Source organism: Plantibacter sp. VKM Ac-2885 (genome assembly GCF_015351205.1).
Lineage (GTDB): Bacteria > Actinomycetota > Actinomycetes > Actinomycetales > Microbacteriaceae > Plantibacter > Plantibacter auratus.
The window spans coordinates 1,606,700-1,662,758 of sequence record NZ_JADKSK010000001.1 but is presented as its reverse complement, the minus strand read 5'-3'; the positions used below and the strand labels follow the sequence as shown (position 1 = coordinate 1,662,758).

51 protein-coding genes, 1 tRNA gene and 1 riboswitch (1 of these 53 only partly in view) are annotated in these 56,059 nt (G+C 70.0%); of the genes, 18 read left to right on the top strand and 34 right to left on the bottom strand.

The genetic code is table 11. From position 1 onward, the window contains the following. Window positions 1-93: the beginning of a transcription-repair coupling factor gene (gene mfd / locus ITJ66_RS08035; RefSeq protein WP_194644322.1), read on the bottom strand. Its footprint begins 3,519 nt before the window's first position; the window shows 93 of its 3,612 coding nt (coding positions 1-93); its start codon is at window positions 91-93; the stop codon falls past the left edge of the window. Window positions 94-217: 124 nt separating this feature from the next. Here mfd and folP point away from each other — a divergent pair, with 124 nt between their 5' ends. The 3 genes from folP (at window position 218) to ITJ66_RS08020 (ending at window position 4,080) form a co-directional block, all read left to right on the top strand. Then, entirely contained in the window at window positions 218-1,150 is a 933-nt protein-coding gene (gene folP / locus ITJ66_RS08030; protein ID WP_137242007.1) for a dihydropteroate synthase, read from the top strand. Window positions 1,151-1,172: 22 nt separating this feature from the next. Continuing rightward, window positions 1,173-1,925, top strand: a complete 753-nt coding sequence (locus ITJ66_RS08025; protein ID WP_194644321.1) for a pyrimidine reductase family protein — start codon at window positions 1,173-1,175, stop codon at window positions 1,923-1,925. Between the two features lie 112 nt (window positions 1,926-2,037). After that, window positions 2,038-4,080 (top strand): Ig-like domain-containing protein, encoded by a 2,043-nt coding sequence (locus ITJ66_RS08020; RefSeq protein WP_194644320.1) that lies wholly within the window; start codon window positions 2,038-2,040, stop codon window positions 4,078-4,080. Between the two features lie 7 nt (window positions 4,081-4,087). Here the strand turns inward: ITJ66_RS08020 and pth are convergent, their stop codons facing one another. The 3 genes from pth to ITJ66_RS08005 all read right to left on the bottom strand — a co-directional run bounded on the left by pth (window position 4,088) and on the right by ITJ66_RS08005 (window position 6,084). Next, entirely contained in the window at window positions 4,088-4,669 is a 582-nt protein-coding gene (gene pth / locus ITJ66_RS08015) for an aminoacyl-tRNA hydrolase (protein ID WP_194644319.1), read from the bottom strand. Between the two features lie 128 nt (window positions 4,670-4,797). Continuing rightward, entirely contained in the window at window positions 4,798-5,406 is a 609-nt protein-coding gene (locus tag ITJ66_RS08010) for a 50S ribosomal protein L25/general stress protein Ctc (RefSeq protein ID WP_079705465.1), read from the bottom strand. A gap of 174 nt (window positions 5,407-5,580) precedes the next feature. After that, entirely contained in the window at window positions 5,581-6,084 is a 504-nt protein-coding gene (locus ITJ66_RS08005) for a gluconokinase (protein WP_370582589.1), read from the bottom strand. A gap of 266 nt (window positions 6,085-6,350) precedes the next feature. Here ITJ66_RS08005 and gndA point away from each other — a divergent pair, with 266 nt between their 5' ends. Then, window positions 6,351-7,811 (top strand): NADP-dependent phosphogluconate dehydrogenase, encoded by a 1,461-nt coding sequence (gene gndA, locus ITJ66_RS08000; RefSeq protein ID WP_079001993.1) that lies wholly within the window; start codon window positions 6,351-6,353, stop codon window positions 7,809-7,811. A 75-nt stretch (window positions 7,812-7,886) separates the two neighbouring features. Here the strand turns inward: gndA and ITJ66_RS07995 are convergent, their stop codons facing one another. The 3 genes from ITJ66_RS07995 to ITJ66_RS07985 all read right to left on the bottom strand — a co-directional run bounded on the left by ITJ66_RS07995 (window position 7,887) and on the right by ITJ66_RS07985 (window position 10,500). Continuing rightward, window positions 7,887-8,864, bottom strand: coding sequence for a ribose-phosphate diphosphokinase (locus tag ITJ66_RS07995; RefSeq protein ID WP_079705464.1), 978 nt, complete (start codon window positions 8,862-8,864; stop codon window positions 7,887-7,889). 35 nt (window positions 8,865-8,899) lie between these two features. Then, the gene (gene glmU / locus ITJ66_RS07990; RefSeq protein WP_194644318.1) at window positions 8,900-10,381 is read right to left on the bottom strand and encodes a bifunctional UDP-N-acetylglucosamine diphosphorylase/glucosamine-1-phosphate N-acetyltransferase GlmU; all 1,482 of its coding nucleotides are present in this window, start codon (window positions 10,379-10,381) and stop codon (window positions 8,900-8,902) included. Window positions 10,382-10,428: 47 nt separating this feature from the next. Next, window positions 10,429-10,500 (bottom strand) — tRNA-Gln (locus ITJ66_RS07985). Window positions 10,501-10,612: 112 nt separating this feature from the next. On the opposite strand from ITJ66_RS07985, the gene ITJ66_RS07980 reads away from it, so the two are divergent. Beyond that, complete coding sequence (locus ITJ66_RS07980) at window positions 10,613-11,107, top strand: MarR family winged helix-turn-helix transcriptional regulator (RefSeq protein ID WP_064296482.1); 495 nt, start codon at window positions 10,613-10,615, stop codon at window positions 11,105-11,107. A gap of 125 nt (window positions 11,108-11,232) precedes the next feature. On the opposite strand, the gene ITJ66_RS07975 is transcribed toward ITJ66_RS07980, so the two are convergent. From ITJ66_RS07975 to ITJ66_RS07960, 4 genes are all read right to left on the bottom strand, one after another. Next, complete coding sequence (locus ITJ66_RS07975) at window positions 11,233-11,892, bottom strand: methionine ABC transporter permease (protein WP_064296483.1); 660 nt, start codon at window positions 11,890-11,892, stop codon at window positions 11,233-11,235. A gap of 1 nt (window position 11,893) precedes the next feature. Continuing rightward, a complete protein-coding gene (locus tag ITJ66_RS07970; RefSeq protein ID WP_159878151.1) occupies window positions 11,894-12,922 on the bottom strand; it encodes a methionine ABC transporter ATP-binding protein in 1,029 nt (342 codons plus the stop codon). Window positions 12,923-13,025: 103 nt separating this feature from the next. Next, window positions 13,026-13,934 (bottom strand): MetQ/NlpA family ABC transporter substrate-binding protein, encoded by a 909-nt coding sequence (locus ITJ66_RS07965; protein ID WP_124768953.1) that lies wholly within the window; start codon window positions 13,932-13,934, stop codon window positions 13,026-13,028. A gap of 138 nt (window positions 13,935-14,072) precedes the next feature. Next, a complete protein-coding gene (locus tag ITJ66_RS07960) occupies window positions 14,073-15,872 on the bottom strand; it encodes an ABC-F family ATP-binding cassette domain-containing protein (protein WP_194644317.1) in 1,800 nt (599 codons plus the stop codon). Between the two features lie 61 nt (window positions 15,873-15,933). On the opposite strand from ITJ66_RS07960, the gene ITJ66_RS07955 reads away from it, so the two are divergent. From ITJ66_RS07955 to ITJ66_RS07945, 3 genes are all read left to right on the top strand, one after another. Then, window positions 15,934-16,809 carry a spermidine synthase gene (locus ITJ66_RS07955; protein ID WP_194644316.1) on the top strand — a complete coding sequence of 292 codons (876 nt, stop codon included), beginning with the start codon at window positions 15,934-15,936 and terminating at the stop codon, window positions 16,807-16,809. Window positions 16,810-16,925: 116 nt separating this feature from the next. After that, window positions 16,926-17,492 carry a TetR/AcrR family transcriptional regulator gene (locus ITJ66_RS07950; RefSeq protein WP_161578540.1) on the top strand — a complete coding sequence of 189 codons (567 nt, stop codon included), beginning with the start codon at window positions 16,926-16,928 and terminating at the stop codon, window positions 17,490-17,492. Next, a complete protein-coding gene (locus tag ITJ66_RS07945) occupies window positions 17,489-18,520 on the top strand; it encodes a diacylglycerol kinase family protein (protein WP_194644315.1) in 1,032 nt (343 codons plus the stop codon). The genes ITJ66_RS07950 and ITJ66_RS07945 overlap by 4 nt, the downstream gene beginning before the upstream one ends. A 97-nt stretch (window positions 18,521-18,617) precedes the next feature. Here the strand turns inward: ITJ66_RS07945 and ITJ66_RS07940 are convergent, their stop codons facing one another. Genes ITJ66_RS07940 through ITJ66_RS07930 form a run of 3 tightly spaced genes read right to left on the bottom strand, consistent with a single transcriptional unit; the run spans window position 18,618 to window position 21,777 of the window. Continuing rightward, entirely contained in the window at window positions 18,618-20,282 is a 1,665-nt protein-coding gene (locus ITJ66_RS07940; protein ID WP_192018244.1) for an FAD-binding oxidoreductase, read from the bottom strand. Continuing rightward, window positions 20,279-20,983 carry a 1-acyl-sn-glycerol-3-phosphate acyltransferase gene (locus ITJ66_RS07935; RefSeq protein WP_138946648.1) on the bottom strand — a complete coding sequence of 235 codons (705 nt, stop codon included), beginning with the start codon at window positions 20,981-20,983 and terminating at the stop codon, window positions 20,279-20,281. Before ITJ66_RS07935 ends, ITJ66_RS07940 begins: the two co-directional genes overlap by 4 nt. Then, complete coding sequence (locus ITJ66_RS07930) at window positions 20,980-21,777, bottom strand: SDR family oxidoreductase (protein WP_194644314.1); 798 nt, start codon at window positions 21,775-21,777, stop codon at window positions 20,980-20,982. The genes ITJ66_RS07935 and ITJ66_RS07930 overlap by 4 nt, the downstream gene beginning before the upstream one ends. 79 nt (window positions 21,778-21,856) lie before the next feature. Between ITJ66_RS07930 and ITJ66_RS07925 the strand changes: the two genes are divergently transcribed. From ITJ66_RS07925 to ITJ66_RS07915, 3 genes are read left to right on the top strand one after another with little or no spacing between them, the layout of a single operon-like run. Beyond that, window positions 21,857-22,759, top strand: coding sequence for a hypothetical protein (locus ITJ66_RS07925; RefSeq protein ID WP_228501528.1), 903 nt, complete (start codon window positions 21,857-21,859; stop codon window positions 22,757-22,759). Then, entirely contained in the window at window positions 22,756-25,167 is a 2,412-nt protein-coding gene (locus tag ITJ66_RS07920; protein ID WP_194644313.1) for an SDR family oxidoreductase, read from the top strand. Before ITJ66_RS07925 ends, ITJ66_RS07920 begins: the two co-directional genes overlap by 4 nt. Then, on the top strand, window positions 25,157-25,951 hold the full coding sequence (locus tag ITJ66_RS07915) for a ferritin-like domain-containing protein (protein ID WP_194644312.1): 795 nt from the start codon (window positions 25,157-25,159) through the stop codon (window positions 25,949-25,951). Before ITJ66_RS07920 ends, ITJ66_RS07915 begins: the two co-directional genes overlap by 11 nt. 72 nt (window positions 25,952-26,023) lie before the next feature. Here ITJ66_RS07915 and ITJ66_RS07910 read toward each other — a convergent pair whose 3' ends face one another. The 6 genes from ITJ66_RS07910 to rsmI form a co-directional block, all read right to left on the bottom strand. Next, the gene (locus tag ITJ66_RS07910) at window positions 26,024-26,962 is read right to left on the bottom strand and encodes a 4-(cytidine 5'-diphospho)-2-C-methyl-D-erythritol kinase (RefSeq protein WP_191940737.1); all 939 of its coding nucleotides are present in this window, start codon (window positions 26,960-26,962) and stop codon (window positions 26,024-26,026) included. Window positions 26,963-27,002: 40 nt separating this feature from the next. After that, entirely contained in the window at window positions 27,003-28,070 is a 1,068-nt protein-coding gene (gene mgrA, locus ITJ66_RS07905) for an L-glyceraldehyde 3-phosphate reductase (RefSeq protein ID WP_124768944.1), read from the bottom strand. Window positions 28,071-28,079: 9 nt separating this feature from the next. After that, complete coding sequence (gene rsmA, locus ITJ66_RS07900) at window positions 28,080-28,931, bottom strand: 16S rRNA (adenine(1518)-N(6)/adenine(1519)-N(6))-dimethyltransferase RsmA (protein ID WP_194644311.1); 852 nt, start codon at window positions 28,929-28,931, stop codon at window positions 28,080-28,082. Between the two features lie 149 nt (window positions 28,932-29,080). Continuing rightward, a complete protein-coding gene (locus ITJ66_RS07895; protein WP_159878137.1) occupies window positions 29,081-29,986 on the bottom strand; it encodes a TatD family hydrolase in 906 nt (301 codons plus the stop codon). After that, on the bottom strand, window positions 29,983-31,563 hold the full coding sequence (gene metG / locus ITJ66_RS07890; RefSeq protein ID WP_194644310.1) for a methionine--tRNA ligase: 1,581 nt from the start codon (window positions 31,561-31,563) through the stop codon (window positions 29,983-29,985). Before metG ends, ITJ66_RS07895 begins: the two co-directional genes overlap by 4 nt. Before the next feature lie 41 nt (window positions 31,564-31,604). Beyond that, window positions 31,605-32,462, bottom strand: coding sequence for a 16S rRNA (cytidine(1402)-2'-O)-methyltransferase (gene rsmI, locus ITJ66_RS07885; RefSeq protein ID WP_124768941.1), 858 nt, complete (start codon window positions 32,460-32,462; stop codon window positions 31,605-31,607). Between the two features lie 68 nt (window positions 32,463-32,530). Here rsmI and ITJ66_RS07880 point away from each other — a divergent pair, with 68 nt between their 5' ends. Further along, the gene (locus ITJ66_RS07880) at window positions 32,531-34,093 is read left to right on the top strand and encodes a dolichyl-phosphate-mannose--protein mannosyltransferase (RefSeq protein WP_370582588.1); all 1,563 of its coding nucleotides are present in this window, start codon (window positions 32,531-32,533) and stop codon (window positions 34,091-34,093) included. Between the two features lie 13 nt (window positions 34,094-34,106). Next, on the top strand, window positions 34,107-35,126 hold the full coding sequence (locus ITJ66_RS07875) for a YeiH family protein (protein ID WP_194644309.1): 1,020 nt from the start codon (window positions 34,107-34,109) through the stop codon (window positions 35,124-35,126). A 32-nt stretch (window positions 35,127-35,158) separates the two neighbouring features. Here the strand turns inward: ITJ66_RS07875 and ITJ66_RS07870 are convergent, their stop codons facing one another. Continuing rightward, on the bottom strand, window positions 35,159-35,482 hold the full coding sequence (locus tag ITJ66_RS07870) for a multidrug efflux SMR transporter (RefSeq protein WP_079003866.1): 324 nt from the start codon (window positions 35,480-35,482) through the stop codon (window positions 35,159-35,161). 14 nt (window positions 35,483-35,496) lie between these two features. Beyond that, a riboswitch (guanidine-III (ykkC-III) riboswitch) is annotated at window positions 35,497-35,560 on the bottom strand. A gap of 108 nt (window positions 35,561-35,668) precedes the next feature. Here ITJ66_RS07870 and ITJ66_RS07865 point away from each other — a divergent pair. The 3 genes from ITJ66_RS07865 to ITJ66_RS07855 all read left to right on the top strand — a co-directional run bounded on the left by ITJ66_RS07865 (window position 35,669) and on the right by ITJ66_RS07855 (window position 41,051). Continuing rightward, a complete protein-coding gene (locus ITJ66_RS07865; RefSeq protein ID WP_079705440.1) occupies window positions 35,669-36,958 on the top strand; it encodes an O-acetylhomoserine aminocarboxypropyltransferase/cysteine synthase family protein in 1,290 nt (429 codons plus the stop codon). Window positions 36,959-37,172: 214 nt separating this feature from the next. Further along, window positions 37,173-37,664 (top strand): CoA-binding protein, encoded by a 492-nt coding sequence (locus ITJ66_RS07860; protein ID WP_370282230.1) that lies wholly within the window; start codon window positions 37,173-37,175, stop codon window positions 37,662-37,664. Between the two features lie 111 nt (window positions 37,665-37,775). Beyond that, a complete protein-coding gene (locus ITJ66_RS07855; protein ID WP_194644307.1) occupies window positions 37,776-41,051 on the top strand; it encodes a BTAD domain-containing putative transcriptional regulator in 3,276 nt (1,091 codons plus the stop codon). Between the two features lie 24 nt (window positions 41,052-41,075). Here ITJ66_RS07855 and ITJ66_RS07850 read toward each other — a convergent pair whose 3' ends face one another. After that, a complete protein-coding gene (locus ITJ66_RS07850; protein WP_064296503.1) occupies window positions 41,076-41,891 on the bottom strand; it encodes an ABC transporter permease in 816 nt (271 codons plus the stop codon). Next, window positions 41,888-42,901, bottom strand: coding sequence for an ATP-binding cassette domain-containing protein (locus tag ITJ66_RS07845; protein WP_194644306.1), 1,014 nt, complete (start codon window positions 42,899-42,901; stop codon window positions 41,888-41,890). Before ITJ66_RS07845 ends, ITJ66_RS07850 begins: the two co-directional genes overlap by 4 nt. 169 nt (window positions 42,902-43,070) lie before the next feature. Between ITJ66_RS07845 and ITJ66_RS07840 the strand changes: the two genes are divergently transcribed. Together ITJ66_RS07840 and ITJ66_RS07835 are read left to right on the top strand one after the other, a co-directional pair. After that, window positions 43,071-44,444, top strand: a complete 1,374-nt coding sequence (locus ITJ66_RS07840) for an L-serine ammonia-lyase (RefSeq protein ID WP_194644305.1) — start codon at window positions 43,071-43,073, stop codon at window positions 44,442-44,444. Window positions 44,445-44,516: 72 nt separating this feature from the next. After that, window positions 44,517-44,978 carry a rhodanese-like domain-containing protein gene (locus tag ITJ66_RS07835; protein ID WP_137242029.1) on the top strand — a complete coding sequence of 154 codons (462 nt, stop codon included), beginning with the start codon at window positions 44,517-44,519 and terminating at the stop codon, window positions 44,976-44,978. Between the two features lie 34 nt (window positions 44,979-45,012). On the opposite strand, the gene ITJ66_RS07830 is transcribed toward ITJ66_RS07835, so the two are convergent. From ITJ66_RS07830 to ITJ66_RS07780, 11 genes are all read right to left on the bottom strand, one after another. Next, entirely contained in the window at window positions 45,013-46,959 is a 1,947-nt protein-coding gene (locus ITJ66_RS07830; RefSeq protein WP_137242030.1) for a thioredoxin domain-containing protein, read from the bottom strand. 21 nt (window positions 46,960-46,980) lie between these two features. Continuing rightward, window positions 46,981-47,760 carry a DUF1684 domain-containing protein gene (locus ITJ66_RS07825; RefSeq protein WP_079705432.1) on the bottom strand — a complete coding sequence of 260 codons (780 nt, stop codon included), beginning with the start codon at window positions 47,758-47,760 and terminating at the stop codon, window positions 46,981-46,983. Between the two features lie 127 nt (window positions 47,761-47,887). Next, on the bottom strand, window positions 47,888-48,823 hold the full coding sequence (locus tag ITJ66_RS07820) for an ABC transporter substrate-binding protein (RefSeq protein ID WP_137242031.1): 936 nt from the start codon (window positions 48,821-48,823) through the stop codon (window positions 47,888-47,890). Between the two features lie 89 nt (window positions 48,824-48,912). Then, window positions 48,913-49,716, bottom strand: coding sequence for an ABC transporter permease (locus ITJ66_RS07815; RefSeq protein WP_137242032.1), 804 nt, complete (start codon window positions 49,714-49,716; stop codon window positions 48,913-48,915). Then, the gene (locus ITJ66_RS07810) at window positions 49,713-50,423 is read right to left on the bottom strand and encodes an ABC transporter permease (protein ID WP_079705429.1); all 711 of its coding nucleotides are present in this window, start codon (window positions 50,421-50,423) and stop codon (window positions 49,713-49,715) included. Before ITJ66_RS07810 ends, ITJ66_RS07815 begins: the two co-directional genes overlap by 4 nt. After that, on the bottom strand, window positions 50,420-51,289 hold the full coding sequence (locus tag ITJ66_RS07805) for an ABC transporter ATP-binding protein (protein WP_137242033.1): 870 nt from the start codon (window positions 51,287-51,289) through the stop codon (window positions 50,420-50,422). The genes ITJ66_RS07810 and ITJ66_RS07805 overlap by 4 nt, the downstream gene beginning before the upstream one ends. Window positions 51,290-51,506: 217 nt before the next feature. Then, on the bottom strand, window positions 51,507-53,006 hold the full coding sequence (locus ITJ66_RS07800; RefSeq protein WP_194644303.1) for an aromatic amino acid lyase: 1,500 nt from the start codon (window positions 53,004-53,006) through the stop codon (window positions 51,507-51,509). Window positions 53,007-53,205: 199 nt separating this feature from the next. Continuing rightward, a complete protein-coding gene (locus tag ITJ66_RS07795; protein ID WP_194644301.1) occupies window positions 53,206-53,961 on the bottom strand; it encodes an ABC transporter permease in 756 nt (251 codons plus the stop codon). Next, window positions 53,961-54,872, bottom strand: a complete 912-nt coding sequence (locus ITJ66_RS07790; protein WP_194644299.1) for an ABC transporter ATP-binding protein — start codon at window positions 54,870-54,872, stop codon at window positions 53,961-53,963. Before ITJ66_RS07790 ends, ITJ66_RS07795 begins: the two co-directional genes overlap by 1 nt. Beyond that, on the bottom strand, window positions 54,869-55,180 hold the full coding sequence (locus ITJ66_RS07785; protein ID WP_194644297.1) for a transcriptional regulator: 312 nt from the start codon (window positions 55,178-55,180) through the stop codon (window positions 54,869-54,871). The genes ITJ66_RS07790 and ITJ66_RS07785 overlap by 4 nt, the downstream gene beginning before the upstream one ends. 3 nt (window positions 55,181-55,183) lie before the next feature. Next, window positions 55,184-55,846, bottom strand: coding sequence for a hypothetical protein (locus tag ITJ66_RS07780; RefSeq protein WP_194644295.1), 663 nt, complete (start codon window positions 55,844-55,846; stop codon window positions 55,184-55,186). Window positions 55,847-56,059 lie beyond the last annotated feature (213 nt).

Sequence of the window (56,059 nt, the reverse complement as noted above, 5' to 3'; positions counted from 1 at the left end):
CACGGAGAAGTCCGCGCTCTTGCCCGCGTACGCGAGGGCATCGTCGATCGTTGCGGCGCGCCGAAGCGCGTGAGTCAAACCCTGAAGCGTCACCGGGACAGCCTACGCCGAGCCACCGACACCCATGACCCCATCGCCCACCGGCCACCGCTGTCAATCGGCTGCGGACGACGCGTCACGCGGCATCCTCTCGCGCCGGACGCGTCATGATTGACCCATGACGAGCACGGAGCCCCGGTCAGACCGACACCCCGAACGGACCGGCGGCTTCCCGCTCCCCCCGATCCGCCAACCGATCCGCCGGATCGGAGCGCGGACGTTCGACTTCTCGAAGCAGGTCGCGGTCATGGCGATCATCAACCGCACCCCGGACTCCTTCTTCGACCAGGGCGCGACGTTCTCACTGGACCGAGCCGTCGACGCCGCCGTGACCGCCGCAGAACAGGGCGCCGACTGGGTCGACATCGGCGGAGCCAAGTTCGCCCCCGGGCCGGAGATCCCCACCGCCGAGGAGATCGACCGCGTGCTCCCCGTCGTGGAGGCGCTCGCCGCACGGAGCGACGTCGTCATCTCCGTCGACACCTTCCGCCCCGAGGTGGCGGCGGCCTGCATCGCGGCGGGCGCCTCCGTCATCAACGACACGACGGGGATCCACGACCCGGCGCTCGCGGACGTCGTCGCCGCGAGCGAGGCCACCCTCGTCATCACGCACAGTCTGGCCAGGCCGAGGCAGCCGCATCCCCGCCCCCATTACGACGACGTCGCCGGTGAGGTCGCCGCCTTCCTGGCGGCCCGCGTCGACCTCGCGCTCTCGCACGGCGTCCCCGAGTCACGGCTCATCGTGGACCCCGGGCACGACCTCAACAAGAACACCGTGCAGACGCTCGAACTCACCCGACGGTTCGACGAGATCGCCGCGCTCGGGCTGCCGACGCTCGCCGCGGTCTCCAACAAGGACTTCATCGGCGAGTCCCTCGACCGCCCGAAGTCGGAACGTCTCGAGGGGTCACTGGTGTCCGCTGCGGCGTGCATCCTCCTCGGCGCCCGCATCGTGCGGATGCACGCCGTGCCCGAGTCGATCGCGGCCGTGCGGATGACCGAGGCGATCCTCGGCTTCCGCGCACCGGTGGCGCCCGTCCACAACGTCTGATCCGGAACCCCCGAGGAGTCACATGAGCACCCCCAGCATCACGAGCCTGGTCCCCGCGCAGGACCGACCGCTGTCGGTCGACGAGCTCGTGGCGGCCTACACCGTCGAGGACCGCTCCGCCACGACCGTCCGCGTGAACTTCGTGACGAGCCTGGACGGTGGAGCGACCGTCGACGGCGTCTCCGGCGGCCTCGGCGGCCCGGCCGACAAGACCGTGTTCGACATCCTGCGTCGACTCTCCGACGTCGTGCTCGTCGGTGCCGGGACCGTACGCGACGAGGGCTACGGTGCCATGCGGCTCGACGTCGACGCCGCGACGTGGCGCGACGACCACGACCTCCCCCTGCACCCGGTGTTCGCGATCGTGTCGGGCTCGCTCGACCTCGATCTCCGCTCCGAGGTCTTCACCCAGGCACCGGTCCGGCCGCTCGTCGTGACGACCGACCGCGCCGACCCCGCGAAACGCGCGGCACTCGAGGCGGTCGCCGACGTGGTGGCGTGCGGCGACGAACACGTCGAACCGGCGCGTGTCGTCGAGACGCTCTCCGACCGCGGTCTGCGGCAGATCCTGTGCGAGGGTGGTCCGGCACTCTTCGGCTCGTTCATCGCCGCTGACGCCGTCGACGAACTCTGTCTGACGATCAGTCCGTCGCTCGTCGGCGGGGAGAGTGTCCGGGTCTCCGCGGGTCCCGCGTCCGAAGCACCGCGACCGATGCGGTTGCAGCACCTCCTGCGATCGGACGACCTCCTGCTCTCGCGGTACGTGCGCGCCTGAGCCGTCGGCTCCCATTTCATCGGACTTCCATCCCTCGATCGTCTGATATCCCAGAAGACCAGCACTGCTACGCTGGCGGCCTCCCCCATCCGATGATTTCTTGGGATGCTGCATGCGCGTTTCGACCAGCCCACTCCGTCCGATCCTGACCACGACACTCGTGCTGGCGGTCGGTTGGACCCTCTCGATGATCCAACCGGCACCGGCAGGAGCGACGGCCTCCGAGCCACCGACTGACGCAGCAGGTACTCCACGCGGTGAGGTCTTCCACGAGGACTTCGAACGCGCACCCGACACCGGTACGCCCATGTCGGTCCGCGACTACCTGGGCCGTTCGGACCTGCAATTCGACGCCGACGATTTCTGGACGGACCGAGCGGCGTGCAACGGCTTCATCCTGTCCGCCTCGATAACGGGCGCCGAGCCCGGTGACTGCCTGGACGTTCCGAGCGCCCTGGCGCACGTCCGAGCCCTTGCCGGGGTGCTGGGTATCCTCAACGGCACCGATCCGGGGACCAACTCCGCCGTTGCGGCCTATACCCAGACGAACGGTCCAGACGGCGCGGTCGAACTGGAGACGACCACACTGGTCCCACTCGCGACCGGTTCCGGCCGCTTCCTGACCGCCTCCGTGAACGTCGCATCCCTGAACTGCTTCGCAACGGTCCCGACCGCGCTGCAGCTCGCGCTGCGGACCCCCGACGGCGTCGAACACCCGGTGTCCGAGCAGGCGATCGACCCGTGCACGGATGACCGTGCCGATTCGTTCAGCCACGGCGGCGTCTCCGCTCGAGCCGGGCACTTCACCGCGGATGCCTCGATGCTGGTGGACGCGGCAGCGATCGGTGTCGTCATGCGCAACGAGCATGGCGGTGGATTCGGGAACGATCACGCTTTCGACGATCTGAGCATCATCGACGTGACCCCGACCCTCGATGTCGAGCTGTCGCAGGACACTGCTGTCGTCGGTGAGACGATCCGTCTCCGCTTCGTCGTGCGCAACACCCCGGATCTCGCCGCGAAGGCCGGTTGGTCCGTGCGGACGGCCTTGCCCGGTGGACTCGCGGTCGCCGCCGATCCGCGAGTGACCGCGAGCTGCTCGGCGGAGGTGACCGCTCCGGCGTCCGGGGCCGACATCGCGTTCACCGGCGACCTCGCGGCGGGCGAGGAGTCCTGCACGATCGAGGTCGACGCCACACCGGTCGCTCGCGGCGCACTGACCGTCGCCGTGGCGGGTGACGCCGTCCGCGGGCTCGACCTCGGCTCGCAGCCGGCCCTGACCGCCATCGACCGGGTCGCGATCGAGAGCCCGGCATCCGTCACCCTCGTGGAGTCCTCGCGACCGACCTCTGCCGGTACGGGCGAGCCGGGCGCCGACATCACCGTGCGCGACGGCGAGGGCCAGACCCTGTGTGAGACCACCGTGGACCCGTCCGGCCACTGGAGTTGCGTGAGCACCGTGACCGTCGAGTCCGGCGAGGCCATCGTCCGCGTGGAACAGACCGCCTCCGGGCTCAGCAGCACGGACGAGACCACCTACCGCTTGCTCGTCCCCGCGCTGGCCGTGGAGGGCACCGTCCGCCTCGAGATCCAGGGTGCCGATGGATCGTGGGTTCCGGTCGGGGGCGAGACCGTCACGACCGACCCCGGTGACCGCTTGCGCGTCATCGCGACGGTCACCAACACCGGCGAGAACGCGCTGGGCGACATCACCCTCGCGGAGACGCCGGACACCCGCCTCACCTGCAGCAGCGAGCTCATCGAGCCTGGTGCCTCGACGGTCTGCACCAGCACCGAGCCGCTCGTCCTGACACCCACCGCGCTCGACGTCGGCTCGTTCGCCCACACGTTCGAGGCGGTCCTGACCGGATACTCGCGCGCATCGGACCACGCCGCCACCGGGTCGGTGACCTCGGCCGACCCCGGTCGCCTGCCGCTCCCGGACGCACCCCGTGTCTCGACAGGGGCGCTCCACACCTCGCTCGGCATCGTGTGGCGGGTCGCGCCGCTCGAACCGCAGGCGCCGTTGGTCCGGACGGGAGCCGAGATCCCGCTCTCCATCGCGTTGCTCATCAGCGGACTGCTCCTGGTGGGCGCGGTGCTCGTCGGCGCCGGTGCGCGCCATGCCCGACGCGTCCGCTCACCGCTCGGCTGAGCGGGCGTCAGGCGCCGTGGAACCGGGTCTGTGCAGCCAACAGGCCCTCGGTCACGAGGAGCTCGACCGCATCGGCCGCGTCGGAGACCAGCATGGGAAGCTGCTCCCGCTCGGTTCCCGCGAAGTCCTTGAGGACGAAGTCGGCGGCGTCCTGACGACCCGGCGGCCTCCCGATACCGACGCGGACGCGCAGGAACTCGGGGGTCTTCAGCGCTGAGGCGATGTCGCGGATGCCGTTGTGCCCACCGTGCCCGCCGCCCTGCTTGAGCTTGATCGAGTCGAACGGGATGTCGAGCTCGTCGTGGACGGCGATGACGTGGTCGGGGTCGACGGAGAAGAACTGGGCGAGCGCTGCGGTGGGGCCGCCGGAGAGGTTCATGTAGCTGTTGGGCTTGCCGAGGACGAGCTTCGGGCCGCCCGGCACGAGCCGCCCCTCGGCCACGCGCGCGTTGCCCTTGTGGGTCTTGAAGGTTCCGCCGATGCGCTTCGCGAGCTCGTCGAGGACCATCTGCCCGACGTTGTGCCGGTTGCGGGCATACTGCTCGCCCGGGTTCCCGAGCCCGACGATGAGCCACGTGTCTGCAGCCATGCTGCCTTCCTGATCGAACGCCTCGGCCCGACCGGTGAGACCGGCCAGAAACCGAGCGAACCTGCCGCCTGCCATGCACCGAGACTATCGGGGCGGGCGGGCGACAGGTTCGTCTGCTGGAGTGGTGACTACTCCGCGGCCTCGGCTGCGGTCTCCTCGGCGGCGGCCTCAGCGGCCTCCGTCTCCTCGTCCGCCGGAGCGGCCGGGACGGTGATCGCCACGATGAGGACGTCGGCCTCGGTGATGAGCGAAGCGCCCTTCGGGAGCTCGAGGTCGCCGGCCAGGATCTGGGCGCCCTCTTCGAGGCCCTCGACGCTGACGGTGACGCGCTCGGGGATGTGGGTCGCCTCGACCTCGAGGCTCACCGTGGTGGCGTCCTGGTTGAGGATGGTGCCGGCGGCGGACTCGCCCTCGATGGTCACGGGGATGTCGACCTGGACCTTCTCGCCCTTCTTGACCACGATGAGGTCGAGGTGCTCGATGATCTGGCGCACGGGGTCCTTCTGGACGTCCTTGACCAGCGCGAGCTGGCCCTTGCCGGCGATGTCGAGCTCGAGCACCGCGTTGGACTTGCGGAGGATGAGCAGCATCTGGTGGCCGGGCAGCGAGACGTGCACGGGCTCGGTGCCGTGGCCGTAGAGCACGGCCGGGATCTTGCCGAGGGCACGGAGCTTGCGGGCTGCGCCCTTGCCGAACGATTCGCGGAGTTCCGCGGTGACCTTCAGGTCATCGGACATGATGTTCTCCTCACGGGTCTTGCACCCGGTTGGTCGTGCCGCGACGATGCGCGGCGGAATGGATGAGTCAACTCGAACGCGTATCTGCGTGAGGAAAAGCCGGAAGCCAGACCACCGCGTCGATCACGGAAGCTGCCACGGGCCGCTTCCCTCGCCGAAGTTCAGTGGGAGAGTCTATCGCACCGCGCTGAGGCCCGCGACCGCCTCGTCCACGATCTCGTCGACGGTGGCATCGACGTCGACGACGAACCCCGGCTCGTCGGCGTCCAGGTCTTCGAGGAGCGCGAACTGCGAGTCGAGGAGCGATGGCGGCATGAAGTGACCGCTCCTGCCCTCCATCCGGCGTCCGAGCACCTCGCGCGAGCCGTGCAGGAGCACGAACCGCACCCCGGGCGCCTCCGCGAGGATCGCCTCCCGGTAGGCCCGCCGGAGTGCGGAGCAGGCCATCACGAGGCCCGTGTCCGAGGCGTCGGCGAGGGCTTTGCCCACGAGGGCCAGCCAGGGCCAGCGGTCGGGGTCCTCGAGCGGGGTTCCGGCGGCCATCTTCCGCACGTTCTCGAGCGGGTGCAGGGCGTCGGCGTCGACGAAGGGCACCCCGAGCCGGTCGGCGATCAGCACTCCGGTCGTGCTCTTCCCTGACCCGGACACGCCCATGACGACGACGAGCAGTGCATTCACACGGAACCCCCTGTGGTCTCCGGCCGACGGCCGGGCGGCCGGCTCGTCCGACCCGCACAGCACGATACCGGACACCCCCGCACGGTCCGCTGGGACCTCACCTGCACGCGAGGTCATTGAGCGGTGGAGCGACACCTCCCTTTGCTACGGTTGCAGGACGGGCCGTGCCCGGATCGACGAGGGTGTCGCCGCTGTCCTGCAGCCGCCCCGTCGACTCCTGAGCACTCGGAACGCTTCCCGCATCACCCACTCTGAAGGAGAACCACATGGTGAACACCGCCGAAGCTCGCGCCAACATCGGCGTCGTCGGTCTGGCCGTCATGGGCAGCAACCTCGCGCGCAACCTGGCGAGCCGCGAGGGCAACACGGTCGCCGTGTACAACCGCTCCCCCGAACGCACCGACCTGCTCGTGAGCGAGCACCCCGAGGCCGGCTTCGTCGCGTCGAAGACCATCGAGGAGTTCGCTGCGTCGCTCTCGAAGCCACGCACCGCGATCATCATGGTGCAGGCGGGCAAGGGCACCGACGCCGTCATCCAGCAGCTCACCGAGGTCTTCGAGCCCGGCGACATCATCGTCGACGGCGGCAATGCACTCTTCACCGACACCATCCGCCGCGAGAAGGCCGTCCGCGAGACCGGCATCAACTTCGTCGGCGCCGGTATCTCCGGCGGCGAGGAGGGCGCCCTCAAGGGACCGTCGATCATGCCGGGCGGCTCCGCCGAAGCGTGGGAGACCCTCGGCCCCATCCTCAAGTCGATCGCCGCGATCGCCGAGGGTGAGCCCTGCGTCACCCACGTCGGCACCGACGGCGCCGGCCACTTCGTCAAGATGATCCACAACGGCATCGAGTACGCGGACATGCAGCTCATCGCCGAGGCCTACGACCTCATCCGTCGCGGCACCGGCAAGTCGCCGGCAGAGATCGCGGAGATCTTCGCCGAGTGGAACCGCGGCACGCTCGAGAGCTACCTGATCGAGATCACCGCCGAGGTCCTCAAGCAGGTCGACGCGAAGACCGGGCAGCCGCTCGTCGACGTCATCCTCGACCAGGCCGGCGCCAAGGGCACCGGCGCTTGGACCGTGCAGACGGCACTCGACCTCGGCATCCCGGTGTCGGGCATCGCAGAGGCCGTGTTCGCCCGTTCGCTGTCGTCGAAGCCGGCGCAGCGCGCAGCGGCCCGCGAACTCGCCGGTCCCTCCGAGGAGTGGACCGTCGCCGACCCCGACCAGTTCGTCGAGGACGTGCGCCAGGCGCTCTACGCGTCGAAGATCATCGCCTACTCGCAGGGCTTCGACGAGATCGTCGCCGGTGCCGAGCAGTACGGCTGGGACATCAAGAAGGGCGAGATCGCGAAGATCTGGCGCGGCGGCTGCATCATCCGTGCGCAGTTCCTCAACCGCATCACCGAGGCCTACGAGGAGAACCCCGAGCTGGTCGCCCTCGTGACGGCGCCCTACTTCAGCGACGCCGTCGCTGAGGCGCAGGACAGCTGGCGCCGCGTGGTCGTCGCGGCCGCCCAGGCGGGCATCCCCTCGCCGGCGTTCTCGTCGTCGCTGTCGTACTACGACGGCCTCCGCGCCGAGCGTCTGCCCGCAGCGCTCGTCCAGGGCCAGCGCGACTTCTTCGGAGCGCACACCTACAAGCGCGTCGACCTCGACGGCACGTTCCACACCCTCTGGTCGGGCGACCGCAGTGAGGTCGAGCAGGCGGGCTCGAGCCACTAACCCACGGCCTGCAGACGCAGAACGCCCGGTCCGAGTTCGGACCGGGCGTTCTGCGTACCAGCGGAAGGTGACGGGCTACGCGGCGCCGTCGAACATGCTCGTCACGGAGCCGTCGTCGAAGACCTCGTGGATCGCGCGGGCGATGAGCGGCGCGATCGAGAGGACGGTCAGCTTGTCGAAGCGCTTGGCCTCGTCGACCGGGAGCGTGTCGGTGACGACGACGGAGTCGATGGCGTCGCTCTGCAGGAGCTCCACCGCCGGGTCGGAGAAGACCGCGTGGGTGGCCGCGACGACGACGCCGATCGCGCCGGCGTTCTTGAGCGCCTCGGCCGCCTTGACGATCGTGCGTCCGGTGTCGATCAGGTCGTCGACGAGCAGGCAGACCCGGCCCTCGACCTGGCCGACGATCTCGTGGACGCTGACCTGGTTGGGGACCAGCGGGTCGCGGCGCTTGTGGATGATGGCGAGTGGTGCACCGAGCTTGTCGCTCCAGATGTCGGCCACGCGGACGCGGCCCATGTCGGGCGAGACGACCGTCAGCGTCGACGCGTCGAGCTTGGCGCGGAAGTGCTCGAGGAGGACCGGCATCGCGAAGAGGTGGTCGACGGGACCGTCGAAGAAGCCCTGGATCTGCGCGGCGTGGAGGTCGACCGACATGATGCGGTCGGCACCGGCGGCCTTGAAGAGGTCGGCGACGAGGCGGGCGGAGATCGGTTCGCGGCCGCGACCCTTCTTGTCCTGGCGCGCGTACGGGTAGAACGGGGCGACCACGGTGATGCGCTTGGCGCTCGCCCGCTTGGCCGCGTCGACCATGATGAGCTGCTCCATGAGCCACTCGTTGATCGGAGCGGTGTGCGACTGGATGACGAAGACGTCGGTGCCGCGGATGCTCTCGTCGTACCGGGCGTAGATCTCGCCGTTGGCGAAGGTCCTGGCATCGGTGGGGAGGAGCTCGGAGTCGAGCTCCGCCGCGATCGCCTCGGCGAGTTCCGGGTGGGCTCGTCCGGAGACGAGAACCAGCTGCTTCTTGTTGTCCGCCGTGATGCCTGACACAGACCCTGCCTTCTGCCGGAATCCTCCGGCCTCACTCACGAGTCGACGTTACCAGCCGCAGCCGTGTCGTCCGACACGGCATCCACGGTCGGTGCCGCCGAGGCAGCGCCGGCAGCCGTCGCAGCCGCCGTACCCGGGCGCTTCTGCTCGACCCAGCCCTCGACGTTGCGCTGCTGCGCGACCGTCAACGCGAGCGCCCCTGCCGGGACGTCCTTGCGGATGACGGTGCCGGCACCGGAGTATGCGCCGTCGCCGACGCTGACCGGGGCGACGAGCGTGTTGTGCGCGCCGGTGCGGACGTGCGATCCGATGGTCGTGCGGTGCTTGTGCACACCGTCGTAGTTCGAGGTGATCGTGCCGGCACCGACGTTCGACTCGACGCCGATCTCGGTGTCGCCGATGTAACTGAGGTGCGGGACCTTGCTGCCCTCACCGATCTGCGCGTTCTTCGTCTCCACGAAGGTGCCGATCTTGCCGCGCTCGCCGAGCACCGTGCCGGGTCGCAGGTAGGCGAACGGCCCGACCTCGGCGCCGGCACCGATGACCGACAGCGTCGCGTCCGTGCGGCGGACGCGCGCACCAGCGCCGACCTCGGTGTCGATGAGCGTCGTGTCCGGACCGATCGTCGCACCGGACTCGACGACCGTCGCGCCGAGGATCTGCGTCCCGGGAAGCAGAGTGACGTCGGCGTGCAGCCGCGCCTTGATGTCGATCCACGTTGTGGCCGGGTCCTGGACGGTCACGCCGGCGAGCTGCCAGGCGCGCACGAGGAGGGCGTTCAGCTTGGCCGCGGCGGCGCTCAGCTGGGCGCGGTCGTTGATGCCCTCGACCAGCCAGGAGTCGCTCACCGAGAGCGCCGATACCTCGGAGCCCGCGCGCCGCAGGAGGCCGATGACGTCCGTGAGGTACTTCTCCCCCTGGGCGTTGTCGGTGGTGACCTCGGCGAGCGCGTCGCGGAGCTGGCTCACGCCGAAGAGGTAGACCCCGGCGTTGATCTCGTTGACGGCTCGCTCGGCGTCGGTCGCGTCCTTCTGCTCGACGATGTAGTCGAGTGCCCCGGCCTCGGTGCGGATGATGCGTCCGTACCCGGTCGCGTCGTCGGGCATGGCCGAGAGGATCGTCGCCGCGACGTCGTGGTTGCGGTGGCGTTCGATGAGCGTGGTGAGCGTGGCGGCGTTCAGCAACGGGACGTCGCCGTTGACCACGAGGACGTCGCCGTCGAAGTCGTCGGGCAGCGCCAGGAGCGCCTGCTCCACCGCGCGACCGGTGCCGGGCACCTCGTCCTGGTCGACGATGGTCGCACCGGGGAGCTCCGACTCGATGGCCTCGACGAGGCGGTCGCGCTCGTGGCGGACCACGGCGATGACGTGCCCGGCGTCGAGCGAGCGGGCGGTCGCCAGCACGTGGCCGACGATCGGCACGCCGCCGAGCGGGTGCAGGAGTTTCGGCAGCGCCGACTTCATGCGGGTTCCCTGGCCAGCAGCCAGGATGATGATGGCCAGACGGTCGTCGGTCACGTGTGCTCCCCCTCGGTCCGGGCACTCGCCCGGTCGGTGATCGGTCGCTCCGCCACCAGGATTCGAACCTGGACCGAACAGCTCCAAAGGCTGCCGTGCTGCCGTTACACTATGGCGGACCACCCCGCGAGACGGCGGAGCGTGGTCAATTCTGCCATGGATGTGCCGCCTCGGAATCAGCTCGCGGCGGCCGATCGACCCCCGACGCCCGCGTGCCTCGATAATGGTGGGATGCCAGCTAGCACCGATGAGGTCGACCGGATCGTCGACGCCTGGAACCGCGAGCGCCCGGACCTCGACTTCTCGCCCCTCCAGATCCTCTCCCGTGTCGCACGGCTGTCACGCCACCTCGACCGTGCGCGTCGGGCAGCCTTCACCCGGTCGAACCTGGAGCCGTGGGAGTTCGACGTCCTCGCGGCGCTCCGTCGCGCCGGCTCCCCCTATCGGCTGAGTCCGAAGGCCCTGCTGCTCCAGACGCTCGTCTCGAGCGGCACAATGACGAACCGCATCGACCGCCTCGTCGAGCGCGGACTCGTCGAACGCCAGGGCGACCCCAACGACGGCCGCGGCATCCTCGTGCAGATGACGAACGCGGGACTCAACACGGTCGACGCGGCCATCACTCGCCTCGTCGACGCCGAGGCGGACCTGCTCGACGGGCTGAGCTCGACCGAACAGGCCCGACTGACCGTCCTGCTGCGGAAGCTCAGCCTCGACTTCGACTAGCGGAGCACGCTCGGTCACTGAGCCTGTCGAAGTTCGCCCTTCGACAAGCTCAGGGACCGGGTGGGGTGGCTCAGGGACCGGGTGGGGATGGCTCAGGGACGGGACCGGGGGGGCTCAGGGACCGATCAGCGGCGGAGGATCTTCCGGGCCAGCCAGTTGCCGAAGAACTGGATGAGCTGCACGAGCAGGATGATGATGATCACCGCGGCCCACGTGACGACCGGCTCGAACTGGCGGAAGCCGTACTGGATCGCGAAGGCACCGAGCCCACCGCCGCCGATGAAGCCCGCGACCGCCGACATGTCGACGATCACCACGAACACGAAGGTGTAGCCGAGGATCAGCGGACCGAGCGCCTCCGGGAGGACGATGCTCAGCAACGTCCGGAGCCGGCTCGCACCCGCGGCACGCGAAGCTTCGATGACGCCGGGCGAGACGGTCAGCAGGTTCTGCTCGACGATCCGGCTGATGCCGAAGGTCGCCGCCAGGGAGATGATGAAGATGAACGCGTTCGCGCCGATGCCGGTGCCGATCACGAGTCGTGAGAGCGGCTGGGCGGCCGCGAGGAAGATGATGAACGGGATCGGCCGGAAGATGTTCACGATCACGTTGAGCACGCCGTAGAGCACCGGGTGCGAGTAGAGGTTGCCGGGCCGCGTCACGTAGAGCCCGGTGCCGACGACGAGTCCGGCGATCCCACCGAAGAGCAGGCTGAAGGAGACGAGGTAGAGGGTCTCGACGGTCGCGTCGCCGAGCTTCGGGAGCAGATCGATCAGTGCGTCCATGTCAGCGCACCTCCGTCACGGTGGCCTGGGATCCGATGGCGGTCAGCGCTCCGTCGATCGTCTGGTCGTCGCCGCGGAGGGCGAGCGTCAGGTGGCCGAATGCACGACCCTGGATGTCGTTGATCCCGCCGTAGACGAGCTCGAAGTCGACGCCCGCCTGCGCGAGCGTGAGGAAGACGCCCGCCTGCGAGGCGTCGCCGTCGCGGAAGGACAGGGTGACGATGCGCCCGACGTGTCGTTCCTTGAGTACCGCCAGCTCGGCCGGCGACGGGACGCCCTTGATGACCGTCGACACGAAGCGCTTGGACGCGGCGTGCTGCGGGTCGGAGAACACCTCGAAGACGTCGCCCTGCTCGATGACCTTGCCGCGCTCCATGACGGCGACCTTCGTCGCGAGCGACTGGATCACCTCCATCTCGTGGGTGATCACGACGATGGTCACGCCGAGGTCGCGGTTCACCTGCTTGAGCAGCGCCAGGACCTCCTGCGTGGTCTCGGGGTCGAGGGCGCTCGTCGCCTCGTCCGCGAGCAGGATCCGGGGCGAGGTCGCGAGCGCGCGAGCGATGCCGACGCGCTGCTTCTGTCCGCCGGAGAGCTGGTCGGGGTAGTTGTCGGCCTTGTCGGACAGCCCGACGAACTTCAGCAGCTCGTCGACCCGGGTGCGGATCTCGGCCCGGGAGCGCCCGGCGACCTCGAGCGGGTACGCGATGTTCTTCCGCACCGACTTGGAGTTGAAGAGGTTGAACTGCTGGAAGATCATCCCGATGCCGAGGCGGAGGTCGCGGAGACCGCGCTCCGAGAGCGTCGTCACCTCGGTGCCGTCGACGACGATGCTCCCCGACGTCGCGGGCTCGAGCGCGTTGATGAGGCGGACGAGGGTCGACTTGCCGGCTCCCGAGTAGCCGATGATCCCGAAGACGTCACCGGCCTCGATGTCGAGGTCGACGCCGTCGATCGCGGCGATCGGTGCGGCGCCCTTCTGCGGAGACGGGTACCGCTTCGCGACGTCTCGGAGGCTGACGAGTGGCATGGGGGTGTCCTCGGTGTGTCGGGTGATCAGGAGGCGGTGAAACGACGAAGCGTTCCTGTGGGAGCGGATGACAGCCTCCCACAGGAACGCTCTGAACGTTGGATCAGCCCTTGGCCTTGATGTCCTTCTGGACGGTCTCGAGCGACTTGACGAGGTCCTTGACCGGGGTCTTCAGCGGAACCGCGGTACCGCCGGAGTTCTCCACGACGCCGTCGACGACGGACTTCGTGTCCTGGTAGATCTTCACGAGCTTCGCGTACGTCTCGTTGTCGGCGTCTGCGGCCTTTGCGGCGAAGATGTTGACGTACGGCAGCGCGTTCGGGTCGGACGGGTCGTCCTCGGCGATCGCGTCGGACGCTTTGAGACCGGAGTCGTTGATGAAGTCGTTGTTGATGATCGCGCCGGTGACGTCAGGCAGCGAGGTCGGCGTCAGCGATGCCTCGAGCGAGGTGACGGTGACCTTCGACTTGTCGGCGATGATGTCGTCCGGCGTCGAGAAGATGTTGCCGCCGTCCTTCAGCTCCAGCAGGCCTGCGGACTGCAGGACGAGGAGCGCACGAGCCTGGTTGCTCTCGTCGTTCGGGATGGCGATCGTGTCGCCCTTCTTGATGTCCTTGACGCTGTCGACCTTGGTCGAGTAGAGGCCGAGGGGGTAGATCGCCGTCGAGCCGATCGGCGTGAGGTCCTCACCCGAGGCCTCGTTGTACTGCGCGAGGTAGACGATGTGCTGGAACTGGTTGAGGTCGATCTCGCCCTCGGTGAGCGCCGGGTTCGGCTGCGTGTACTCGCCGAAGTCGACGATGTCGACGAAGATGCCCTCCTTCTCGGCGGCCTCCTTGTACGTCTCCCAGTAGGGATCGCTCGCGCCGACGACGCCGATCTTGACGGGGTTCGCCTCGGTGCCCTTGTCTTCAGCGGCGGCGCCTGCGCCTGAGCCGCCGGCGCATCCGGCGAGGAGCGCGATGGCGGGGATGATGGCCAGTCCGGCCAGAAGCTTCTTCGAGAAGGTCATTGCTGTGATTCCTCTTTCGGGTGGTGCGCGCCGGTGGACGCTGATTCGACGGTACGTCGGCCTAGCAGGGATGACGAACCGGTGCGTAACACTTCGGAACAGAGCGACGATCGAGGTGGTCCGGCCGCCGCGAGTGGACTACTCGACGAGCTCGGAGAGCTCCAACCAGCGGACCTCGAGGTCGGCGATCTCGCCGTACATGGCCTGGATCTTCGCGCCGAGCGCGGTGATCCCGGCGAAGTCGTTCTGGTCGTGGACCGCGACCTTCTCGTGCGCCTGCTCGATCTGACCGTTGAGCTTGTGGAGCTTGCGGTCGATCGCCTTGATCTCCTGCTGCGCGTTCCGGAGCTCCGCACCGCTCAGCTTCGGCGTCTTCTTGGTCGGGCCACCGCCGGAGGCCGTCGGGCGGTCGTGCTCCTGCGAGCGGCTGCCGGCCGTCCCGGCGTTGAGCTCCAGGTACTGGTCGATACCGCCGGGCAGGTGCCGGAAGTGGCCGTCCATGATCGCGTACTGCTGGTCGGTCACGCGCTCGAGGAAGTACCGGTCGTGCGAGACGACGAGCAGGGTGCCCGGCCACGAGTCGAGGAGGTCCTCCATGGCGGCGAGCATGTCGGTGTCGAGGTCGTTGGTCGGTTCGTCGAGGACGAGGACGTTCGGCTCGTCGAGGAGGATGAGCAGAAGCTGCAGGCGGCGGCGCTGGCCACCCGAGAGGTCCTTCACCGGCGTCGACAGCTGCGCGCTCGTGAAGCCGAGGCGCTCGAGCAGCTGTCCCGGCGTCATCTCCTTGCCGCCGGCGACGTAGCTCGTGCGCTTGCGCCCGATGACGTCGCTCACGCGGTCCTGCTCGTACTCGGCGAGCTCGTCGAGCTGCTGCGTGAGCGTCGCGACCTGCACGGTCTTGCCGCGCTTGACGCGACCCTCGGTCGCTTCGACCTCGCCCGTGACGAGCCCGAGGAGGGTGGACTTGCCGGCGCCGTTCACGCCGAGGATGCCGGTGCGCTCGCCCGGGGCGATGCGCCACTCGACGTCCTTGATGACCGTCCGGTCGCCGTAGGACACGGTGACGTCGAGGATGTCGACGACGTCCTTGCCCAGGCGGGCGGTCGCCATGCCGGCCAGCTCGACCGCGTTGCGCACGGGCGGCTCGTCGGCGATGAGCGCGTTGGCGGCCTCGATGCGGAACTTCGGCTTGGCCGTGCGGGCGGGAGCGCCACGGCGCAGCCAGGCGAGCTCCTTCTTCATGAGGTTCTGGCGCTTGGCCTCGGAGACCGCGGCGGAGCGGTCGCGCTCGACGCGCTGCAGGACGTACGCCGCGTACCCACCCTCGAAGGGCTCGACGATGCGGTCGTGCACCTCCCACGTGGCCGTGCAGATGGCGTCGAGGAACCACCGGTCGTGGGTCACGACGAGCAGGCCGCCGGAGTTCTTCGACCAGCGACGGTTGAGGTGCTGCGCGAGCCAGGTGATGCCCTCGACGTCGAGGTGGTTCGTGGGCTCGTCGAGGAAGAGGATGTCGTGGTCGCCCACGAGCAGGGCCGCGAGCGCGACCCGGCGGCGCTGACCACCGCTGAGGTCGGCGACGAGGGCGTCCCAGGCGATGTCGGAGGCGAGGCCGGAGATGACGTCGCGGACCTTCGGGTCGCCCGCCCACTCGTGCTCGTCGAAGCCGCCGACGATGGTCTGGCCGACGGTCTTGTCGTGGTCGAGGGTGTCGGACTGGTCGAGTACGCCGACCGTGACGCCGTTGCGCACCGTCACGCGGCCGGAGTCGGGCTCCTTGCGGCCGGCGAGGAGGCCGAGGAGCGTGGACTTGCCGTCGCCGTTGCGGCCGACGATACCGATGCGGTCGCCCTCGTTCACCCCGATCGTGATGCCGTCGAAGACGACCTTGGTCGGGTACTCGAGGTGGAGCGCTTCAGCGCCGAGAAGGTGTGCCATATCCGGTCAACGATACCGGGCCCGGGCGTCGACCACCGCCCGTGCACCGTAGGCTGCACGGGTGCCTCTGTTCTCCCGTTCCCGCCGGCTCCCGTTCGGCCGTCGCGACGCCCGGATCACCCTCCTCGACAAGCGGACGCTGCGCTACGAGCTCAGCGTCGACGACATCCCGCAGTCGGTGGTCTCCCTCGCGGATCCCCGCTTGCTCGAGTACCCCTACATCCGGCACATCGCGCGCGTGATCGACGCCGAGGCCCCGGCGGGCGAGGAGCTCTTCGTCGTCCACCTCGGTGCCGGCGCGCTGACGCTCCCCCGCTACGTCCAGGCGACGCGTCCGGGATCGCCGCAGCTCGTCGTCGAGTTCGAGCCGGAGCTGTACGCCGGGATGCTGGACGCGCTGCCGCTCCCGGACGGCCACCGGGTCGAGGTCCGCTTCGGTGACGCCAGGGCCGTCGCGGACGAGCCGATCGACGAAGCCGCCACCACCGACGCGGACGTCACGGCCTGGCAGGACGCGAAGGTGACCGTCGTCGACCTCTGGGACGCCGCGGTGATCCACCGTCGGGTCGCGAGCCTCGAGTTCTACCGCCGGGTGGCGGCGCGGTCGGCGGACGACGGCGTGATCGCGGTGAACCTCCTCGACGGCAGCCCGTTCGACTACTCGCGACGCCAGGCGGCGACGCTGCGAGCCGTGTTCGCGCACGTCGCCGTCGTCCTCGACTTCGATCCGGTCGACGACGAGGGGCCGCTCGGCAACGTCGTCGTCTTCGCGAGCGACGCACCGCTCGCGGCCGTGACGCACCCGCAGCTCTTCGGCGCTCCCGCCCCTGAGCAGCTGCACGGCGACGCCCTGACGGCCTGGATCGACGGGGCGACGATCATGACCGACGCCGACGGCGAGGACTCCCCCGACCCTGACGACCCTCGCTGGGACTGACGACCACACCGTCACCAGGGCCCTCCCTATGCGCACCCATCCCGTTGCGCTACGGTGGGCGTAGCGCAATGGACCGATCCGACCGGACTCCGGCGTCGCGCGGAGGAGGTTGGTCGGTGCCCGTCTCCCGACGCGTCTCCCGCGCTCAGCAGATGAGCGACCGCATCCTCGACGCAGCGCTCGACCTCATGCGCTCGCGCGGCTCGGTCGCCGTCAACATCGAGGCGGTCGCGGAGACAACCGGCGTGGCCAAGACGACGATCTACCGACGGTACCGCAACCGCTCCGAGCTGCTCACGGCGGCTGTTGCGCGCGCCATGGAGACCCCGGTCGAGATCCCCGAGAACCTCTCGACCTACGACACCTTCACCTGGCTGCTGCACGAAGCCCGGGCGATGATCGAGGACGTGGTGGGCCGGGGCACGATCGCGTCGATCCTGCTCCAGGACGACCCCGAGTTCTCGACGCTGCTCCGCGACCTCACGAGGAACCGGGCGCGCGCGCTGTCCAACCTGGTCGACGAACGGATCTCCACCGGCGATCTGAAGCCCGGACTCGACGGTCGCCTCGTCGCGACCCTGCTCCTCGGCGCTGTCCTCGGACAACTCGTCCGCGGCGCCGACATGGACGACGACTGGGCGGACCAGGTCCTGTCCGTCCTCTGGCCGGCACTGGCCGCATGACGCGAGGCAGCACCCCGCCGCACGCTGCGGTGATCTACAACCCGACGCGCATCCAGCTCGAGCGCGTGACGAGGCTCGTCGACGCAGCAGCCGCCGAGGCCGGCTGGGGACCGACCAGCTGGATCCCGACCCGAGAGCGGTCGACCGCGGTCGACCAGGTCGCCGAGGCGCTCGGAGGCGGCGCGTCGCTCGTGATCGCCGCCGGCGGTGACGGGACGGTCCGCGAGGTGGCCGGGGCGATGCGTCACACCCGGACGCCGTTCGCCGTCGTCCCCGTCGGCACCGCGAACCTCTTCGCCCGGAACGCCGGTATCCCGATCGACACGGCCACCGCCGTGCGGGCCGCGTTCACCGGAGAGGACCGGAGCGTCGACGTCGGCCTGATCGAATACCGGAACCCCGACGGCGTCCGGCGCAGCACCCCGTTCCTCGTCATGTCGGGCTTCGGCGTCGACGCGGACATGGTGGCCTACGCCGACCCCGTCCTGAAGCGCCGCTTCGGCTGGATCGCCTACGTCGTCCCGATCATCCGCGGGCTCTTCCGCCGCGACCGGCCACGCGTCTCCTGGAAGGAGGACGGCGGACCGATCCGGAGCGGACGGACGCACACGATGTTCGTCGGCAACTGCGGCACCGTCTCGGCGGGCCTCGACGTCCTCCCTGACGCACTCCTGGACGACGGTGTGCTCGATGTCCTGATGGTGCGGTCCCTCGAAGGGTGGGACGGGGTCCGGGTCACGCGCTGGCTGCACCGCGCGAACAATCCCGTCGCCCGGTTCTCCAAGGGCAGACGGACACGGGGCCGCCGCGTGCAGCCGAGTGCCGTCGAGACGGCCGGTTCCGCCGGCGGGGCGCTCCGCTACCTGCGCGTACGACGCATCGACGTGACGGTCTCACCGCCCGCCGAGTTCCAAGCAGACGGCGACGGGATCGGCCTGGTCTCGGCGGCCCGGCTGACCGTCGACCCCGGTGCGCTCATCGTCCGACTTCCGGCGACGGCGGCGCGATCGGGTCGGCTCCGTCCCTGAGCCCGCCCTTCGACAGGCTCAGGGACCGGAGGAACCACTCAGGCACCGGCGGAATGGCTCAGGACCGGGCGAACGGCTCTGGGACCGGAGGAACGGCTCAGTCCGCGAGGATCTTGCCGGGGTTGAAGTTCGAGCCGGGGTCAGCACTGTCGAAGAGGCCGCGCATGATCGCGACGCCCTCGGTCGAGATGTCCTGCTCCATCCACGGCGAGTGCTCGACGCCGACCGCGTGGTGGTGCGAGAGGGTGCCACCGTGGTCGACGAAGGACTGCTGGATCGCCGACTTGACCTGCTCGTACTCGCCGATGGGGTCGTCGCCGGTGATGAACGCGAAGGTGAAGTACAGGCACGCGCCGGAGTGGTACGAGTGCGAGAGGTGGCACATGATCCACCCGTGCACCCCGAGCTTGTCGTACGCGGCGTTGGCGGCGTCGTTCGCGGCGTCGTAGACCTCCTGCAGGCGCGACCAGGGCGCTGCGGTCTCCGAGACGTCGGCCGCGGCTCCGCGGTCGAGGAGGAAGTCGCGCAGGTACGGGGTGTCGAACTTCTTCTGGTCGTAGAGGGCGCCGGGGCCCTTGCCGACACCGATGCCGCCGTGCTTCCGGACGATCGAGCCGACGAGGCCCTTCTCGTACCGCACGTGGGACGCGCTGCCCTCGTAGCCGATGAAGGAGAGGCACAGCTGCTCGAGGTCCCAGCCCCTGGCCGTGAGCACCTTCATGAGGCCCTTGGTGACCTGCGCCGAGACGCCGGTGCTGGCCTTCCGGGTCGCGAGCGAGAAGCCGCTCTCCCGGGCGTTCGACACCCGGGTGACCGAGGGGCTGGCGTCGCTCTCCGCGATCTCGTGCATCGCCGCGAGCCCGGCCTCCCAGGTGGGGAAGAAGTAGCCGAGGACCTCGCGGACGGCGGGCGTCCGGTGGACCTGCACGGTGACCTCGGTGATGATGCCGAGTCGACCCTCGCTGCCGATGATCATCTCGCGGACGCTCGGGCCGGTCGACGCGCTCGGGACGGGGCGGATCGCCACGATGCCGTTCGGGCGCACCATCCGCAGGCCCTTGGTGATGTCGGCGATGTCGCCGTACTTGTCGGACTGCATGCCCGAGGAGCGGGTCGCGACCCATCCGCCGAGCGTGGAGTGCGTGAAGCTGTCGGGGAAGTGGCCCATCGTCCAGCCCTTGGCGCCGAGCTGCTCCTCGATCGAGGGGCCCTGCGCACCGGCCTGGATGGTGGCGAGACCGGAGCCCTCGTCGATCGACAGGACGCGGTCGAGCCGGCCGAGGTCGAGCGAGATGATGACCCGCTCCTCCGTCGGCTGCGGGTCGAGCGAGCCGGCGATGTTGGTGCCACCGCCGAACGGGATGATGACGGCGTCTGCGTCGACGGCTGCAGCGACGACCGAAGCGACCTCGGCCTCGTCAGCCGGGTACACCACGAGGTCGGGCGTGCGGGGCAGGTCGTTCGCGCGGATCCGGAGCAGGTCGCGGATGCTCTTGCCGTAGGTGTGGACGACGCGTTCCTGGTCGTCCGTGGTCACGTGACCCTGACCGACGAGCGTCGAGAGCTCGGCGATGAACTCCTCGGACGCGCGCGATGCGGGGACGGTGAGCTCGTCGAAGCTGAGGTGCGCCTGCGCAGGCTTCCGGAGGTCGAGACCGACGGCTTGCTTCACGAACGGCGCGAAGTCCGGCTTGTTGCTGTGCTCGAAGGCGACCCCTTCGACTCCCCAGCCCCACCACTTCATGTGCTCCACAGACGTCATCCGGCTTCCTTTCGTGGTGTGTCGATCGAAACGTGTGTTCCCGGCTCGACCGAGGCGCGCAGCGCGACGATCTCGGCGACGACGCGGTCCATGAGCTGGACGGGCGTCTCGTTCGGCTGCGGGTGGATCGGTTGCCCGAAGACGACGCGCACCGGCGGTCGTCCGGGGACGGGCCAGTTGCGACCCTTCGGCATGGCGGAGTGGGTGCCGAGGACGGCCACCGGGAGGCAGGGGATGCCCTGGCGGGTGGCGAGTGCCGCGGCACCGGGCTTGAACCGGCCGAGCTCACCCGTCCGCGATCGGCCGCCCTCGGGGAAGATGAGGATCGGGACGCCGCTCTCGAGCAGCTCCCGTGACACGCCTGCACGCTTGCGGTCGCCCGAGCGGTCGACCGGGAACGCGTTGAAGAAAAGGGCGGCGAAGATGCGGCGGGCGGGGACGTCGAAGAAGTAGTCGGCGGCGACACCGGCGGCGAGATAGCGCGACAGTCGACGCGGCATCGCCCCGACGACGAGCGGTGCGTCGAGGTGCGACTGGTGGTTGGCGACGACGATGTACGGCCCGGTGACGCCCGACAGGCGCTCGCGACCCGTAACCGTCACGCGGGTCAGCGACCAGACGAGCGGCTTCAACAGCAGACGCTGGGCGACGAACCGCGCGTTGGCGTGGAGGGAGGAGGTGAACCGCGGCTCTGCGGTCATCGGCGGGCTCCTGACTGGGCGGCGTTGGCGGCTCGACGGCTCGAGGACATCCGGCCGGAGATCCACCGGATGGACGCACGGGGCGCGAACTTGACGAGGGCCATGAGGGCCTTGAAGCGGAAGCTCGGGATGGAGACGACGACCCCTCTCCCGGCGTCGCGGAGGGCGTCGGCGACGAGCCGGTCCACATCGATCCACAGACCTGACGGGACGGAGCGGGTGCTGATGCCGGCGCGATCGTGGAACTCGGTGCGGACCCATCCGGGGCAGAGCGCCGTGACGCGGACACCCGAGCCGGCGAGCTCGACCGCGAGCGCCTCGGTGTAGGTGGTGACGAACGACTTCACCGCGGAGTAACCGCCGGTGGTGATGTACCCCGCCGTGCTCGAGACGTTGATGATGGTGCCGCGTCCGCGTTCCCGCATGGCGCGGGCCGCGGCGCCCGAGAGGGTGGTGACGCTCCGGCACATGACCTCGATCGCGTTGTCGAGCTCGCTCGTGTCGGGGTCGGTGAGGCGGGCGTGCACGCCGAACCCGGCGTTGTTCACGACCACCTCGATCGGTGACCCCTGATCCTCGATCCGCGCGGCGAGTCTCGCGACGTCGGCGCGGTCCGAGAGGTCGGCACTGATCACCTCGACGGTGCGACCGGTCGCGCGCAGTCGCTCGGCCGATTGCTCGAGCCGCCCGACGTCACGGGCGACGAGCACCAGGTCGAAGCCCCGTCCGGCGAGCGCCGTGGCGAACGCGGCACCGATGCCGGACGTCCCACCGGTGACGAGAGCTGTAGCCATGGGGATCAGAATACGCTACGCGTTGCGTATCGTTGCAAGCTACAGTGATGAGGTCGGATCGTCACGGAACGGAGACGCCATGGTGAACCGGGATTCGCCGCGCGGAACAGCACCCGCGGCCCTCGAGGACGCGGAGCAGGAGAGCGCCATGCTGCGGCCTGCCCACGGGTTCAGCGTCCGCGACTACGCGAAGTCCGCCGTCGGCAGTCGCCGCAAGGAGATCGACGCCGCTGCCTTCTCCGAGACGCCGCTGAGTGCTGAGACGGTCGCTCTGCTCCGCGCCCTGTCGGACATCGAGCGCGCGACGATGCAGTACCTCCGCGGGGTGCTCGTCACCCCCACCCACAAGGACGCCAGGGTCACCGCGTTCCTGATCACCTGGGCGTACGAGAAGTACTGGATCACCGACACCCTCGACACCGTGCTCAAGGCGAACGGGACCCCGCGCGACAAGACGCGTTCGACGGGTCTCCGCCGCACCGTCCACGGTGTGCGCGATCGCTTCGCACCCATCGGCCAGGCCCTCGTCGCGAACGTGCTCGGCGAGGACATCATCGCCTGGCACATGACGATCGGGACGATCGACGACCTCATCACCCACGCGGCCTACCGTGCGGTGCGCGAGCGCGAGCCGCACCCCGTGCTCGACCGCCTCGTCGACGAGATCCTCGAGACGAAGGCCAGGCACCTCGAGTTCTTCACCGCTCAGGCGAGTGACCGCCTCGCCGCGTCGCCCCGTGCACAGGGCATCACCCGTCGCCGCATCCGGAACGCCGTGTGGCCCACCGGCTCCGATGCGAACGGCCCCCGACAGACGGCGCGGTTCGCCGCGCTCGTGTTCCGCAGCACCGCCACCTGGAGCGACCCCGCCGTCCTCGGCATCGACGCGTCGATCGACGCGCTGCCCGGTCAGTCGGGCCTCCATCTCGCCGCCAGACTTGCCCGCCGCGGACGCCGCGGCAGCCTCGAGGAGAACCGATGACCGACACCCCCACGCCAGACGCCGAACAGCCCGACGCCCAGGAGCCGGAGGCTCAGCAGCCCGCCACCGAGCAACCCACCATCGCCCCGGATGCCCTCGACGGCGCGCACGTCCTCGTCACCGGTGGCACCGGCTTCCTCGGCCAGGCGGTGCTCGAGCGCCTGCTCGCCGATCACCCGACCACGCGCGTCAGCCTGCTCATCCGGAAGAAGGGGTCGGTCCGCGGGAGCGACCGTCTCCAGACCCTGCTCCGCAAGCCGGTGTTCAAGGCCTGGCGCGAACGCGTCGGCGCTGAAGCCGCTGCGGCGATCGTGGCCGAACGCGTCAGCGTGATCGAGGGTGGCCTCGACGAGATGGCGCTGCCGGCCGACCTCGACGTCGTCATCCACAGCGCGTCGACCGTCTCCTTCGACCCGCCGATCGACGAGGCCTTCGCCACGAACGTCGGCGGCGCCACCACCCTGTACGCGGCGCTCGCGAAGAGCGGCGCGACCCCGCACGTCGTCCACGTCTCCACCGCCTACGTCGGCGGCACGCGGAAGGGCATCCAGCCGGAACGCAGCCTCGCGCACGACGTCGACTGGCGCGTCGAGGCCGAGGCAGCCCGCTCGGCACGCGTCCGCACCGAGGAGTCGTCCCGTCGTCCGGAGGTCCTGCGCAAGCTCATGCAGACCGCCCGTCGCGAGCACGGCAAGGCCGGCCCCCAGGCCGTCTCGAACGCCGCCGAGGCTGCACGCATCGCCTGGGTCGACGCCCGACTCGTCGCCCACGGCCGTGCACGCGCCGAGAGCCTCGGCTGGACCGATGTCTACACCTTCACGAAGGCGATGGCCGAGCGGGTCGCCGAAGAGCGCTGGGCCGGCGAGGGCAACCGACTCTCCGTCGTGCGTCCGTCGATCATCGAGAGCGCGCTCGCGCACCCCTTCCCCGGCTGGATCGACGGCTACAAGGTCGCCGACCCGCTGATCATCGCCTACGGGCGCGGACAGCTGCCCGACTTCCCGGGCCTCCCCGACAGCGTGCTCGACATCATCCCCGTCGACTTCGTCGTCAACGCGATCCTCGCTGCGGCCCAGACCCCGCCGGAGCCGGCTGCGGCGCGGTACTTCCACGTGAGCTCCGGCGCCAGCAACCCGCTGCCGTTCCACAAGATGTACGCGAACGTGCACAGCTACTTCACGGAGCACCCGATCCCGGCGGACGCCGGCGACATCAGCGTGCCGACCTGGAACTTCCCCGGCGGGCGCGCCATCGAGCGCTCCATCGACCGGCGGCAGAAGGCGACGACGGCGGCCGGCCGGGTCGTCTCCCACCTGCCGGCCAACGCGACCACCCGCGGGTGGCAGGACCGGATCCGCAAGGCGTCGAGCGACCTCGGCTCGCTCCGCGACTTCACCGGGCTCTACCGCTCCTACGTGCAGAGCGAGATCGTCTTCGACGACCAGCGCACCCGTGCCCTGCACGCCTCACTGACGCCCGAGCAGCAGACGGACCGCGGGTTCGACGTCACGACGATCGACTGGGACGACTACTTCCAGCGCATCCACTTCCCCGCCGTCACGACCCTGACCCGCGCCTTCGCCAACCGCAAGGCGGGCGCCGCGAAGCAGCAGAAGATCCTGCCCGTGCGCGACGACGTCCTCGCGGTGTTCGACCTCGAGGGCACGGTGCTCGCCTGGAACCTCATCGAGCAGTACCTCTGGCTGCGGCTCGCCGCGACCTCACGGTCGCGCTGGCCCATCGAGATCGCCACGCTCGGCGCCTCCATGCCGGGGTACATCGGTGCTGAACTCCGCGACCGCGGTGAGTTCATCCGCACGTTCATGCGCCGCTACGAGGGCGTCGACGTGGCGCAGCTCGAGAAGATCGTCCGGGGCGGCTTCGGCAAGGCCGTCCGGTCCCGCCTCCTCCCCCAGGCGCTCGAACAGATCGCCGCGCACCGGGCGGCCGGTCACCGGACGATCCTCGTCACGGGCACCATCGACCTCATGACGGCTCCGCTCGAGCCGTTCTTCGACGAGGTCGTGGCCGGGGCGATGCACGCCGAGAACGGACGCCTCACGGGCTACCTCGACAGCCCGCCGCTCGTCGACGAAGCGCGCGGCGCCTGGCTCACGCAGTACGCCGAGCAGCACGGCATGGACCTCGCGCACTCCTACGGCTACGGCGACTCCCATGCGGACGCCGCCTGGCTGCAGCTGGTCGGGAACCCGGTCGCCGTCAACCCCGACCACACCCTGTACAAGCTGGCGCAGGCCGGCCGGTGGACGGTGCGAGAATGGGCACGAACCACCGGAGGCGTCCGCTCCGAAGACGAACTGACCCGCGCACCGCGCCCCGCACAGCCGAGAGGAGAGCGGACGGCCGAGGACACGATCCCCGACCGCCCCACCGCACATGGCGTTTGACATCGACAAGTTCACCGAGACGAGTGTCTCGGTGAACTGGAGCGACCTCGACTTCGACGAGTTCAAGACGAACCCGCTCCCCCCTTCCACCCTGCGCAGCCTGCGCTACATGTGCGACATCGAGTACCACACGGTCTGCTACCTGCGCGACATGCTCATGACGCCGTCCCACGAGGACGACGAGGTCGGCGCGTTCATGACGATGTGGAACCGTGAGGAGTTCTGGCACGGGGAGGCGCTCGCCGCCGTCCTCGCCGCCCACGACATCACGGTCGACTTCGACGAGCTCAAGGCGACGCGCCTGAAGCTCGGCTGGAAGGACCGCCTCGACCCCATCAAGCAGTCGATCCTCGGCAACCTCGTGGGCACCGACTTCATCGCGGTGCACATGAGCTGGGGCGCGGCGAACGAGTGGTCCGCGACCGCCGCGTACACCCGCCTCGCGCAGTTGGAGCGACACCCGGTGCTCTCGGTGCTCCTCAAGCGGATCGCGAAGCAGGAGACGCGTCACGTGGCGTTCTACGCGAGCCAGGCCAAGGCACGCCTGGAGTCGTCGAAGAGCGCACGTCGACTCACCCGCTTCCTGCTCCGCAAGGTGTGGGGCCCCGTCGGTTCCGGCGTCATGCCCGACTCCGAGGTCACGCACGTCATGGGCCACCTCTTCGGCGACGAGGACGGCCTGGCCGAGGTGCGCCGCATCGACGGGCACATCGCCAAGCTCCCCGGTATGGAGGGGCTCACGATCATCGAGAACTCGCTCCGCGTGCGCGGCGTCGCGGCCTGAACCGCGCCACCTCGTACAGCAGCCCCGGTCGGATCTCCGACCGGGGCTGCTTCGTGTCGTGCGGGCCGCGTCTCAGCTCTGCGAGACGATGCGGGCGCCGTGGACCGGTCCGTGGGCACGGATGACCTTCAGCCCGGACGAGGCGAGCGTCACCTGCAGTTCGACGGCGTCGTCGGTGTCGGCCGCCAGGAAGGCGATCGTCGGCCCGGAGCCGGAGACGAGGCTGCCGAGGGCTCCCTGGGAGTCGCCGAACTCGAGCACCTCGCCCAGCACCGGGCGCAGCTGCAGCGCAGCGGCCTGCAGGTCGTTGTGGAGGACCTCCCCGAGGAGGTGGGCGTCGCCCGCCCGCAACGCCTGGAGCACCGCCGCGTCGACCGTCGGCTGACGACCGGACGGCGAGATGTCCAGGATGTGCCGCGCACGGTGGGCGTCGAGCTCCTGGTAGACCTGCGGGGTCGACATGCCGAAGTCGGCGAGGGCGAGCACCCACTCGAACTGCCCCTTGGCCAACGCGCTGCTCAGTTGGTCGCCGCGGCCGGTGCCGACAGCGGTGCCGCCGAGCAGGGCGAAGGGCACGTCGGCGCCGAGGCGCGCCGCCAGCGCCAGGAGGTCGTCGCGGCTGCGTTCGGTCCCCCAGAGGGCGTCACAGGCGAGCAGCGTGGCCGCGGCGTCGGCTGAGCCGCCGCCCATCCCGCCGGCGACCGGCACGTGCTTCTCGATCTCGAGCCGGACACCGCCGCGGTACCCGGTCCGTCTCGCGAGGGCCTTCGCGGCGCGGATGGCGAGGTTGCTCGTGTCGGTCGGCACACCCGACACGTCCACCGAGCCGGAGAACGACACACTGAAGTCGTCGGCCGGGTACGCGTGCACGTCCTCGTACAGCGAGATCGCCTGGTACGCGGTCGCGACGTCGTGGTAGCCGTCGTCCATCACTTCGCCGACTTTGAGGAAGACGTTGATCTTCCCCGGTGCTCGCACGTGGACGTGCTTGAGGATGGCCTCGGTGGTCATTGTTCCAAGTTAGTCGATCGAGCAGGCGCCTCAGACCGCGTCACTTGTCGGAGGAGTCCGCCCAGATGTTGACGTCGGCGCCCTCCGCGAGTCGGTCGATCTCCTCGAGCTCCTCGGTCGTGAACGCGGGGCCGTCGAGCGCCGCCAGGTTCTCGTCGAGCTGCTCGGGACGGGAGGCACCGATGAGGGCGGAGGTGATCGCGGGGTTGTTCAGGACCCAGGCGAGCGACATCTGCGCGAGGGTCTGCCCGCGCTCCACGGCGATGTCGTTGAGCGACCGGAGGCGGGTCGCCATCTCCTCGCTCACCTGGCGGTCGGGCAGGGAGGGACGGTTCGTCGCGCGCTCGGCCGGGCCGTCGCCGAGGTACTTGTCGGTGAGCAGGCCCTGCGCGAGCGGTACGAAGGCGATCGCGCCGAGGCCGGTCTCGGTCAGCACCTCGGTGAGGCCGTCCTCGACCCAGCGGTTGAGGATCGAGTACGACGGCTGGTGGATCACGAGCGGCGTGCCGAGCTCGCGAGCGACGGCGTGTGCGGCGGCGGTCCGCTCGGCCGAGTACGACGAGATGCCGACGTACAGGGCCTTGCCGGAGCGCACGATCGCGTCGAGCGCGCCCACGGTCTCCTCGATGGGCGTGACCTCGTCGACCCGGTGCGAGTAGAAGACGTCGACGTAGTCGAGACCCATCCGCTCGAGCGACTCGTCGAGGCTCGCGGTCAGGTACTTCTTCGAACCGAAGTTGCCGTACGGGCCTGGCCAGAAGTCGTAGCCGGCCTTCGAGGAGATGATGAGCTCGTTGCGGTACGGACCGAAGTCCTCGCGCATCATCCGACCGAAGTTCGTCTCGGCGGAACCGTAGGGCGGGCCGTAGTTGTTCGCGAGGTCGAAGTGGGTGATGCCGTGGTCGAACGCGTGGCGCAGGAGCGCGCGCTGCCCGTCGAACGGCCGGTTGTCGCCGAAGTTGTACCAGAGGCCGAGCGAGATCGGCGGGAGGAAGAGCCCCGAGGTGCCGACCTGGCGGTAGTCGTTCCGCGCGTAGCGGTCGTCCGCCGCAGCGTACGGGCGGTGGATGTCGGGGACGTTCAGCGGGAATCGAGCATCAGCGGTCATGCGCCAACGTTATCGTCCCGCACGCACGATCGACAGGAAGTCGTGGACCGTGAGCTCCTCGCCGCGGGCCGTCGGCTTCACTCCGGCGGCCTCCATCTGCTCCGTCGCGGCCTGGGAGCTGCCGAGGACGCTGCCGAGAGCCTGCCGGAGCATCTTGCGACGCTGCTGGAACGCCGCGTCGATGAGCGCGAAGGTCTTGGTGCGCTCTTCCTCGGTGCCGATGACGTCGGCGCGCCGCTCGAATCCGACGAGCACGGAGTCGACGTTCGGAATGGGCCAGAACACCTGGCGGCTCACCTGGCCGGCGATGCGCCACGCGCCGTACCAGGCGGCCTTCGCGCTCGGGGCGCCGTAGACCTTGCTCCCCGGGCCGGCGGCGAGTCGGTAGCCGACCTCGGCCTGCACCATGACGACACCGGCCGTCAGCGAGGTGAAGTGCTCCAGGAAGTGCAGGAGGACGGGCACGGAGATGTTGTACGGCAGGTTGGCGACGAGTCGGTTGGGCTGCGCGGGGAGTTCCTCGATGCGCATCGCGTCCTCGTGGACGACCGACAACCGGTCGATCATGCCCGGTGCCATCTCCCCCACGGTGAGCGGCAGCTGCTTGGCGAGCCGACCGTCGATCTCGACGGCGACGACGCTCGCGTCGGCCTCGAGCAGGCCGAGGGTCAGCGAGCCGAGTCCAGGGCCGATCTCGACGACGACGTCGCCCGGAGCGACGTGCGCGACCGACACGATCTTGCGGACGGTGTTCGCGTCGATGACGAAGTTCTGACCGAGCTTCTTCGTCGGCGTCACGTCCAGCAGGGTGGCGAGATCTCGGATCTCGGCGGGGCCGAGCAGGGCGACGGAGGCGGTCATCCCTCCAGTATCCCTGATCGCAGACCTTCCCCTGGGCGATGCCAGCGCGGTGCGCTGGCCCGAGCGCGGGGCACAGCCGCGAGCGCGGGCCTCCGGAGGGGCGCGCTCACGCCAGCGCACCGCGCTGGCGTGACGGAAAAAAGGACGGGTCAGTCGGCCCAGGAGCCGTAGACGCGCTCGGTGTTCGTCGCGAGCTGCGTCGCGAACGCGGCGACGTCCTCACCCAGGTGCTCGGCCATGCCGCGCACCGTGTACGGGAGGAGGTACGGCGCGTTCGGCCGACCGCGGAACGGGGCGGGCGTGAGGTAGGGCGCGTCGGTCTCGACCATGATCAGCTCGCGGGGCATGATCGCGAGCGCCTCACGCAGCGGTGCGGCGTTCTTGAACGTGACCGTCCCGGCGAAGGAGGCGTACCAGCCGTGCTCGGCGCACAGCTCGGCGAGCTCCGGGCCGCCCGAGAAACAGTGGAAGACGGTGCGTTCCGGAGCGCCCACTCGGAGGAGCGTCTCGACGACCTCGTCGTGGGCGTCGCGATCGTGGATCTGCAGTGCGACACCGTGGCGCTTCGCGATGGCGATGTGCGCTTCGAACGATGCGAACTGCGCCGCGCGGCCGTCCTCCTCGGTGCGGAAGAAGTCGAGGCCGGTCTCGCCGACGGCGCGGACGCGAGGCTCCGCCGCCAGACGGTCGATCTCGGCCAGCGCCTCGTCCAGGGTGCCCGCGCGGTCGAGGTCCGGTGCGTCGTTGGGGTGGATCGCGACCGCCGCGAGCACGCGGGGGTCACGAGCGGCGATCGCCGCCGACCAACGGGAGGTCTCGACGTCGGTGCCGACCTGCACGATGCCGCGGACCCCGACGGAGGCCGCGCGGTCCAAGTGCTCCGACGGGGTCAGCGGGGCGTCGCCGTCGGCATGCTCGAGGTGCGTGTGGTTGTCGTAGACCGCGACCGGCAGCGCCTCAGGAACCTCGGGGTAGCTCAGCTGCTTCCGCTCCCCCGCTTCGCGCTGCCGCAGGTGCGGTGTGGCGGCCGGATCCGGCGCGACGCCCCCGCTCATTCGGCGACGGCCTCGATCCGCGGGAACAGGGGCTCGAGCCCGCCCACCGAGGTGCCGGCGGGCAGCTGCCCCCAGGTGCCGACGTCGCCGATGCGCTGTGCGCCGAGCTCGCCGAGGGCGGCTTCAGCGCCGAGAGCGGACCACAGTTTGGTGGTCGCCTTCGGGACGAAGGGGTGGAGCAGGACCGACAGGGCGCGCAGGCCCTCGACCGCCGTGGCGAGCACGGTGCCGAGCCGCTCCCGCTTGGCCTCGTCCTTCGCGAGCGCCCACGGCTCCTGCTCGGTGATGTAGCCGTTCAACTCGTCGACGATCCGCCAGATGGCAGCGAGGGCGTCCTGGATGGCGAGGCGCTCGATCGCGGCGTCGGCGTCGGTTGCAGCGCGGGCGACCGTCTCCTGGATGGCCACGTCGGCCGGCTCGGCAGGGCCGCTCGCCGGCACGACGCCGTCGAAGTACCGCGTCACCATGGCGAGCACGCGCGAGGCGAGGTTGCCGAAGCCGTTCGCGAGCTCCGCCTGGTACCGCGCGGAGAGGTCCTCCCAGCTGAACGAACCGTCCTGCCCGAAGGCGATGGCACGCATGAAGTAGTAGCGGAACGCGTCGGAGCCGAAGGTGTCGGTGATCTCACTCGGTGCGATACCGGTGAGCTTCGACTTCGACATCTTCTCGCCGCCGACGAGCAGCCAGCCGTGACCGAAGACCCGCTTCGGGACCTCGAGCCCGGCGGCCATCAGCATGGCCGGCCAGATGACCGCGTGGAACCGCAGGATGTCCTTGCCGACGATCTGCGTGGCGGGCCAGCGCTCGGCGAACGCCTCCTCGTCGGAGCCGTACCCGGCGGCGGTGATGTAGTTGAGCAGGGCGTCGAACCACACGTAGACGACGTGGCTCTCGTCCCACGGGACCTTGATGCCCCAGTCGAAGGTCGAGCGGGAGATGGACAGGTCCTTGAGCCCCTGGCGCACGAACTGGATGACCTCGTTGCGCGCCGACTCCGGCTGCACGAACTCCGGTCGCTCCTCGTAGAGGGCCAGCAGGCGCTCGGCGAAGTCGCTCATGCGGAAGAAGTAGTTGCTCTCCTGGAGCAGTTCGACCGGCTTCGAGTGGATCGCGCACACGAGCTGCCCGACGTACTCGCCGGTGCCCTGCACGAGGTCGCTCTCCTGCTTGTACTCCTCACAGCCGACGCAGTAGTACCCCTCGAACTCACCGGTGTAGATGAAGCCGGCGTCGTACAGGCGCTGGAGGAAGAGCTGGACGTTCTGTTCGTGCCGCACGTCCGTCGTGCGGATGAAGTCGTCGTTCGAGATGTCGATCGTGTCGAGCAGCGGGTACCAGGACTCGCTCACGAGCTTGTCGGCCCACTCCTTCGGCGTCACGCCGTTCGCGGTCGCCGTGCGCAGGATCTTCTGGCCGTGCTCGTCGGTCCCGGTCAGGAACCAGGTGCGGTCGCCGGCCTGACGGTGCCAGCGCGCGAGGACGTCCGCGGCCACCTCCGTGTAGGCGTGCCCGATGTGCGGGGCATCGTTGACGTAGAAGATGGGCGTGGTGATGTAGAACGAGGTGCCGTCGGCCATGGGGTCAATCCTAGGACGAGCGGGCGTGGCCACCGTGCCTGTTACGGCGCGGGACGCACCTGCGCGTCCGGCGACGCCTTCGGAGGCCGGGCTGCGAGGGCCGCCTGGTACAGGTCGCGCTTCGAGAGGCCGGTGGCCTCGGCGACCTCGTTGGAGGCGTCCTTCAGGCGTGTGCCCGAGGCCACGAGCGCGAGCACCTGCTCGAGCGCGGTGGCCGGATCGGCCTCGACGGCCTCAGCACCGGCGATGACGATGCAGATCTCGCCCTTCACACCCCCGGACGCCCATTCGGCCAGTTCAGCGGCCGTCCCCCGCTTGACCTCCTCGAACAGCTTGGTGAGCTCCCGGCACACCGCCACGCGACGATCGGCTCCGAGCACGGAGGCGATGTCCTCGAGGGAGGAGGCGAGTCGGTTGGGCGATTCGAAGAACACCATCGTGCGCGGCTCGGTCGCGAGGGCTCGGAGGCTGCTGCGTCGGTCGCCCGGCTTCCGCGGGAGGAACCCCTCGAAGGTGAAGCGGTCGGTCGCGAGGCCGGACACGGCGAGCGCCGTCACGACCGCCGACGGCCCGGGGATCGCGGTGACCTGGACGTCTGCGGCCGCCGCCGCGTCGACGAGGTGGAAGCCGGGGTCGGACACGGTCGGCATGCCGGCGTCGCTGAGCACGAGGACGTCGGTCTCGCGGGCCAGTTCGACGATCTCGGCCGCGCGTTCGCGCTCGTTGTGGTCGTGCATGGCGATGAGCCGCGGCCGCGATTCCACACCGAGGGCGCGCAGCAGGTGGATGGCCGTCCGGGTGTCCTCGGCGACGATGACCTCCGCCGCGGCCAGCGCCTCCCGGAGTCGGGGCGACGCATCGCCGAGGTTGCCGATGGGGGTCGCTCCGAGGATGATCACCGGACCAGTCTCCCATCCGGTCGGGGTGGTTAGATGAGACGGTGTCGGTCGATCTTCTGGAAGCCCCTGTGACGGGATCCCGCCTCGACCGCTGGTGGGAGCGGATGCTCCGCACCGAGCGCCGCCGGAAGCTCTGGATCTGGGGTGGTCCGGCCGCTGTGACGCTCCTCGCGTTCGTGCTGCGGTTCTGGAACCTCGGTCACCCGCACTCGCTCGTCTTCGACGAGACCTTCTACGTGAAGGACTCGTGGTCGCTGTGGCTGAACGGCTACGAGAGCACCTGGCCGGACGGGGCGGACGAGGGCTTCGCGAACGGCGACGCGGGCAGCCCGAGCACGAATCCCTCCTACGTCGTGCACCCACCGCTCGGCAAGTGGCTGATCGCGCTCGGCATCGCCGTGTTCGGCATCGACGACAGCACCGGGTGGCGCATCTCCACCGTGATCGCCGGAACGCTCGCGGTCCTGCTCGTCACGCTCATCGCCAAGCGGTTGTTCACCTCGTCGATCCTCGCCGTCCTCGCCGGGTTCCTGTTCGCGATCGACGGACACTCGATCGTCATGGCCCGGGTCTCGCTGCTCGACAACTTCCTCATGTTCTTCGTGCTCGCGGGATTCGGCGCGATCCTGTTGGACCGGTCGTGGCACGCGTCACGCCTGGCGGCGAAGGTCGCGTCAGCCCGGGCGAGGGGCGCCGATCCGGCCTGGGGTCCCGTCCTCTGGTGGCGGCCGTGGCTGCTCGCCGCAGGGGTCGCGTTCGGCGCGGCCACCGCGGTCAAGTGGAACGGACTGTACTTCCTCGCCGCGTTCGGCGTGTACGTGATCGTCACGGATCTCCTGCTCCGTCGCCGACTGGGCCTCAGCCTGTGGGCGAGCGCGGCGGTCCTCAAGCAGGGCCCCGTGTCCTTCGTGACCCTCGTCCCGGTGGCCGCCGTCGTGTACCTCGCCAGCTGGACCGGGTGGATCAGGACGTCCGGCGGGTACGACCGCCAGTGGGCGGACGCGGTGGGCAACGCCTGGACCGGCACCTTCGCGTGGGTCCCCCACTGGTTCCAGAGCCTCCTGCACTACCACCAGAGCGCCTACAGCTTCCACGTCGGCCTCAGCACCCCGCACCCCTACGCCGCGAACCCGCTCGGCTGGCTGCTCATGATCCGGCCGACGAGCATGTACTACCAGTCCCCAGCCACCGGGACCGACGGCTGCGCGTGGGACGCCTGCTCCTCCGCGATCACCTCGATCGGCAACCCGCTCATCTGGTGGGGCGCCGCCGTCGCGCTCGGGTACTGCGTCTACCGGCTCGTCCGGTACCGCGAGTGGCAGGTCGGGCTCATCGTCCTCGGAGTCGCAGCGGGGTACCTGCCCTGGCTGCTCTACCTGAACCGGACGGTGTTCCAGTTCTACACGATCGTCTTCGAGCCGTACCTCATCCTGGCGCTCGTCTTCGCGATCGGGAAGATCCTCGGGTCCCGCGACGACCCGGAGGAACGACGGTTCGCCGGCGTCGGCGTCATCGGGGTGTTCGTGACCATCACGACGCTGTTGAGCATCTTCTGGTATCCGCTCTGGACCGCCATCACCGTGCCCTACTGGTTCTGGCACCTGCACGCCTGGTTGCCGTCATGGGTGTGACGGGAGGACGACGATGAAGGCGCTCCCAGGGGTGCTCGTCGCCGGTGCAGCGGCGCTCGCCGCCCTGGGCCTCCACACCCTCCTGCCGGTCGTCCCCCTGCTGACCGCGAGCGTCCTGCTCGGCATGGTGGTGGGCCAGCTTCCGCCGTTCCAGCGGCTCGCGGCGGGTGTCCTGAAGCCGGGACTCGGCATGAGCGCGAAACGGTTCATGCGGATCGGCGTCGTCCTGCTGGGGCTGAAGCTGAGCCTCGTCGACATCGCCGGCCTCGGGTGGGTCACCCTCGCCACCACGGTCGCGATCGTCGTCGTCACCTTCTTCGTCACCCTCTGGCTCGGTCGGAGACTCGGGCTCGCGGGCCCCGAACCGCTCCTCATCGCCACGGGCTTCTCCATCTGCGGCGCCTCCGCCATCGGCGCGATGAGCGGCGTCGTGAAGGCGAAGGACGAGGAGCAGGCGACGCCCGTCGCGCTCGTCACGCTCTGCGGGACCCTCGCGATCTTCGTCCTCCCGGCGCTCCGCGGCCCACTCGGGCTCAGCGACGAGCAGTTCGGTCACTGGGTGGGGGCGAGCGTGCACGACGTGGGCCAGGTCGTCGCGACCGCCCAGATCGCCGGCACGAGCGCACTCGCGATCGCCGTCGTCGTCAAGCTGACCCGCGTCGTGCTCCTCGCCCCCGTGGTCGCCGCCGCCGCGACGATCGAACGCCGCCGACTCCTGACGGTGTCGGCCGGCGCCGGTGCGCAGGTCGATGCCGACGGAACCGCGACCGCAGCCCGACCGCCGATCGTCCCGCTGTTCGTCGCGGGCTTCATCGCCGCGGTCCTCGTCCGCACCCTGCTCCCGGTGCCCGAGCTCGTCCTCGACGTCGCCGACGGCGTGCAGACCGCGCTGCTCGCGATGGCGCTCTTCGCACTCGGCGCCGCGATCCGCGTCCGTACGCTCGTCACCACCGGGTGGCGCGCGCTCGTCGTCGGGCTCGTCTCCTGGCTCCTCATCGCGGTGCTCGCGCTCGGAGCGGTGCACCTGGCCTGAGGCACGCAGGCGTGCGTGCCTGGGCAGCGCGGCTAGTGCTCGCCGCCCACGATCTTCAGGCCGATGACGCAGCCGATGAGCCCGAGGATGAGCAGCACCTTGACGACCGACAGCTGCTCGCCGCCGAAGGTCATGGCGTACCCGACGGTGAGCGCTGCGCCGATCCCGACCCAGACCGCGTAGGCGGTGCCCACCGGGATGTCGCGCATGGCCCAGGCGAGGCCGGCCATGCTGAGCACGAGCGCCCCCGCGAACGTCACGGTCGGCCAGAGCTTCGTGAAGCCCTCGGACTTGCCGAGCGCGGTGGCCCAGACGGCTTCCAGGACGCCGGAGGCGATGAGTACGATCCATGACATGACGATCACTCCCAAGTGGTCAGTCTTGTCGCGTTCCGGGTACTGCGCCCTCGTCCGGCAGCCCGATCAGGGCTGTGCTCCACACGATACGCCGACGCCCTGGGCAGGCCCTGTGCAGTGCGGTCGAATGCGACGCAATGTTGCAGCACGGTGAAGCGCTCGACGGTGCTCCGGTAGCGTGAACGCATGGCAGATCGTGAGTATGGCTTCCGCACGCGTGCGATCCACGCGGGCAACATCCCCGACCAGGTGACCGGCGCACGGGCGCTGCCCATCTACCAGTCGAGCGCCTTCGTCTTCGACGACACCGCCGACGCCGCCGCGCGCTTCGCCCTGCAGAAGTACGGGAACATCTACTCCCGCCTGGCCAACCCGACGGTCGCGAGCTTCGAGGAGCGCATCGCCAGCCTCGAGGGCGGCCTCGGTGCCGTTGCGACCGCCTCCGGCCTCGCCGCGCAGTACATCACCTTCGCCTCGCTGGCCGGACAGGGCGACCACATCGTCGCCTCGGCCAACCTCTACGGCGGCTCGATCACGCAGCTCGACGTCACCCTCCGCCGGTTCGGCATCGAGACCACCTTCGTGCAGTCCTCCGACGCCGCCGACTACGCCGCCGCCATCCAGGAGAACACGAAGCTCGTCTTCGCCGAGACGGTCGCGAACCCCTCGGGCGAGATCGCCGACATCGAGGGCCTCGCCGACGTCGCACACGCACACGGCATTCCGCTCATCATCGACTCGACCATCGCGACGCCCTACCTCAACCGCCCGATCGAGTGGGGTGCCGACATCGTCACGCACTCGGCCACCAAGTTCCTCGGCGGCCACGGCACGACCCTCGGTGGCGTCGTCGTCGAAAGCGGGCGCTTCGACTGGAACACCGACAAGTTCCCCCTGTTCGGTCAGCCCGTCCCGAGCTACGGCGGCCTGCAGTGGTCAGGCAACTTCGGCGAGTACGCCTTCCTCACCCGGCTGCGCGCCGAGCAGCTCCGCGACATCGGTCCGGCGCTCGCACCGCACTCGGCCTTCCTCCTCGCCCAGGGTGTCGAGACGCTGCCGTTCCGGATCCAGGCCCACGTCGACAACGCGCGGATCGTCGCCGAGTGGCTCGACGCCGACCCGCGCATCGCCGCCGTCAACTGGGCCGGACTCCCGGCCCACCCGCACCACGAGCGCGCGAACAAATACCTGCCGAAGGGGCCGGGCTCGGTCTTCAGCTTCGAGGTGAAGGGTGGCCGTCAGGTCGGCCAGAAGCTCATCGAGTCCGTCGACCTCGCGAGCCACCTGGCGAACATCGGCGACGCGAAGACGCTCATCATCCACCCCGCATCGACGACGCACGCGCAGCTCTCCGACCAGCAGCTCGTCGACGCCGGTGTGCTGCCGGGCATCGTCCGGCTGAGCGTCGGCATCGAGGACCCTGACGACATCATCTACGACCTCGACCAGGCGCTCGCCGCAGCGGTGAAGGAGTAGTGGCATGAGCACTTCGACAAGCTCAGTGACCGGTGTGGACGCGACCGTGACCGGTGTGGACGCGACCGTGACCGGTGTGGACGCGACCGTGACCGGCGTGGACGCGACAGTGACCGGCGTGGACGCGACCGTGACCGACCAGGACGCGACCGAGACGGTCCGGCTCACCAACGGTCTCACCTGCTCGCTGCCCGCCGATTCGCCGCTCGCGAAGCTGCTGCGTTCGCAGCGCACCTGGGCGGGCCCCGACGCGAAGGCTCGCCTGAAGCTCCTCCGCGAGGCGAAGTCCGTCGCGATCGTCGGCGCCTCACCGAACCCGGCGCGTTCCTCCTACTTCGTGGGCACCTACCTGCAGCAGTCGAGCGACTTCACGATCTACTTCGTGAACCCGAACGCCACGGAGATCCTCGGTCAGCCCGCCTACCCCGACCTCGCCTCCCTGCCGGAGGTACCCGACATCGTCGACGTCTTCCGCAAGGCGAGCGACATCCCCCAGGTCATCGACGAGGTCGTCGCCATCGGAGCACCGACCGTCTGGGTGCAGCTCGGCATCTGGAACCAGGAGGCAGCCGAGTACGGCGAGTCGAAGGGTCTGAACGTCGTGATGGACCGCTGCATCAAGGTGGAGCACGCCCGGTTCCACGGTGGACTCCACCTGCTCGGCTTCGACACCGGGCAGATCACCGCCCGCAAGACCCTGCGCTGACGCCTCGGTTCCCTGAACTCGTCGGCAGGTCGCACTTCGACAGGCTCAGTGACCGGGGACGGCTCAGTGACCGGGCCGGTCCAAGTAACGAGCCGTGGATACACTCGTGACGTGCCTGCGTCGAACCTCCGAGTGACCGTCCTGGGGCCGGTGCTCGTCGAGGGACGCACCGGTCGGCTCGTCGAACCCGGCGGCCGGCTCGCCAAAGCGCTGGTGACCATCCTGGTGCTCGCGGACGGGCGCGCCGTGTCGACGGCCGCCCTCATCGACGAGCTGTGGGACGACGCACCGCCCGCAGGTGCCAAAGCCGCGCTGCAGACCCTGGTCTCACGGGTGCGCGCCGTGTCGGCGCCGGACCTCATCGACTCCTCGGCCGCCGGGTATCGACTGTCGATCGACCAGTCCCTGGTCGACCTCCACGTCGCCGCGCAGGCGGCCGATGCGGCGTCGACGGCCATCCGCGCCGCCGACCCGCACACCGCGGGCACGCTCGCCCGGGACGCGCTCCTCCTCTGGACCGATGATCCCGGCGCTGAACTGGACGGCCCGATCGGCGACGAGCTGGCGCTCCGCGCGGCGCGGCTCCGCGACGACCTGCGCCGGGTGCGTGCCCAGAGCCGCCTCGAGCTCGGCGACGGCGCGGCCGTCATCACCGATCTCGAGGCGCTCGTCGCCGCCGACCCACTCGATGACGCCACCCAGCTGATGCTCTTCAACGCCTACGCGCAGAGCGGACGTCGCTCCGACGCGATGCAGCTCTTCGCCGACCACCGTCATCGTCTCCGGGACGAACTCGGCGCCGACCCGACGTCGGCGCTGGTCGCGGCACACGCGGCGCTCCTGCAGGACGCCGTCGAGCCGTCTGCGCCGGCGTCCACACCAGCGACCGCCCGCGTCTCCAGCATGGTGCTCGGACTCCGGACGGCGCCGAACGAGCTCCTCGGTCGCGACACCGACCTCGACGCGATCGGCACGCTCGTGTCCGAGGTCCGCCTGACCACGATCCTCGGCCCCGGTGGCCTCGGGAAGACCCGACTCGCCCAGGAGGTCGCCCGGCGTGCCACCACGAACACGCCCGGCGTCGTCGTGGTGGAACTGGCGAGCGTGCGGGACCCGGACGATCTTCCGCTCGCGGTCGCGACCGCACTCGGCATCCGCGAAGCCCCGACTCCGCGTCGGCTGAGCGAAGCGATCATGGCGCAACCGGTCGAACTGCACGAGCGCATCATCGACCGACTCTCGGAGCGACCGACGCTGCTCGTGATGGACAACTGCGAGCACCTCGTGGATGCGGCGGCACGCTGGATCGCCGATGCGCTGGCCTGGGTCGGCGACCTCCGCGTCCTCGCGACGAGTCGGAGCCCGTTGTCGATCGCCGCCGAGCACGTCTACCAACTCGACCCGCTGGACGCTGCCGTGGACGGCACCGACCTCGAACACGCGGGCCCGGCGGTGCGGCTGTTCGTCGAGCGTGCGCGCGCCGCCCGTCCGGGACTCCATGTGCCACTCGATGTCGCAGGACGTCTCTGCGCGAGACTCGACGGCCTGCCGCTGGCGATCGAACTCGCGGCGGCGCGCACCAGATCCATGTCGGTCGAGGAGGTGGAGCGACGACTCGGGAACCGCTTCACCCTGCTGACCGCCGGTGATCGCAGTGCTCCTGAGCGCCACCGCACCCTGCTCGCCGTCATCGACTGGAGTTGGAACCTCCTGGGCGAGCACGAACGTGTCGTCCTCCGTCGCATGTCCAGGTTCCCCGACGGCTTCGATCTGGAGGCGGCTGCAGCGCTCGCCCCCGAGGTCGAGGTCGTGGAAGCGCTCGACGCGCTCGTCGGCCAGTCGTTGCTCACCGTGCAGGACGACCCGGCCACCGGGACCGTCAGATTCCGGATGCTCGAGACGGTCCGCGAGTTCGGCGCGATCAAGTCCGCCGAGGCGCACGAGGACGACCTCGTACTCGACCGCACTCGGACGTGGGCGGTCGCACTCGCCGAGACGCTCCTCCCCGCCATGCAGGGACCCCGACAGGTGGCGGCGTTCGCGCGCCTCGCCCTCGAACAGGACACCCTGGTGGACGTGCTCCGCGGGGCCGTCGCCGACGATCGCGCCGATGTCGTCGCCCCGGTCTTCGCAGGACTCGCCCTCTTCTGGACGATCCGCAGCGCGCATCAGGAGGTCCTGGTCTTCGGAACGGCCGTCCTCGACGTGCTCCGCCATCAGGACCCGGAGTCGGTGTCGACCGACACCCCGGCCATCGCCGTCGCCATCATCACCGTGACGTTCCTCGCCACCGATCCCCGCACGTCCGCGCGAGCGATCGGCGTCCTCCGCCGACTCGAACGGGCGCGGACGACACAGGCCCCACGGATGCGCGCGATGGTCAGCCTGTTGCTGGTCGCGGGTCGCCCCGAACGCGCGGAGGCCCTCCTCCGCGAGTACTCCCGGTCGACCGACCCGCACGTCGCGAACCTCGGGAACCTCATGTCGGCCCAGGCGGCGGAGAACGACGGCGACCCCCGCGCCGCCGAAGCGGCCGCCCTGCGCGCGAACGACCTCTCGCTCACGCTCGGAGACGTCTGGGGCGCCGCCATGAGTGCGCACATGCTCGCCCAACTGCACAGCCAGAACGACGAGCCGGAGGAGGCGCTCGTCTGGGCGGCCCGCGCTGCCGAGGGGCTGACCGCGATCGGTGCCGAGGCGGACCTCCGTCAACTCGAGTGGCTGATCGCGATCGGCGACATCGCCCGCGGTGACCACGCCGCCGCCACCACCGTGCTCGACCGGTTCCTCTCGGACGACGTCTCGTTCTCCGCGTTCGCCCCGCTCCCCGAGCGGCGGTCGATCGGCTGGGCCGGTCTCGCCGAGATCGCGCGGGCACAGGGCGACGCCGCACGGGGAGCCGAGCTCTACGGGAGGGCGCTCGTGGCGTTCGCTCCGGGTGAGTCGCGCCGATCGCCGTGGTTCACCCTCGTCGGTTCCGCCGCGATCGCCGCCGCCGTGCTGGACGGCGTCCCGGGCGCCACCGAGGTCCAGCGTCTCGTGCGACGGGTCCGCACCCGCACCATCGCGCTGGGACGCCTCCTCCCGAACCGGTTCGACCGGCCCGTGCTGGGTTCCACGATCATCGCCCTCGGCGCCTGGTACGTCCGCTCGGACGACGACGAGGTGCGGTTGATCGGCGCCGAGCTCGTCGCGCTCGCCAGTACACTCGCCTCCCGTCAGGACATCCCGTCGCTCGTCCGCACACCACACGAGGCAGCAGCGGCGGCGCGTCTCACGGCGACCGAGCGCGACCGCCTCGCCGAGCGGACCCTCCCTCTGCAGGCGCACGAGAGCGCCGCCAGGGCGTTCGAACTGCTCGGCAGTCCTGCCCTGGCGGCGCGCTGATCGGTCGCTGCGGTCGTCTCGTCGTCAGGCGCGGCGCATGTACGCCCGCACGGTGAGCGGTGCGAAGACCGCGACGATGACGGCGGCACCGAGGAGCGCCAGCCAGGCGTCGCCGCCGAAGACACCCGTGTTCGCGAGGTCGCGGACCGCGGTCACGAGGTGCGAGACGGGGTTCACGTCCACGAAGCCCTGGAGGAAGCTCGGCATCGTCTCCGGGTTCACGAAGGCGTTCGACAGGAACGTCAGCGGGAACAGGACGAGGAACGAGATGCCCTGCACGCTGCTCGCGCTCCGGGCGATGACCCCGAAGAACGCGAAGATCCAGCTGATGGCCCAGGCGCAGACGATCACGAGGAGGCCGGCGAGGGCCACGAAGCCGATGCCGCCCTCCGGTCGGTACCCCATGACGAAGCCCATCGCGAAGGTGAGCGTCGTGGCGATCGTGTAGCGCACCGTGTCGGCGAGGAGGGCACCGGCCAGCGGTGCGATGCGGGCGATGGGCATCGACTTGAAGCGGTCGAACACGCCCTTGTCCATGTCCTCGCGGAGCTGGATGCCGGTCACGACCGAGGTCGTGATGACGGTCTGGACCAGGATGCCCGGGATGATGATCGGCAGATAGCTCGCGACGTCGCCGGCGATCGCGCCGCCGAAGATGTACGTGAACATCAGGGTGAAGATGATCGGCTGGACCGTCACGTCGATCAGCTGCTCGGGCGTGCGCTTGATCTTGAGCAGTCCGCGGTACGCCATGGTGAAGGAGTTGCGGACCGTCTGCGAGAGGCTGACGTGGTTCCGGAGGGACCGGTCTGCGGCCGGGGTGATGGTGATCGTGCTCATGCGTGGACCTGCTCTGCGGTGTCGAGGGAATCGGTGTCGGACGTGGCGTCGGCGTCGTCCGCCTCGACCCCGTGTCCGGTGAGGGTGAGGAAGACCTCGTCGAGGGTCGGCTTCTGGACACTCATCTCCGCGAGCCGGATCCCGGCTCCCCGGAGCGTGATGAAGAGGTCGGTCACGGCGTCGGGGTCGCGCATCGGGGCCGTGATGCGGGTGGCCTCCGGCGAGACGACGGTGTCGACGCCGAGGACGCTCGAGATGACCCGTCGCGCATCCTCCAGGTCGGCGGGGTCCGCGAGCCGCAGCTGCAGCGACGACTCGCCGACGGAGGCCTTCAGCTCGTCGGAGGTGCCCTCGGCGACCACGAGACCGCGGTCGATGACGGCGATCCGGTCGGCGAGCTGGTCCGCCTCGTCGAGGTACTGGGTGGTCAGGAGGACGGTCGAGCCCGTCGCGACCAGGCGGCGGATCGTGTCCCACATCTGCGCGCGGGTCCGCGGGTCGAGGCCCGTGGTCGGCTCGTCGAGGAAGATGAGGGGCGGCTGGGCGATGAGGCTCGCCGCGAGGTCGAGACGACGACGCATACCGCCCGAGAACTTCTTCAGGGGTCGCGACGCCGCGTCGCTCAGGCCGAACTCCTCGAGGAGTTCGGCGCTCTTGCGCTTCGCCTCCGCGCGGCCGAGCCCGAGCAGTCGCGAGAAGATGACGAGGTTCTCGGTGGCCGAGAGGTTCTCGTCGACGGACGCGAACTGCGCGGTCACGCCGATGAGCTGGCGCACGACCTGCGACTCCCGCTGGATGTCGTGTCCGAAGACGGTGGCGCTGCCGGCGTCGGGACGCAGGAGCGTCGCCAGCATGCTGATGGTGGTGGTCTTGCCGGCGCCGTTCGGGCCGAGGACGCCGTAGACGGTGCCGGTGCGGACCGAGAGGTCGACGCCGTCGACCGCCCGGTTGTCGCCGAAGGTCTTCACGAGGCCGTGGGCTTCGATCGCCCAGTCGGAGCTGATGCTCATGCGGATGCCTTTCGAAATCAGGTGTGGACCGCCGGTGGGCGACCCGGACAACAGTGTGGGCGGGGGCACTCACGGATCGCTCACCTACCGCTGACACCCGCTGACACCGCACCCGGCGCCGAAGACGCTTAGAGTGAGAGGAGCCAGTCGCACCGAAGGGGGTCGTCCAGTGACCGCATACGTGTCCGCGTTCGACCTCTTCTCCATCGGGATCGGGCCGTCCAGCTCGCACACGGTCGGACCGATGCGGGCGGCCCTGGCCTTCGCCACCGGGCTCGCGGACGACGGACTGCTCGACCGGGTCGACCGCGTCACATGTTCGTTGTACGGATCGCTCGGCGCGACCGGCATCGGTCACGGCACCCCCGACGCCGTCGTCGCGGGCCTCCAGGGACTCACCCCGGAAGGGTGCGATCCAGCCGAGGTCCGCCGGGCCTGGAGCGACCACCTCGACGGCGCTCCGCTCACCCTCGCCGGGACGCGTGCCATCGCGTTCTCGAAGGACGACATCTCGTTCGTGCCCAGGACGAGGCTGCCGGGCCACCCGAACGCCATGACACTCCACGCCTGGGATCAGCGGAGCGACCTCCCCGTGCGCTCCGAGACGTACTACTCGGTCGGCGGCGGCTTCATCCGTCGTGACGGCGACGACCCGAGCACGGTGCTGCCGTCGACACCCGTGCCGATGCCGTTCCGGACCGCTGAGACGCTCATCGGGCTCTGCGACGAGACAGGGCTCCCGATCGACGCGATCGCGAGACGCAACGAAGAGGCCCTACGGTCCGCGGTCGAGGTCGACGCCGGCCTCGACGCCATCTGGACGGCCATGCACGAGTGCGTGACCGCCGGGCTCGCCGACACCGGCACCCTCCCGGGCGGTCTCGGCGTCAAGCGCCGGGCACGTGCCGTCCGTGAGCGCCTCGACGTGGCCGAGGCCGAGAGCGGGCGCGAGCTCCCCACGGAATGGCTGCATGCATTCGCCCTGGCGGTCAACGAGCAGAACGCCTCCGGCGGGCGGGTCGTGACCGCACCCACGAACGGGGCCGCGGGGATCATCCCGGCGGTCGGGAGCTACTACCTGCGGTTCGTGCCGGGCGCCTCGCTCGACGGGATCCGTCGGTACCTGCTCACGGCGACCGCCATCGGCTCGCTCTTCAAGGCGAACGCGTCCATCTCCGGGGCCGAGGGCGGCTGCCAGGCCGAGGTCGGCTCGGCCTGCGCCATGGCCGCCGGTGCCCTGTGCGCCGTCCTCGGCGGCACACCGCGTCAGGTCGAGAACGCCGCCGAGATCGCGATGGAGCACCACCTCGGCCTCACGTGCGACCCGGTGGGCGGGCTCGTCCAGGTCCCGTGCATCGAACGCAACGCGATCGCCTCCTCGACTGCCGTCAGCGCCGCACGTCTGTCGCTGCACGGCGACGGGACGCACCTGGTGTCGCTCGACACCGTGATCGAGACCATGCGCCAGACCGGTGTCGACATGTCGACGAAGTACAAGGAGACGAGCGAGGGCGGTCTCGCGGTCAACGTCATCGAGTGCTGAACCGCGGCGTCGTGTGACCGCGTGTTGCCGACCACCGTGGTCATCCGGGCTGCGGCCTCCTACGGTGGGCGCATGACCTCCACGCACGCGCCGTTCCTGGTGGACCCGCTCGTCTCCACCCAGTGGCTCGCGGACCATCTCGGCAGCGAGAGCCTCATCGTCCTCGACGCGAGTGTCGTCGAGCTGCCTGCGCTGGACGGCGGCCCGGTGCGGCTGGTGAGCGGCTACGACCTGTACCTCTTCGACGGGCACGTACCCGGTGCCGTGTTCGTCGAGCTGCTGGACGCGCGCCAGGGGCTCGGAGCATCCTCAGCGGACGAGATCCGACGCGGTGCGGCCGCCATCGGTGTCACGGAGCAGCACACGATCGTCCTGTACGACCAGCTGGACGGGCGCTCCGCCGAGCGCCTTCGTGCGGCGCTGACCGGAGCCGGATACGAGCGCGTCGCGCTCCTCGACGGTGGACTCGGACGCTGGCGCTCCGAAGCCCGCGAGCTGCGCTTCGGTGGACCGGACGGCACGTTCGGAGCCTGACCCGTCGACGTGACGGGTCGGTCGGTGGGCTGGTTCAGCGGGCGTCGAGCTGCGCCGCGTCCGTCACCGGGAGGCGGCAGACGAAGTCCCGGCAGTGGTAGGCGGTCAACCGGCCGTCCCGACTGGTCCGTTCGGCGAAGACGTCGAACCCGCTCGTCGCCCAGGCCACCGCCTGCCGCTCGGAGACCACCGCCACGACGTCGTCCCGGCGCGTCCTGACCGCGTCGCGCATCGCCCGATCCGCCGTCGCGCGATCTTCGTCCTCGTCCGGGTCCACCCGATCCGGCCCGACGACGATGAGTTGCGACGCCGGCCCGGTGAGCGATGCCGCCAGGGCCAGACTCGCGCCGAACGCGGTCGGTGCCGACAGCGCAGCCGACGCGGCGAACCGGACCGCGCCCTCGGCGGCGTCCCGGAACCGGCCGTCGGCCGTCAGCTGGAACAGCAGCAGCGACGCGCGTCCGAGCGACGATATCCCCGAGGGATACGCGCCCTCCGACGGGTCGCCGTCGATCCGCATGCCCTGGGCCGACAGCACCGGGTCGCCGCCGCCCGGCAGGATGAAGCCGGCCACCGCGGCGGAGGAGGCGTCGGTCACGGTCTCGTCAGTCACGGTCTCGTCGGTCACGGTCTCGTCCGGCAAGCACCGGTCGACGAGGTCGCGGGCTACCTCCGCGTAGCGGACCTCGCCCGTCGCGAGGCCGAGGCGCAGGAGCCCCTCCGCGAGCATCCCGTAGTCCTCGAGGCCAGCCGCCGCGCCCGACCGCCGTTCATCGAGCGAGGCCCGGGCGAGCGTGCCGTCCGAGCCGAGGTGGTTCTCGACCACCGCGTCCGCCGCCCACCTCGCTGATTCGATCCATTCGGGGCGGTCGAAGACCGTCGAGGCCTCCGCCAGCGCGCCGATCGCGAGCCCGTTCCAACCGGTGAGCACCTTGCGGTCCACAGCCGGCGGGGTCAGCGTCGCCCGGCCATCCACATCGCGTCGGTAGTAGCCACCTTCGGATCCGATGCCGTCGACGACGCTCTCGGAGTCCTGCGCCGACCCGAAACCGCCGCTCGGCTGCTGCAGCGTGCCGATGAGGAACTCGGCGATCCCGGCGGCGACACTGGCCGCCCACGAGCTCGGGCGCTCGGCCCAGGCCCGCGTGTACGCGGTGAGGAGGAGCGCGTTGTCGGTCAGCATGCGTTCGTAGTGCGGCTCGGTCCAGTCCCGGTTGACCGCGTACCGGAAGAACCCGCCTTCGACCGGATCCCGGAGCGCCGAGGCCCCCATGGTCCTCAGGGTGCGTTGCGCGAGGTCGACACCGCGGCGGGCGACCTCGCCCTCGCGCGGCGTCAGCAGGAAGTCGAACAGCGGGGCCATCGGGAACTTCGGAGCCGTGCCGAAGCCGCCGAGCTCCCGGTCCTCGAGCGCCTCGACCGCCTCGATCGCCGCGTCGAGGTCGCCGGGCTCCGGCAGTGGGGCGTCATCCGTGGACGACATCGTCTCGGCGATCGCCCGCGCGAGTCCGTCGGCGCTCGCGACGACCTGCTCCCGTCGCTCGGTCCACGCGACGCGAACGGCCTCGAGCACCTGCGGGAACGAGGGATGCCCGCGGAGCGGCACGGGAGGCGAGTAGGTCCCCGCGTGGAAGACGTGTCCGCGCGGCGTCACGAACACGTTCAGCGGCCAGCCCAGGTCACGGGTGAACGCGCCGGCGGCGGCGAGGTAACTGGCGTCGACGTCGGGATGCTCCTCGCGGTCGACCTTCACCGCCACGAAGTCGCGTCGGAGGAGCCCGGCGATGTGCTCGTCCGAGAACGACTCGCGTGCCATGACGTGACACCAGTGACACGTCGAGTAGCCGATCGAGACGAGCAGGGGGACGTCACGACGGGCCGCTTCGGCGAAGGCCTCGGGCCCCCAGGGGTACCAGTCGACCGGCTGCTCGGCGTGCGACCGGAGGTACGGGCTCATCGCCTCGGCGAGCCGGTTCGTCATGCGGGATCCGTTGCCCGGGACCTACTGGCCGAGCGGCAGTCGCTCGCCCGCCGTGATCCGGGTGCGGAGCCGGTTGTTCGGCGCAGGCAGCGGGCACACGTAGTGGTCGCTGAACGCGCACGGCGGCAGGTACGCGCGGTTGAAGTCGACGAGCACGTGGCCGTCCGCGGTCGGGGCCGGCATGCTGATGAACCGGAACCGGTAGCTTTCGTCGCCACTCGTGCCGTCGGAGAAGACCGCCCAGAGTCCGTTCGGGCCGCCCGTGACCGTCAGCGAGACCGCTTCGTCGCCGAGCTCGAACTCGACCCGGCCGACGGGGGTCTCGGTTGTGACGTGGCCGTCGATCGACTCGGTCTCGACCGTGACGTCCGGGGACGGCACGAACCGCGCCGGCCGGATCCAGGCGACGTCGGGGGCGAAGGCGCTGATGCCCGCGAGCGAGGTCCGCGTCGGCGCCTCCGGGTCGAGCACGCGGAGTGCGTAGACGCCGTCGCGCTCCATGCCTCGGAGCAGCGCGTCGCCGAAGTGCAGTTCGTCGCCATGGACCAGCTCGACGCGGTCGGTCATGATCTGCGCGCCACTCGGCGTGGTCAGTCCGGTGCCCGTGAGCCGCTCACCGACGATGCCGGTCGCGTCCGCACGCCAGGTGCCTGGCGCGCCCTCGAGAGCGGTCGCCTCCTCGGTCAGCCAGTGGGTGAACCGGAGGGCGGCGATACCGTGGGGTGCTCGGACGGAACGCTCGCGAGCGGTGTGCCAGGCGGTCCAGGACGCGATGAACTCTGCGGGGGTCTCGGAACTCATACCCTGACGCTACCAACTCCTCAGGTGTCGGAGACCGACATCCGGCTGCAGCCGGATGCGCTCCCCGCGAACAGCGAGATGGCGCCGCCCGGAGAACCGGACGACGCCATCGACGTGTGGCTGCTGCTCAGCTGAAGAGCTTCTTGTCCTTCAGCCAGTCGGCCGCGAGGGTCTTCGGAGCGGCCTTCTCGTCGCCCTGGTTGCGGGCGTTGAGTTCGATGAGGTCCTCGGTGGTCAGCTCCGCGGACACGGCGTTCAAGACCTCCTTGACCTTGTCGCTGGCCTTGTCCGAGTTGATCAGCGGCAGGACGTTCTGCGGGAGGATCAGGTTCTCCGGGTCCTCGAGCGTGACGAAGTCGTTCTCGGTGATCGACGGGGTCGTGGTGTAGATGTCGGCGAGCTGGACCGTGCCGTCGAGCAGGGCCGCGGTGGTCTGTGCGCCGCCGCCGTCGCTGATCGGGACGAAGGTGAGCTTGTCGGCGGGGACGCCGTACACCTCGGTCAGGCCCTTGGGGCCGTACGGACGCTCAGCCAGCTCGGGTGCGCCGCCGATGGCCAGCGGGATGGTGAGGGCCGCGAGGTCGGCGAGGCTCGTGACGTTGTTCGCCTCGCTGAACTCCTTCGTGACGTTGTAAGAGTCCTTGTCCTCCGCCTTGGACTGGTCGAGGACCTCGTAGCCCTTCGGCGTGGCCTCCTGGAGGGCGGAGTAGACCTCGTCGCTCGACGTGGCCGTGGCGGAGTCGTCGAAGAACTGCAGCAGGTTGCCGCTGTAGTCGGGGACGAGGTCGATCGAGCCGTCTTCGAGCGCTGCGATGTAGACGTCCCGCGCGCCGATGTTGAGGGACTCGGCCGTCTTGATGTCGTTGGCCTCGAGCGCCTGGATGTAGATCTGCGCGATGATCTCCGACTCGGGGAATCCGGCGGAGCCGACCGTGATCGTGTCGGATGCCGCGGTCTCCCCAGCGGTCGGGTCGCCTGCGGAGCAGGCGCTGAGTGCGAGGGCCGCGACGGCGGTCGCGGCGATGCCGACGGCGAGGCGTCGACCCTGTCGAACTGTGAACATGGTGTTTCCTATCTGTGATGGGCGAGAACGGTGGTGCCGTTGTGGGTCTGGGAGCCGGGCGGTGCTGTCACCCGGCATGGTGGAACGCGTCAGTTGTTGCGGTATGCCGCGGTCTGCATGTTCGCCTCCGCTTCTGCGACGGCGGGGTCTGGTGCGCTGGACCGGTCGCCGCCGGTGCCGTGACCCCGGGTCTCGTCGACCCGCGTGTGGGTCGCCTGGACACCGCGCGGCACGACGGCGCGCTGCAGCAGGGAGAAGACGCCCTCCAGGAGGAGGGCGAGCACGATGATGATGATCGAGCCGGCGAGCATCTGCGCGTAGTCCCGTACCGGGAGGCCGTCGAGGATGTAGCGACCGAGACCGGGACCGTTGGTGAGGAAGGCGACGACGGTGGCGGTCGCGATCGTCTGCAGGACCGCCGAGCGCACGCCACCGATCATGAGCGGGAGGGCGAGCGGGATCTCCACCTTGCCGAGGATCTGCCACTCGTTCATCCCGACGGCACGCGCGGCGTCGATGGTCTGGCGGTCGATCGACTCGACCCCGCCGTACGCACCGGCCAGGACGGGCGGGATGGCGAGCACGACGAGGGCCGTGATCGCGGGGACGAGACTCGTGCTGGAGAAGCCCCACCCGAGCGTGATGAGCGCGAGGAGTGAAAGCAGACCGAGGGTCGGCAGCGCCCGGAGCGCGCCGGTGATCGCGACCGCGATTTCCCGTCCCTTCCCGGTGTGCCCGATGAGGAGCCCGAGCGGGATCGCGATGACGCAGGCGATGAGGACGGTCAGGCCGGTCACGGCCAGGTGCTGGAGCACCCGCACCGGGATGCCGCCGGGGCCCTCCCAGTGCGCGGGGTCGAAGATCCAGGCGAAGGCGGCGAGGAAGTTGATCATGCGGCTCCTCCCCCGGCGGTCGCCAGCTCACGGGCTTCGGTGGCCGCACGACGACGTCGGATCGCACCCTTCGAGCTGATCCGCGTCCACGGCATGAGGAGTCGGCCGAGGAGCACCAGCAGGACGTCGAACACGATCGCGATCACGACCGTCCCGACGATGCCGGTCAGGATCTCGATCGGGAACTGCCGGTTGTAGCCGTCGGTGAAGAGGTAGCCGAGGTTCGTCACGCCGATGAGGGCGCCGACGCTCAGCAGGCTGATCGTGCTCGCGGAGACCACCCGGATGCCGGCGAGCATGAGCGGACCCGCCAGCGGGAACTCGACCCGCCAGAACCGCTGGCCGGTGGAGAACCCCACGGCCTGTGCCGACTGCCGGACCCCGGCGTCGACGGCGTCGAGCGCGTCGGCGACCGTGCGGACGAGCAGGGCCACGGCGTAGATGGTGAGCGCGATCACGACGTTCGCCGGATCGAGGATCTTCGTGCCGATGAGGGACGGCATGAGGACGAACAGCGGCAGGGACGGGATCGCGTAGAGGATGCCGCTCAGTGTGAGCAGCACGCCACGCGACCACCGGTACCGGTGTGCCAGCCAGCCGAGGGGTAGGGAGATGAGGAACCCCAGGATGATCGGGGGCAGGCTCAGCTGGACATGGGTGAGGGTGAGGTCCCAGATCATGTCCCAGTTCGCGATGACCCAGCTCATGTGGATGCGCCGTCCTTCCGGACGTCGAGGCCCGGGCGGTCGCCTGCGCCGGGCCCGGCTCCGAGGACACCGGCGGGGCGGCCCGACTCGTCGACGACGACGTCGCGTCCGTCGACGCGCTCGACGTGCAGGGTCCGCTGGCCGCGATCGGCGCCGATGAACTGGGCGACGAAGTCATCGGCAGGGTTGGCGACGATCTCGGCCGGCGTGCCGACCTGGGCGATGTGGCCGCCCTTCTGCAGGATGACGACCTGGTCGCCGAGGAGGAAGGCCTCGTCGATGTCGTGGGTGACGAACACGATCGTCTTCGCGATGTCGCGCTGCAGTCGGAGCAGCTCCCGCTGGAGCTCGGCACGCACGAGGGGGTCGACGGCGCCGAACGGCTCGTCCATCAGCAGGATGTTCGGGTCGATCGCGAGGCCTCGTGCGACGCCGACGCGCTGCTGCTGGCCGCCGGAGAGTTGGCTCGGGTACCGGTCGGCGAGCGCGCGGTCGAGTCCGACGGTGTCGAGGAGGGTGAGGGCGTCCGCCCGGGCCTGCTTCTTGTTGACGCCGGTGAGCATGGGCACCGTGGCCACATTGTCGATCACGGTGCGGTGCGGGAGGAGACCGGAGTTCTGCATGACGTAGCCGATGCGGCGACGGAGACGGACGGGGTCGACGGCGGAGACGACCTCGTCGTCGATGACGATGCGTCCCTCGCTCGGATCGACCATGCGGTTGATCATCCGCAGGAGCGTGGTCTTACCGCAGCCGGAGGACCCGACGAAGACCGTGGTGGACCGCGACGGGATCGTGAGGGAGAAGTCGTCGACCGCGAGGGTGCCGTCGTCGAAGCGCTTGGAGACGTGTTCGAAGGAGATCATGCTGGACCGATGCCTCTTCTCTGCACGGCTGTTCGTGACAGGTCGTCTTCCAAGGGTCGTCGCCGCCGCGGTCGGTGGCTCGCTGAACGTCTCTCGGTCGGTGGTCCGAACCTACCGGAGGGCACTGACATCGCCCACCCCCTCGACACGTGGCGAAATACATGGCATGCGGCGACGTGGGTGCGCCCGCGCACGACCACCGGCCGGCCGCCGTCGCTCAGGATCGGTCGACGCCCAACGCGGCGAGCGCCGCCGTGACGAGCTGCTGACCGTGCAGCTCCTGCTCGATCGCCGACCGGAGGCCGGCGTGAGCGACGGAGAGCCCGACCGACCACTCGTCGTGCTCCTCCGGGCCGAGCGCGTCCGCCGCGACGACCGCCTCGACCGCCAGCACGTCCGCGAGGAGGGCGGTCGAGCGTTCCAGCAGTCGCAGCGAGGTCCCGGCGAAGGAGGCCGGGTCGTCCGAGCCCTCGTCCGGCACGCCCGCGGCGACGACCGGGGTTGCGAGCACGCGCAGTTCGGCGACGAGGTCCGCTGCCGACTGACCGAGCCGACCCGGTAGGAGACCGTGCCCGGTCCCCCGGAGTCCGGCCCCGCCTCCGTCGATGCGTCCGAGCCGTCGCTCGGCGGCAGCGGCGGTGTGCGCGATGGCCGCGCGCAGCCCGTCGAAAGCGCGGGCGAGCCGGGCGCCATGCAGCAGCCCGCCGGTCCGCAGGACACCCGACGCCTGATCGACGAGTGGATCCTCCGAGGCCGTTCCGAGCGTCGCTTCCACGAGCTGGACGGCCGCCGTGACCTCGTCGGCGAGCGCACCGTTGATCTGCGGGGTCGCCCGGAGCCGCAGTCCGTCCAGGTCCCGTCCGCCGCGCGCACCTGTCGGGCCGACCGGCGTCGCCAACAACTCGGAGATCCGCTCGCCGCTCGCCCGGGTACCCGCCGACGGGCTGCCGGCGAGGACCCTCGCGTCGAACGCCGGTCCTCGCCCGCCGAGCCCGGACCGCGCAGCGACCCGCGACGAGAGTGCGCTCGTGGTGTCCGCCAGCCGACTAAGCGCGCCGAGCCGGTGGAGTGCGAGCGCACCGACGCCGAGGGAGTAGGCGTTGTGGTGGACGAACGCCAAGCCCTCGTGCACAGCGAGGTCGAGCGGTGCGAGCCCGACCCGCGACAGGGCGACCTGGGCGGAGAGCCGCTCACCCGCGAGGACCGCCTCCCCCTGTCCGATCACGAGCGTCGCGACGGACGCCAGGTGGGTCTCGTCGCCGTCGCCGAGGGAGCCGATGGACGGGATCACCGGGGTCACCCCACGGTTGAGGAGCTCCGCGACGAACACGGCGGTCTCGAGGCGGATCCCGGAGGCGCCACGGGTCCATCCGGCGAGCCGGGCGGCGACGACCGCCCGAGCGCGGTCCACCGAGAGCGGCAGTCCGATGCCGCCACGGCGGTCATGGACGACGCGCTCCTCCACCGCCGAGGCATCGAGCGTCGCGGTGCGCGGAGCCGCTCGTCCCCCGGCGGGACCAGGGATCCGTGGACCCGGGGACCGAGGACCCTGCGCACCGACTCCGACCGGCGTCGTCTGCCGGTCGACGATGGCCCGGCCGGCGCCGATGCGGTCGAGGGCCGGGGTGTCGAGGACGACGATGGCGTCGTCGCGGGAAACGGCCACGAGGTCGTCGACCGAGATCGGGCCGGTGCCGAACACGACGGGCGCTCCCATCAGTGGGCGCCCGTCGATCGGTCGGCGGCGTTCGTCTGGTCTGTGTTGCAGGACACGGGTCGCTCCATCCGCTCGTCATGGGCCGTGGTCCGGCCGGGATGGACGTCAGCGTACGAGCGCCTGGCGGCCGATGCACGGTGTGTGTCGACGTGTGACAGAACACCGAAACGACCGGTGCTCGGCGAGGTGTCCGTCGACCTCAGCGGTATCGGCGGCCCTCGTCGCGGCGGTAGAGGGCGAGGACCACGACGGTCAGGACGAGGGTCCAGGCCAGGACGCCGACCCACGACCACCACGGCAACTCGCCACCCTGGACCACCCAGACGACGAGCTCCCGGGTCTGGCGGCTCGGGAGGAACATCGACAGCCGGTCGAGCCACGGGGCGAAGAGGAACGGTGGGATGAACAGCCCACCGGCGAAGGCCAGCGAGAACATGACCACCTGCACCACGGCGATCGCGGCCTTGCTCGGGAGGGCGTACCCGATCGCGGTGCCGAGGAGCATGAACGGCAGGGCACCCACCAGGAGTGCCACGATGCCGCCGAGCAGTCCCATCGGAGTCGTGGTGGCGGCGGTCAGGAACGCGCCGAGCACGATGACCGGTATGACGGCCGCGAACCCGAGGAGGCCGACCGAGCACAAGTGCGATAGGACACGGGCGACACCCGTCACCGGAAGCGTGCGGAGGTACGGATCCCACGCCTGCTCCCTCGCCTGGGCGATGGTCAGCCCGAACCCGAACAGGGAGTTGGCGAGCACCGCGAAGACGATGAGGGAGATGACCGCCTGGGTCGCGATGACGGGATCGCCGGCGACCTGCGCCTGCGGGACGACGAAGAACAGCAGCGAGAGCGCCGGGAAGACGAGCGAGCCGATCAGCGCGATCGGGACGCGCACGGTCTCGAGCAGGGAGTACCGCGCGTGCAGGGCGGTGAGCTGGAGTGTGGTGGCCATCAGGCGGCGCTCCGTTCGGCGTCCGCCCGGGCGTCCGCGGTGAGGGTCAGGAACGCCTCCTCGAGGGTTGCGCCGCGCACGGCGAGATCGGTGAACGGGGCCTCGGACCGGACGAGATCGCGCACGAACGCGTCAGCGTCACGGACGTCCAGTTCGACGGCGTCACCGTCACGACTCGCCTGGACGACCCCGGCGAGCCGCTCCACCGCTCCGGGGTCGGTGGTCCGGAGCCGCACCCGGTGGATGCCGACGAGCCCGAGCACGTCGCGCAGCGGGGCATCGGTGATGACCCGTCCGCCACCCAGCACCACGACGCGCTCGGCGAGCGCTTCGATCTCCTCGAGGTAGTGGCTGGTGAGGACGATCGTCGCCCCGAGTTCGTGTTGCCGGCGGATCGCGTCCCAGAGGGTGCGACGTGCGTCGACGTCGAGACCCGTTGTCGGCTCGTCGAGGAGCACGAGACGCGGTTTGCCGACGAACGCGAGTGCGACAGCGAGTCGGCGCTGTTGCCCGCCGGACAGCGAGCCCGTCTGGCGTCGGAGGAGGTCGCCGAAACCGAACTGCTCCGCCAGGGCGGCCGTCGGCACGCGGTCCGCGAAGTGCCGTCCGACGAAGTCGACGACCTCTCCCACGCGGAGCGTGGGCGGCAGTGCCGTCTCCTGCGGTGTCGATCCGAGCCGCGTGCGGTTGACCGCTTGGGCGGGATCGCCGCCGAAGAGCGTCACCGTGCCGGTCGTCGGACGTCGGGTGCCCTGCAGCAGGGAGAGCACCGTGGACTTGCCGGCGCCGTTGGGTCCGAGGAGCCCGACGAGCGACCCCGGCTCGATGCTGAGGTCGACGTCGTGCAGCGCGGTCACGTCGCCGTAGCGTCGTGTCACGCCCTCGAGGGTGGCCAGTGGTGTGTTCGTCATGATGTCCCCGTTCCCGACGCGCCGCCGAGCATCGCTCGGAGGCCGGTCATGTAGTCCTCGAACGCGCGGCGCCCGACGGTGGTGAGTTCCAGGTAGGTGACCGGAGTGCGTCCCCGGTGGGTCTTGGTGACGAGGACGTAGGCGCCGTCCTCGAGTTTCCGCAGATGCGTGGAGAGGTTCCCGGCGGTCATGTCGAGCATCTCCTGCAGGCGGGGGAACGACATGCTGCTGTCCGCGTCGATCGCCGCGAGCGTCGACATGATGCGCAGGCGGGCTTGAGCGTGGATGAGGGGGTCGAGTTCGTCCATCGGTCACGCCGCCGATCGGTGGGCACGCCGACGGCGGGTCGCCTCGAGGAAGGTCGCGTACACGAGGAACCCGCCTCCGCCGGCGATCGCCATGATGAGTGCGTTGCCCGGCGAGCCGAAGAACGGTGCGGCCATGCCGACCACGATGATCCAGATGCCCATGCCGTACATCACCCGGTCGCGCCAGACCGCGCCGCCCGCGAGGTAGAGCAGTCCGACCACGAGGCTGTAGATCGCCGGGTAGAAGATCGCGGAGAGTTCCGGCGCCATTCCGGCCGAGAAGAGCGCACCGCCGAACACCGCTGCGGCCGTGCAGCCGATCGCCCAGGCGATGCCGTACATGGTCCCTTGCACCTGCTGGGCACCCTGGATCCCGCGCGACATGCGGGAGCCGATGATCGACGACGAGACGATGCCACCCACCATCAGGATCCCGAAGAGCCATCCGGCGACCGTCGGCGGCGTGGTGAACCAGGGGTTCTCGTCGCTCGCGGACCAGAGCGCGAGGAACCCGACGGTCCACGCGACACCCCAGATGTACACGATCGCGATGGTGGGCCTCGTGAAGATGTCATCGACACGGCTCGCCTGTCGCTCCTGCAGAGCGAGCATGGCGGCCGGGTCGAGCGCGTCCGAGCCGTCGGTGGGTTCCATCGGTGAAGTCATACCTACTTTGTAACGCAAACCACTCTGCGAAGCAACCCTGTTTGCGATACAGCGCGCAGGGATGCCCGCTTCACGCCGAGGTGCCACAGCCCAACTGCCCTTCGACAGGCTCAGGGACCGGGTTCATCCGGCCGCCCCTCTCCCGCCGACCCTTCGACAAGCTCAGGGACCGGATCACCTCCGGCGCACCTCTCCCGGTCACTGAGCTTGTCC

What these genes read in the sequence shown, in the direction of transcription:
- folP (WP_137242007.1), top strand. Translation starts at nt 218, where the DNA reads ATGACGAGCACGGAGCCCCGGTCAGACCGACACCCCGAACGGACCGGC.
- ITJ66_RS08025 (WP_194644321.1), top strand. Translation starts at nt 1,173, where the DNA reads ATGAGCACCCCCAGCATCACGAGCCTGGTCCCCGCGCAGGACCGACCG.
- ITJ66_RS08020 (WP_194644320.1), top strand. Translation starts at nt 2,038, where the DNA reads ATGCGCGTTTCGACCAGCCCACTCCGTCCGATCCTGACCACGACACTC.
- pth (WP_194644319.1), bottom strand. Translation starts at nt 4,669, where the DNA reads ATGGCTGCAGACACGTGGCTCATCGTCGGGCTCGGGAACCCGGGCGAG.
- ITJ66_RS08010 (WP_079705465.1), bottom strand. Translation starts at nt 5,406, where the DNA reads ATGTCCGATGACCTGAAGGTCACCGCGGAACTCCGCGAATCGTTCGGC.
- gndA (WP_079001993.1), top strand. Translation starts at nt 6,351, where the DNA reads ATGGTGAACACCGCCGAAGCTCGCGCCAACATCGGCGTCGTCGGTCTG.
- ITJ66_RS07980 (WP_064296482.1), top strand. Translation starts at nt 10,613, where the DNA reads ATGCCAGCTAGCACCGATGAGGTCGACCGGATCGTCGACGCCTGGAAC.
- ITJ66_RS07975 (WP_064296483.1), bottom strand. Translation starts at nt 11,892, where the DNA reads ATGGACGCACTGATCGATCTGCTCCCGAAGCTCGGCGACGCGACCGTC.
- ITJ66_RS07970 (WP_159878151.1), bottom strand. Translation starts at nt 12,922, where the DNA reads ATGCCACTCGTCAGCCTCCGAGACGTCGCGAAGCGGTACCCGTCTCCG.
- ITJ66_RS07965 (WP_124768953.1), bottom strand. Translation starts at nt 13,934, where the DNA reads ATGACCTTCTCGAAGAAGCTTCTGGCCGGACTGGCCATCATCCCCGCC.
- ITJ66_RS07960 (WP_194644317.1), bottom strand. Translation starts at nt 15,872, where the DNA reads ATGGCACACCTTCTCGGCGCTGAAGCGCTCCACCTCGAGTACCCGACC.
- ITJ66_RS07945 (WP_194644315.1), top strand. Translation starts at nt 17,489, where the DNA reads ATGACGCGAGGCAGCACCCCGCCGCACGCTGCGGTGATCTACAACCCG.
- ITJ66_RS07940 (WP_192018244.1), bottom strand. Translation starts at nt 20,282, where the DNA reads ATGACGTCTGTGGAGCACATGAAGTGGTGGGGCTGGGGAGTCGAAGGG.
- ITJ66_RS07935 (WP_138946648.1), bottom strand. Translation starts at nt 20,983, where the DNA reads ATGACCGCAGAGCCGCGGTTCACCTCCTCCCTCCACGCCAACGCGCGG.
- ITJ66_RS07930 (WP_194644314.1), bottom strand. Translation starts at nt 21,777, where the DNA reads ATGGCTACAGCTCTCGTCACCGGTGGGACGTCCGGCATCGGTGCCGCG.
- ITJ66_RS07925 (WP_228501528.1), top strand. Translation starts at nt 21,857, where the DNA reads ATGGTGAACCGGGATTCGCCGCGCGGAACAGCACCCGCGGCCCTCGAG.
- ITJ66_RS07920 (WP_194644313.1), top strand. Translation starts at nt 22,756, where the DNA reads ATGACCGACACCCCCACGCCAGACGCCGAACAGCCCGACGCCCAGGAG.
- ITJ66_RS07915 (WP_194644312.1), top strand. Translation starts at nt 25,157, where the DNA reads ATGGCGTTTGACATCGACAAGTTCACCGAGACGAGTGTCTCGGTGAAC.
- ITJ66_RS07910 (WP_191940737.1), bottom strand. Translation starts at nt 26,962, where the DNA reads ATGACCACCGAGGCCATCCTCAAGCACGTCCACGTGCGAGCACCGGGG.
- mgrA (WP_124768944.1), bottom strand. Translation starts at nt 28,070, where the DNA reads ATGACCGCTGATGCTCGATTCCCGCTGAACGTCCCCGACATCCACCGC.
- rsmA (WP_194644311.1), bottom strand. Translation starts at nt 28,931, where the DNA reads ATGACCGCCTCCGTCGCCCTGCTCGGCCCCGCCGAGATCCGAGATCTC.
- ITJ66_RS07895 (WP_159878137.1), bottom strand. Translation starts at nt 29,986, where the DNA reads ATGAGCGGGGGCGTCGCGCCGGATCCGGCCGCCACACCGCACCTGCGG.
- metG (WP_194644310.1), bottom strand. Translation starts at nt 31,563, where the DNA reads ATGGCCGACGGCACCTCGTTCTACATCACCACGCCCATCTTCTACGTC.
- ITJ66_RS07875 (WP_194644309.1), top strand. Translation starts at nt 34,107, where the DNA reads ATGAAGGCGCTCCCAGGGGTGCTCGTCGCCGGTGCAGCGGCGCTCGCC.
- ITJ66_RS07870 (WP_079003866.1), bottom strand. Translation starts at nt 35,482, where the DNA reads ATGTCATGGATCGTACTCATCGCCTCCGGCGTCCTGGAAGCCGTCTGG.
- ITJ66_RS07865 (WP_079705440.1), top strand. Translation starts at nt 35,669, where the DNA reads ATGGCAGATCGTGAGTATGGCTTCCGCACGCGTGCGATCCACGCGGGC.
- ITJ66_RS07850 (WP_064296503.1), bottom strand. Translation starts at nt 41,891, where the DNA reads ATGAGCACGATCACCATCACCCCGGCCGCAGACCGGTCCCTCCGGAAC.
- ITJ66_RS07845 (WP_194644306.1), bottom strand. Translation starts at nt 42,901, where the DNA reads ATGAGCATCAGCTCCGACTGGGCGATCGAAGCCCACGGCCTCGTGAAG.
- ITJ66_RS07835 (WP_137242029.1), top strand. Translation starts at nt 44,517, where the DNA reads ATGACCTCCACGCACGCGCCGTTCCTGGTGGACCCGCTCGTCTCCACC.
- ITJ66_RS07830 (WP_137242030.1), bottom strand. Translation starts at nt 46,959, where the DNA reads ATGACGAACCGGCTCGCCGAGGCGATGAGCCCGTACCTCCGGTCGCAC.
- ITJ66_RS07825 (WP_079705432.1), bottom strand. Translation starts at nt 47,760, where the DNA reads ATGAGTTCCGAGACCCCCGCAGAGTTCATCGCGTCCTGGACCGCCTGG.
- ITJ66_RS07820 (WP_137242031.1), bottom strand. Translation starts at nt 48,823, where the DNA reads ATGTTCACAGTTCGACAGGGTCGACGCCTCGCCGTCGGCATCGCCGCG.
- ITJ66_RS07815 (WP_137242032.1), bottom strand. Translation starts at nt 49,716, where the DNA reads ATGATCAACTTCCTCGCCGCCTTCGCCTGGATCTTCGACCCCGCGCAC.
- ITJ66_RS07810 (WP_079705429.1), bottom strand. Translation starts at nt 50,423, where the DNA reads ATGAGCTGGGTCATCGCGAACTGGGACATGATCTGGGACCTCACCCTC.
- ITJ66_RS07805 (WP_137242033.1), bottom strand. Translation starts at nt 51,289, where the DNA reads ATGATCTCCTTCGAACACGTCTCCAAGCGCTTCGACGACGGCACCCTC.
- ITJ66_RS07800 (WP_194644303.1), bottom strand. Translation starts at nt 53,006, where the DNA reads ATGGGAGCGCCCGTCGTGTTCGGCACCGGCCCGATCTCGGTCGACGAC.
- ITJ66_RS07795 (WP_194644301.1), bottom strand. Translation starts at nt 53,961, where the DNA reads ATGGCCACCACACTCCAGCTCACCGCCCTGCACGCGCGGTACTCCCTG.
- ITJ66_RS07790 (WP_194644299.1), bottom strand. Translation starts at nt 54,872, where the DNA reads ATGACGAACACACCACTGGCCACCCTCGAGGGCGTGACACGACGCTAC.
- ITJ66_RS07785 (WP_194644297.1), bottom strand. Translation starts at nt 55,180, where the DNA reads ATGGACGAACTCGACCCCCTCATCCACGCTCAAGCCCGCCTGCGCATC.
- ITJ66_RS07780 (WP_194644295.1), bottom strand. Translation starts at nt 55,846, where the DNA reads ATGACTTCACCGATGGAACCCACCGACGGCTCGGACGCGCTCGACCCG.